Source organism: Streptomyces antarcticus (assembly GCF_026627255.1).
GTDB classification, from domain to species: domain Bacteria; phylum Actinomycetota; class Actinomycetes; order Streptomycetales; family Streptomycetaceae; genus Streptomyces; species Streptomyces antarcticus.
Window position 1 is genome coordinate 95749 of sequence record NZ_JAPNLM010000016.1, and the last position, 57671, is coordinate 153419.

Sequence of the window (57671 nt, forward strand, 5' to 3'; positions counted from 1 at the left end):
GGCGGGGCCGGACCGCGCTCCGCGCGCGATCCGGCCCCGCCGACGTTCTCGTTCCCGCCGCCCGTTCCCGCCGCCCGTTCCCGCCGCCCGGCCCCGCGGGGCCGGGCGGCACGGAGCCGGCCTACGCCTCCGGCGTTCCCGGCTCGGGCGGAGTGTCCTCGTCCGGCTGGGCCGCCGCCTGGGGCGGCGCGGACTCCTCCCCGGCGACCTCCGGCTTGCGCTTCGGCGCCCGGGGGAGCCCGCTGGACGGATCCCGCAGGTACGTCGCGTCACCCGGCTCCGCGGCGGCGGACGGGTCTCGCCGCCTCAGGTACCGCTCGAACTCCCGGGCGATGGCGTCGCCGGACGCCTCGGGCAGGTCGGCGGTGTCCCGCGCCTCCTCCAGCGTCTGGACGTACTCCGCCACCTCGCTGTCCTCGGCCGCCAGTTGGTCCACGCCCAGCTGCCACGCCCGGGCGTCCTCCGGCAGTTCGCCCAGCGGGATCCGGATGTCGATCAGGTCCTCCAGCCGGTTCAGCAGGGCCAGCGTCGCCTTCGGGTTGGGCGGCTGGGACACGTAGTGCGGCACCGCCGCCCACAGCGACACCGCCGGTACCCCCGCGTGCGTGCACGCCTCCTGGAGGATGCCGACGATGCCCGTCGGGCCCTCGTACTTCGTCTCCTCCAGGTCCATCGTCCGGGCCAGGTCCGCGTCCGAGGTGACCCCGCTCACCGGAACCGGCCGCGTGTGCGGCGTGTCCCCGAGCAGTGCCCCCAGGATGACCACCATCTCCACACCCAGCTCGTGGGCGAAGCCGAGGATCTCGTTGCAGAACGACCGCCACCGCATGGACGGTTCGATCCCCCGTACGAGCACCAGGTCGCGCGGCTTCGCGCCGCCGATCCGGACCACCGACAGCCGTGTCGTCGGCCAGGTGATCTTCCGTACCCCGTTGTCCAGCCACACCGTCGGCCGGTTGACCTGGAAATCGTAGTAGTCCTCGGCGTCGAGCGCCGCGAACACCTCGCCCTTCCACTCCCGGTCCAGGTGGGCGACCGCGCCGGAGGCGGCGTCACCCGCGTCGTTCCAGCCCTCGAACGCGGCCACCATGACCGGGTCGATCAGCTCGGGCACGCCCTCAAGCTCGATCACCCAGGTCTCCTTCCGAAGTTCCCTTGCGTACGTGGGTCAGCCTAAGCCTTGAAGGGACATCGGCCACAGCCCACGACGGAGGGGCGGTTCCCCTCGGAACCGCCCCTCTTCCCCACCTGCGCGAGAGCTAAGCCTTGTGGCCCAGCATCTCCTCGACCCGGGCGCGCACGGAGGCGTCGTCCAGACCGCGGACCGTCACCGTCGTGCGCCGGCGCAGCACGTCGTCCACCGTCTGCGCCCACTCGTTGTCGCGGGCGTAGGCGACCTGCGCCCAGATCTCGGGGCCGTCCGGGTGGATGCGCTCGGCCAGCGCCGGGTTCTCGTTGGCGATGCGCGCGATGTCGAACGCGAGCGAGCCGTAGTGCGAGGCCAGGTGGCGCGCGGTCAGCGGGTCCATCCGGGAGCCGGGCTCGCGGTCCACCAGCAGCCGGTGCGCGACCGCGTTCGGGTTGGCGACACCGGGCAGCGGGATCCGGCGCACGAGCGACTTCGCCGGCTCCATGTCCTCGGTCAGCGGGCTGCCCGGGAGCTTCGCCAGCTTGTCCATGACCACGCGGCCGATGTGGCGGTACGTGGTCCACTTGCCGCCGGCCACCGACAGCATGCCGCCGGCGCCCTCGGAGACGACCGTCTCGCGCTTGGCCTTCTCGACGCCGCCGGGGCCGCCGGGCAGCACCCGCAGGCCCGCGAAGGCGTACGTCATCAGCGAGCGGTCCAGGTCCGCGTCCTTCACGGAGAAGGCCGCCTCGTCCAGGATCTGCTGGATGTCGGACTCGGTGGCGCGCACGTCGCCCGGGTCGCCCTCGTACACCTCGTCGGTGGTGCCGAGCAGCAGCTGGTCCTCCCAGGGGAGGGCGAAGGTGATGCGGTACTTGTCGATCGGGGTGGCCATGGCGGCCTTCCACGGCGACTTGCGCTTCATGACGATGTGCGCGCCCTTGGAGAGGCGGATCGACGGCATGGAGTGCTTGTCCTCCATGCGCCGCAGGTGGTCCACCCACGGGCCGGTGGCGTTGAGCACGACGCGCGCGTCGACCCCGAACTCGGTGCCGTCCAGGCGGTCCTTGAGCTCGGCGCCGGAGACCCGGCCGCGCGTGGTGCGCAGTCCGGTGACCTCGGCGTGGTTCAGGACGACCGCACCCGACTCGACGGCCGCGCGGACCGTCATGACGGCGACGCGGGAGTCGTTCATCTGGTGGTCGTAGTAGACCGCGACGGCCTTGAGGTTGTCCGTCTTCAGACCCGGGTTGTCGGCGACGGCGCGGGCCGGCGAGATGACCTTGCCGATGCCGTCGCCGAAGGCCGAGAGGGCGGAGTAGGCGAAGACGCCCGCACCCAGCTTGGCCGCGCCCACCGGACCGCCCTTGTACACGGGGAGGTAGAAGGTGAGCGGGTTGACCAGGTGCGGGGCCACGTCCTTGGCCAGGACCCGGCGCTCGTGGTGGTTCTCGGCCACCAGCTTGACCGCGCCGGTCTGGAGGTAGCGCAAACCGCCGTGGACGAGCTTGGAGGAGGCGGAGGAAGTGGCGCCGGCGAAGTCGCCGGCGTCCACCATGGCGACCCGCAGACCCGACTGCGCGGCGTGCCAGGCCACCGAGGTGCCCAGGATCCCACCGCCGATGACCAGCAGGTCGTACGTGGCCTTGGCCAACTGCTCACGGGTCTCGGCGCGGCTCGGGTTCGAGCCGGCGGTCGGGTGCGTACCCAGGGTGGGAACGCTCTGCAGGGTGCTCATATCCGTTGACTCCTACTTACTCGTCGATTGCGCCGGCCGTACGGTCAGCTGGCGTCTTCGTCGTCGACCCAGCCCATGGACCGCTCGACGGCCTTGAGCCAGCTCTTGTACTCGCGGTCCCGCTGCTCGGCGGGCATGCGCGGGGTCCACTCGGCCGCGCGGCGCCAGTTGGCGCGCAGGGCGTCGGTGTCGGGCCAGAAGCCGACGGCCAGGCCGGCGGCGTAGGCGGCGCCGAGGCAGGTGGTCTCGGCGACCATCGGGCGCACCACGGGGGCGTCCAGGAAGTCCGAGAGCGTCTGCATCAGCAGGTTGTTGGAGGTCATGCCGCCGTCGACCTTGAGGGCGGCGAGCTCGACGCCCGAGTCCTTGGTCATGGCGTCGGTGATCTCGCGGGTCTGCCAGGCGGTGGCCTCCAGGACGGCACGGGCGATGTGCGCCTTGGTGACGTACCGGGTGAGGCCGGTGATCACGCCGCGGGCGTCGGAGCGCCAGTACGGGGCGAACAGGCCGGAGAAGGCCGGCACGAAGTACGCGCCGCCGTTGTCTTCGACGGAGGAGGCCAGGGTCTCGATCTCGGCCGCGGACTTGATCAGGCCCATCTGGTCGCGCATCCACTGGACGAGCGAGCCGGTGACGGCGATGGAGCCCTCCAGCGCGTAGACCGGCTTCTCGTCGCCGATCTTGTAGCCGACCGTGGTCAGCAGGCCGCTGTAGGAGTTGATGATCTTGTCACCGGTGTTCATCAGCATGAACGTGCCGGTGCCGTACGTGGACTTGGCCTCGCCCTCGGCGAAACAGGTCTGGCCGAACAGGGCGGCCTGCTGGTCACCGAGCGCAGAGGCGACGGGGACGCCCGCCAGGACGCCCTCCTTGACCTCGCCGTAGACCTCGGCGGAGGACCGGATCTCCGGGAGGACGTTGAGCGGCACGCCCATGGACTCGGCGATGCGCTCGTCCCACGTGAGGTTGTGCAGGTTCATCAGCATGGTGCGCGAGGCGTTGGTGACGTCGGTGACGTGCACGCCGCCCTGGGCGCCGCCGGTGAGGTTCCAGATGACCCACGAGTCCATGGTGCCGAAGAGGATGTCGCCCGCCTCGGCGCGCTCGCGCAGGCCCTCGACGTTGTCGAGCAGCCAGCGGGCCTTCGGGCCGGCGAAGTAGCTCGCCAGCGGGAGGCCGGTCTCGCGGCGGAAGCGGTCCTGGCCGACGTTGCGGCCGAGCTCCTTGCACAGGGCGTCGGTGCGGGTGTCCTGCCAGACGAGCGCGTTGTGCACGGGCTCGCCGGTGTGGCGGTCCCACATGAGGGTGGTCTCGCGCTGGTTGGTGATGCCCACGGCCTTGACGTCGGCGGAGGTGAAGCCGGGGACGTCCTGGGCGGCCTTGGCGATGGCCCCGGCGACGACCTCCTGGACGTTGGTCCAGATCTCGGTGGCGTCGTGCTCGACCCAGCCCGGCTTCGGGAAGATCTGCTCGTGCTCCTTCTGGTCGACGGCGACGATGCGGCCGTCGCGGTCGAACACGATGCAGCGGGAGGAGGTGGTGCCCTGGTCGATCGCGGCGATGAAGGGGCCGGTGCTGCTGGTCATGTGGCTGCTCCTGGCAGGTCGTGAGTAGGCGGAATCAGGGTGCGGTGCGGATCTTGCGATCGCTGCCGATGCTGATCAGGCGAACGCGATGTTGTACAGACCACCGGCTATGACGGCACCGACGAGCGGGCCGACCACCGGGATCCAGGAGTATCCCCAGTCGGAGCCGCCCTTGTGGGGAAGCGGCAGCAGGGAGTGGACGATGCGCGGGCCGAGGTCGCGGACCGGGTTGATCGCGTAGCCGGTCGGGCCGCCCAGCGAGAGGCCGATGCCGACGACCACGAAGGAGGTGATCAGGACGCCGATGACACCGAGGCCCTTGCCGTCGTCCTGGAGGCCCTGGGTCAGGATGGCCAGGATCAGGACGGCGGTGCCGATGATCTCGGTGGCGAGGTTCTGGACGGTGTTGCGGATCTCGGGGCCCGTGGAGAAGACGCCGAGCACCGGACCGGCCTGGTCGTGCGGGTGCGGGTCCTCGGGGCCGAGCTTCGCGTCGCGGATGTGCTCCGGGTCCGCCAGGTGGGCGCGGAACTGGCCGTAGTACGTGATCCACATCAGGACCGCGCCGATCATCGCGCCGAGGAGCTGTCCGGCGAGGTAGACCGGAACGTCGCCCCAGACGCCGTCCTTGACGGCGATGCCGACGGTGACCGCCGGGTTGAGGTGCGCGCCGGAGAGCGGTGCGGAGACGTATGCGGCGATCAGGACGGCGAAACCCCAGCCGAACGTGATGGCCAGCCAGCCCGCGTTGCGGGCCTTGGAGCTCTTGAGGGTGACGGCGGCGCAGACGCCGCCACCGAGCAGAGTGAGCAGGGCGGTACCGATGGTCTCGCCGATGAAGATGTCGGAGCTGGACACCCGCGACTCCTTTGTCATACGTCCAGGGGTGGGCGGACACCGGGTCCCACCGGTGGTTCCGCGCACTCGGTGAGTGCTGCACCGGCCCTTGGCCTTGCCTCACCCTAACGCGTATTGCCGTTAGGTGTTCGACAATGCCGACCGGTGAACGGCAGTTTTCCGCCCAGGTGAAGATTGCGTCAAGGGGCGGCCAGGCCAAAGTGTCGGATCGTTACCGCTCGGTGGGATCAGCCAAATCCGGCCATCAGATGGTCGGGATAAGGCGAAAAGAAGGCATGAAAAAGCCAGGCCCTGGCTGAGAAGGGCCTGGGAAGGGCTACGCGGGCCCTAGAACCGGCCTGCGCCGAGATCGCGTGAAACAGCGCGCGCACAGTCCCGTACGGACGCGATGAGGGCCGCACGGGGCTCCCCGGCGTCCCCGCAGACCCGCTCCACGGCCCCCGCGACCGCCACCGCGCCCACCGGCATGCGGCGCCGGTTGTGGATGGGGGCCGCCACGGAGGCGATGCCGTCCCAGGTCTCCTCGACGTCGGCGGCCCAGCCGCGGGCCCGGGTCAGGTCCAGGATCTCCTCGAAGCCGGCGCCGTCCGTGACGGTCCGCGGGGTGAACGCCTCGCGCTCCACCTCCACGGCCTGCGTGTGCGCGACCGGGTCGTACGCCGACAGCACCTTGCCCAGCGCGGTCGAGTGCAGCGGCTGCATCGCCCCGACCTCCAGCACCTGACGGCTGTCGTCGGGCCGGAACACGTGGTGCATGATCAGCACCCCGCTCTTGTGCAGCACGCCCACGTACACGCTCTCGCCGCTCGCCCGGGCCAGGTCGTCCGTCCAGACCAGGGCGCGGGCGCGCAGCTCGTGCACGTCGAGGTAGCTGTTGCCCAGGCGCAGCAGCTCCGCGCCCAGCTGGTAGCGGCCGGAGGCCGCGTCCTGCTCCACGAAGCCCTCGGCCTGCAGGGTGCGCAGGATGCCGTGGGCCGTCCCCTTGGCGAGGCCGAGGGACGAGGCCACGTCCGACAGGCCCAGTCGGCGTTCACCGCCGGCCAGGAGCCGCAGCATCGCAGCGGCTCGTTCGAGCGACTGGATGTTCCGTGCCATCGCGCAGCCTCCTGCTGACGTTGCTGTCCATACTGACTGTGTTGATGTGGTTCGACAATGCTGAACAGTATCGGTCGATGCCGACCTCGCGCATGGCCGACCGGGACGCGCGTGTCCCGCGGACCCCCGCACTCCGCCCGGCCCCCGCCACAGAATGCAGTCCGCCACGTGGGACAACCCCACCGGGGCCCGGGGCACACGGTTACCCTGACCGCGTGCACCCTTGACACAGAGGGGGTGCAAAGCCGACAGCCGTCGCATCCCAGGGAGCTCAAGCATGGCCTCGTTGCCGAACCTGCCCGCTGACACCCAGACCCGGGCCGATGCCCTCCGAGAGGCGCTGGCCACCCGCGTGGTGGTCGCGGACGGTGCGATGGGGACGATGCTCCAGGAGCAGGATCCGTCGCTGGAGGACTTCCAGCAGCTGGAGGGCTGTAACGAGGTTCTGAACGCGACGCGTCCGGACATCGTGCGGACGGTCCACGAGGCGTATTTCTCGGTGGGTGTGGACTGCGTCGAGACGAACACGTTCGGTGCGAACTACGCGGCGCTGGCGGAGTACGACATTGCGGAGCGGAACTTCGAGCTGTCTGAGGCGGGTGCGCGGATCGCCCGTGAGGTCGCGGACGAGTTCACCGTGGCGACGGGGCGGCAGCGGTGGGTGCTGGGCTCGATGGGTCCGGGCACCAAGCTGCCGACGCTGGGCCACATCACCTACGCGCAGATCCGTGACGCCTATCAGATCAACGCGGAGGGCCTGATCTCGGGCGGTGCGGACGCGCTGCTGGTGGAGACGACCCAGGACCTGCTGCAGACGAAGTCCTCGGTGATCGGCGCGCACCGGGCGATGGCCGCTCTGGGCGTGTCGGTGCCGCTGATCTGCTCGGTCACGGTGGAGACGACCGGGACGATGCTGCTGGGCTCGGAGATCGGCGCGGCGCTGACGGCGCTGGAGCCGCTGGGCATCGACATGATCGGCCTGAACTGCGCCACCGGTCCCGCGGAGATGAGCGAGCATCTGCGCTACCTGGCGCGCAACGCGCGTATCCCGATCTCCTGCATGCCCAACGCGGGCCTGCCGGTCCTGACGAAGGACGGCGCGCACTACCCGCTGTCGGCCTCGGAGCTGGCGGACGCGCAGGAGACGTTCGTGCGGGAGTACGGGCTGTCGCTGGTCGGCGGCTGCTGCGGCACCACCCCGGAACACCTGCGCCAGGTCGTCGAACGGGTCCGGGGTACGGAGGTCACCGCGCGCAGCCCCCAGCCGGAGCCGGGCGCGGCCTCGCTGTACCAGACGGTGCCGTTCCGGCAGGACACCGCGTACATGGCGATCGGTGAGCGGACGAACGCCAACGGGTCGAAGAAGTTCCGCGACGCGATGCTGGAGGCGCGCTGGGACGACTGTGTGGAGATGGCCCGTGACCAGATCCGCGAGGGCGCCCACATGCTCGACCTGTGCATCGACTACGTCGGCCGCGACGGCGTCGCGGACATGCGGGAGCTGGCCGGGCGGTTCGCCACGGCCTCGACCCTGCCGATCGTCCTGGACTCCACCGAGGTCCCCGTCCTCCAGGCAGGCCTGGAGAAGCTCGGCGGCCGGGCGGTGATCAACTCGGTCAACTACGAGGACGGCGACGGTCCGGAGTCCCGCTTCGCGAAGGTGACCGAGCTGGCGCGGGAGCACGGTGCCGCGCTGATCGCGCTGACCATCGACGAGGAGGGCCAGGCCCGCACCGTCGAGCACAAGGTCGCCATCGCCCAGCGCCTCATCGCCGACCTGACGGGGAACTGGGGCATCCGCGAGTCCGACATCCTCATCGACACCCTGACCTTCACGATCTGCACGGGTCAGGAGGAGTCCCGTAAGGACGGCATCGCCACGATCGAGGCGATCCGCGAGCTGAAGCGCCGCCACCCCGACGTGCAGACGACGCTGGGCCTGTCGAACATCTCCTTCGGCCTGAACCCGGCCGCCCGTGTCCTGCTGAACTCGGTGTTCCTGGACGAGTGCGTCAAGGCGGGCCTGGACTCGGCGATCGTGCACGCCTCGAAGATCCTGCCGATCGCCCGGTTCGACGAGGAGCAGGTCACCACCGCCCTGGACCTGATCTACGACCGGCGTGCCGAGGGTTACGACCCGCTGCAGAAGCTGATGGCGCTCTTCGAGGGCGTCAACACCAAGTCGCTGAAGGCCGGCCGCGCCGAGGAACTCCTCGCCCTGCCCCTCGACGAGCGCCTCCAGCGCCGGATCATCGACGGCGAGAAGAACGGACTGGGCGCCGACCTCGACGAGGCCCTGGAGACCCGGCCCGCCCTGGCCATCGTCAACGACACCCTCCTGGAGGGCATGAAGGTCGTCGGCGAACTCTTCGGCTCCGGCCAGATGCAGCTCCCGTTCGTGCTGCAGTCCGCCGAGGTGATGAAGACGGCGGTGGCCTACCTGGAACCGCACATGGAGAAGACCGACGCGGACGGCAAGGGCACCATCGTCCTGGCCACCGTCCGCGGTGACGTCCACGACATCGGCAAGAACCTCGTCGACATCATCCTGACGAACAACGGCTACAACGTCGTGAACATCGGCATCAAGCAGCCGGTATCGGCGATCCTCGAGGCCGCGGCGGAGCACCGCGCCGACGTGATCGGCATGTCCGGCCTCCTGGTGAAGTCGACCGTGATCATGAAGGAGAACCTCCAGGAGCTGAACCAGCGCAAGCTGGCCGCTGACTACCCGGTCATCCTCGGCGGCGCCGCCCTCACCCGCGCCTACGTCGAGCAGGACCTCCACGAGATCTACGAGGGCGAAGTCCGCTACGCCCGCGACGCCTTCGAGGGCCTGCGCCTCATGGACGCCCTGATCGCCGTGAAGCGCGGCGTCCCCGGCGCGTCCCTGCCCGAGCTCAAGCAGCGCCGCGTCGCCAAGCGGGCCACGCCCGTCCTGGAGGCGGAGGAGCCGGAGGAGCCCGGCGGCCGCTCCGACGTGTCCGTCGACAACCCCGTTCCCACCCCGCCGTTCTGGGGCACCCGCGTCGTCAAGGGCATCCCGCTCAAGGACTACGCCTCCTGGCTCGACGAAGGCGCCCTCTTCAAGGGGCAGTGGGGCCTCAAACAGGCCCGCAACGGCCCCACCTACGAAGAACTCGTCGAAAGCGACGGCCGCCCCCGCCTGCGCGGCCTCCTCGACCGCCTCCACACCGACAACCTCCTCGAAGCCGCCGTCGTCTACGGCTACTTCCCCTGCGTCTCCAAGGGCGAGGACCTCATCCTCCTCGACGAACGCGGCAACGAGCGGACCCGCTTCACCTTCCCGCGCCAGCGCCGCGGCCGCCGCCTGTGCCTCGCCGACTTCTTCCGCCCCGAGGAGTCCGGCGAGATCGACGTGGTCGGCCTCCAGGTCGTCACCGTCGGATCCCGGATCGGCGAGGCCACCGCGAAGCTGTTCGAGGCCGACGCCTACCGCGAGTACCTCGAACTGCACGGCCTGTCCGTCCAGCTCGCCGAGGCCATGGCCGAGTACTGGCACGCCCGCGTCCGCTCCGAGCTCGGATTCGGCGGCGAGGACCCCTCCAAGGTCGAGGACATGTTCGACCTGAAGTACCGCGGCGCCCGCTTCTCGCTGGGCTACGGCGCCTGCCCCGACCTGGAGGACCGGGCGAAGATCGCCGAACTCCTCCAGCCGGAGCGCATCGGCGTCCACCTCTCCGAGGAGTTCCAGCTCCATCCGGAGCAGTCCACCGACGCCATCGTGATTCACCACCCCGAAGCGAAGTATTTCAACGCACGCTGACGCGGGCCGACGTACACTTGTCGGTCCCATACAGGCCGGTCGCCTGTTCCCCCGGGGATGCCCCGCGGGAAGAGGTGACCGGCCTTCTCGTCCCTACTGAGAGGTGTGCGCATGACGAGCACGGTTCCCGCCCCCGTCACCCGTACAGCCGACGGCTCGGCCCTCCAGGCGGTGCTGCTCGACATGGACGGCACCCTCGTCGACACGGAGGGCTTCTGGTGGGAGATCGAAGCCGAGATCTTCCGCGAACTCGGACACCGGCTCGAGGACGCCTGGCGGGACATCGTCGTCGGCGGCCCCATGAGCCGCAGCGCCGCGTTCCTGATCGAGTCCACCGGCGCGGCCATCGAGCTCGCCGAGCTGAGCGTCCTGCTCAACGAGCGTTTCGAGGCCCGCATCGCCGACCGGGTGCCGATCATGCCCGGCGCCGAACGGCTGCTGGCCGAGCTGGCCCAGCACAACGTGCCCACCGCCCTGGTCTCCGCCTCCCACCGCCGGGTCATCGACCAGGTGCTGCTGACCCTCGGCCGTGACCGCTTCACGATGACGGTCGCCGGCGACGAGGTGGCCCGCACCAAGCCGCACCCCGACCCCTACCTGCACGCCGCCGCGGCCCTCGGCGCGCACCCCTCGCGCTGCGCCGTCATCGAGGACACCGTCACCGGCGTGGCCGCCGCGGAGGCCGCCGGCTGCCGGGTCGTCGCGATCCCCTCGGTCGGGCTGATCCCGCCGGCTCCGGGACGTACGGTCGTCCACTCCCTCGAGGACGTGAACCTGGCGTTCCTGCGTTCCCTGATCACCCCGATGAACTGAGCGCACACGGCACCGCACGCTCCGTACCGAACGGAACGCCCGCCAGATGTAGGTCCAACAGAAGGATCTTCCGTCGAAGGCCCCGGAGGCTGAAATTCCACGCCTTCTGGGGTGGTTGCCCGGGTGACGTTGGTCACCCGCCCCGACCCCGGTGAGCATGCCCGAGGGCTCCTGCGGCTTCCCTTGTGTCCGGATTGATCAGCTCCTGACCGAATCTGCGCGGACTTCCACATGAACAGCCAGTCCGCTCCCATCACCGTCCGATTACGCCCCAAGTCCGGCCAGTTCAAGCCATCCCGCCCCGGCCCACTAGTGTCAACGAAGGCACTGCGCCGCACCTCAGCCGTACCGGACACACACCCCTGTGGCGGTACCGCGTGGACCGATCGTCACATCACCGGCCCGATCGTTCCGCCCTGAACGGGCGACCGCCGCGAAGTGCCCTTTACGCCGCTTTGAGCAAGTGCCGGTTACAGGGAGTTCTTCCAGCATGAACCGCAAGACCATGGTGCTGACGGCCGCGGCCGGACTGCTCACGCCCACGCTCGCCGCCTGCGGCAGCGCCAGCGGCGGAGGAGCGGGATCCGGAGCGATCGTCGTCGGGACCACCGACCGGTTCGAGGCCGCCGAGTTCGCCCCCGCCCCGTTCGACCCGGCGTACGCCTACGACGCCGGAGCCTGGAACGTCCTGCGCCAGACCGTCCAGACCCTGATGCACACCCCGCGCGGCGGCGGCCGGCCCGTCCCCGAAGCGGCCTCCGACTGCCGCTTCACCGACACCGGCAACGAGAGCTACCGCTGCACCCTGCGCCCCGGGCTCAAGTTCGCCGGCGGCGACCCGCTCACCGCGAAGGACGTCAAGTTCTCCATCGAGCGGGTCCTCGCCATCAAGGACGAGAACGGCCCGTCCTCGCTGCTCTCCACCATCGACACCGTCGAGGCCAAGGGCGCCGACACCGTCGTCTTCCACCTGAAGACCCCGGACGCGACCTTCCCGTACAAGCTCTCCACACCCGCCGCGGGCATCGTCAGCGCCAAGAGCTACGACGCGAAGAAGCTCCGCGAGGGCTTCACCGTCGACGGCTCCGGCCCGTACACGATGAAGCCCGAGGTCAAGGACAACCACCTCGTCCGCGCGGTCTTCACCAAGAACCCGAACTACAAGGGCGACCTGAAGGTACAGAACGACAAGGTCGAGCTCCGTACCTATCCCGACTCCGCCGGCATGGGCAAGGCCCTCACCGACGGATCCGTCCACATGGTCTCCCGGACCCTGGCACCCGCCCAGATCTCCGAGCTCTCCGCCAAGCCGCCCAAGGGCGTCAAGCTCGTCCCCCTCCCGGGCCTGGAGATCCGCTACCTCGGCTTCAACACCGAGGCACCGGTCGTCAGGGAGAAGGCCGTACGCCAGGCACTCGCCGCCGCCGTCGACCGCAACGCGGTCATCACCAAGGTCTACGGCAAGGCGGCCCAGCCGCTCTACTCGCTGGTCCCCACCACCGTGCCCGGCCACGTCAACTCCTTCTTCACCAAGTACGGCGAGGTCAACACCGCCAAGGCCGCCGGCCTGCTGAAGGAGGCCGGGATCAAGACCCCGGTGAAGCTGACGCTCAACTACACCACCGACCACTACGGTGACGGCACCGCGGCCGAGTTCCAGGCCCTCAAGGCCCAGCTGAACTCCACCGGACTGTTCGACATCACCGTCCAGGGCAGCGACTGGGCCGACTTCCGCCCCGCCCAGAAGAAGGGCGACCACGCCGCCTACGGGCTCGGCTGGTTCCCCGACTACCCGGACGCCGACAACTTCCTCGCCCCGTTCCTGGAGCAGGACAACTTCCTGGGCACGCCGTACGCCAACGCCGCGGTGCGCACCAAACTCATCCCCGAATCCCGCCGGGCGGTCGACCGCAGCGTCGCCCTCCCCGCGATCACGGAGATGCAGGACATCGTCGCCGAGGACGTACCCGTCCTGCCCCTGTGGCAGGGCAAGCAGTACGTCGCCGCACGCGACGGGATCACCGGAGTGGAGTGGTCGGTCAACGCCATCTCCGACCTCCAGCTGTGGGAACTCGGCCGAGGTGTCAGCGGCTGAGACCCGCAGGGAACCGGCAGCGGGAGTCGCAGGCCGGCGCAATGATTCGTCAAGACTGTGAAGGATTCGCGTGATGAGACGTAACCAGTGGTTGGCGGCCCCGCTCGGCGCAGCCACCGCCGCCGCGCTGCTCAGCGGTTGCGGTTCGACCGACGGCTCCAATGCCGGAAGCGGCAAGGGCGTGGTCATGGGGATATCCGACAAGGTGAAGTCGACGGACCCCGCGTCCGGCTACGACCCCGGCTCCTGGCTGCTCTTCAACAACGTCTTCCAGTCGCTGCTGAGCTTCCCCAAGGGCGGCACCACGCCGGAACCCGACGCCGCGCAGGCCTGCGCGTTCGAGGGCGGCGAGAGCAAGGTGTACAAGTGCACCCTGCGCGGCGGCCTGAAGTTCAGCAACGGCAACAGCCTCACCTCCAAGGACGTCAAGTACTCCTTCGAGCGCACCCTGAAGATCAACGACGACAACGGCCCCGCCGTGATGCTCTCGTCGATCGACGGCATCGACGCCCCCGACGACAAGACCGTCGTCTTCCGGCTGAAGACGTCCGACGCGACCTTCCCGAGCAAGATCGCCTCGGGCGCGGGCGCCATCGTCGACCACACCGAGTACCCCGCCGACAAGATCCGCACCGACGGCAAGGCCTTCGGCTCCGGCGTCTACAAGCTGGACTCGATCAACGACAAGAGCGCCGGCTTCTCCGTCAACGAGTCCTACAGCGGCAAGGCCAAGCCGAAGAACTCCGGCGTGACCATGAAGTTCTTCAACGAGGACCAGGCCGCGCTCCGCAAAGTCCTCGAGAGCGGCGACGTCGACTTCGCCTTCCGCGGCCTCGCAGCCAAGGACATCGCCGGCCTCGCCAACAAGACCGGCGACCAGAAGGTCGAGGTCGTCCAGGGCGCCGGCGCCGAGGTGGAGCACCTCGTCTTCAACATGAACGACCCGGTCGCCGGCAAGCTCCCCGTCCGCAAGGCCATCGCCCACCTCATCGACCGCGAAGCGCTCGTCAAGGACGTCTACGACGGCACCGCGATCGCGCTCTACTCGATCGTCCCGGCCGGCATCGCCTCGCACAACACGGCCTTCTTCGACCGCTACGGCGGCAGCCCCCAGCCCGACAAGGCCAAGGCCGTCCTGCGCGCCGCGAACATCAAGGACAAGGTGAAGATCACCCTGTACTCGACGCCCTCGCGCTACGGCCCCTCCACGGACGAGGAGTTCGCGCTCATCGCCAAGCAGCTCAACGACAGCGGACTCTTCGAGGCCGACGTCAAGTCCGTCGAGTACGAGCAGTACGAGAAGGACATCCAGGCCGGCAAGTACGGCGTCTACGTCAAGGGCTGGGTACCGGACTACCCCGACGCCGACAACTTCACGCAGCCGTTCTTCGGGCCCGGCAACGTCCTGCAGAACAACTACGACAACAAGGAGATCACCGGGACCATCATCCCGTCGACCTCCGCGAAGTCCGACCGCGCCGCCGCGAGCACCGACTTCAACCGTCTCCAGGACATCGTCGCCGAGGAGATCCCCCTCCTGCCGCTGTGGCAGGGCAAGCAGTACGCCGTGACCCGCCCCAACGTCACCGGCCTCCAGTGGTCGCTCGACGCCTCCACCGTCTTCCGCTTCTGGGAGATCAGCAAGGGCTGAGCGGCCCCGCCGCCACCCCGCCGGCCGGCCCCCACCGGGCCCGGCCGGGAGCGTACGCACGGCAACGGGCCGGGCCCGGGACCTCCACAGGTCCCGGGCCCGGCCCGTCCGCACATCCGCCGGCCCGCCTACTGGGCGCCCGGGCGCACCAGACCGCTCTCGTACGCGTAGACGGCCGCCTGCACCCGGTCGCGCAGACCCAGCTTCGTCAGCACGTGGCCCACGTGCGTCTTGACCGTCGTCTCGCTCACGAACAGGTCCGCCGCGATCTCCGCGTTCGACAGCCCGCGGGCCACCAGCTTCAACACCTCTACCTCGCGCTCGGTCAGCGTCCCCAGCGTGTCCGGAACACTGTCGTCACCCGACGGCAGGTGACCCGCGTACTTGTCCAGCAGCCGCCGTGTGATGCTCGGCGCGAGCATCGCCTCGCCCGCCGCGACCACCCGGATCGCCTGCACCAGCTCGTTCGCCGGCGCGTCCTTCAGCAGGAACCCGCTCGCCCCCGCGCGCAGCGCCTCCACCACGTACTCGTCCAGGTCGAACGTCGTCAGCACGAGCACCTTCGCCGGACCGTCCCGCCCCGGACCCGTGATCTGCCGCGTCGCCTCCACCCCGTCCATCCGCGGCATCCGGATGTCCATCAGCACCACATCGGGCTGCAGCGCCCGCACCTGGTCCAGCGCCTGGAGACCGTCCCCGGCCTCACCCACCACCGCCAGCCCCTGCTCGGCCTCCAGGATCATCCGGAAGCCGGTGCGCAGCAGTGGCTGGTCGTCGACCAGCAGGACGCGGATCGCCACGGGGGTCTCCCTACGTATTCGTCGGACGGCTTCGGCGGACGCCGCCCATTGTGCCCTGACCGCGCGATCAGCCCTCCGCCGGGCGTACCGCCGCCTCGCCTGGCACCTCCGGCCGCGCACCCGCCGCCTCGCCCGGCACCTCCGGCCGCGCACCCGCCGCCTGCCCCGGCACCTCCGGCCGGGCACCCGGCATCTGCCCCGACGCCTCCGGCCCGGCACCCGGCACCTCCCCGCGACGGGCCGGCGACACCGTCAGCGGATACACCGGGGGAGTCCCCCCGAACTCCGGACACACCGCCCGATGATCACACCAGCCGCACAGCTTCGTCGGCCGCGGACGCCACTCACCCGTCTCCGTCGCCTCCCGGATCGCCTCCCACAGCGCCAGCAGCTTGCGCTCCACCCGCTCCAGATCCGCGACCACCGGGTCGTACGTCAGCACGTCCCCGCTGCCCAGGTACACCAGCTGCAACCGCCGCGGCACCACCCGCTTCAGCCGCCACACCACCAGCGCGTAGAACTTCATCTGGAACAGCGCACCCTCGGAATACTCCGCCCGCGGCGCCTTCCCCGTCTTGTAGTCGACGATCCGCACCTCACCCGACGGCGCGACGTCCACCCGGTCGATGATCCCGCGCAGCCGCAGACCCGAATCCAGCTCCGTCTCCACGAAGAACTCCCGCTCCACCGGCTCCAGCCGCGTCGGGTCCTCCAACGTGAACCACCGCTCCACCAGCGCCTCGGCCTCCGACAGCCACCGCGCCAGCCCCGCCCCCGCGTCATCCGGCGGGAACAGCTCCGTCAGCTCCGGCCTCGCCTCCAGCAACCGCTCCCACTGCCCCGGGATCAACGCCTTCGCCCGCGGCACCGTCCGCTCCGTCGCCGGATCGTCGAAGAGCCGCTCCAGCACCGCGTGGACCAGCGTCCCCCGGGTGGCCGCCGCACTGGGCTTCTCCGGAAGCCTGTCGATCACACGGAACCGGTACAGCAGCGGGCACTGCATGAAATCGCCGGCCCGCGAAGGGGACAGCGACGTGGGTGCCACAGCGCGCGGCGCCGCATCGGCATCGGCTGCGCCTGGCACGGCACCGGAGCTCATCATCATGGACAAAACCCTACGGCCCGCGACCGACAGCGCGCGCATACCATCGACGCCGGGGCCCCGCGCACTGCATGATCGGAGCACCACACCCCACCGAAGCACGACACAAGCCCCACCCGAACCACCGGAAACACGATCCCCCGCCCAACGACCGGGGGAACCCCCAGAACGAAGGACAGCCGTGGCAGACACCGACGAAACCGGCGAGCGCGGAGGACGGCGCTCCGCACCGGGCGGCGGAATCCTCATGGGCCGCCCCTTCGGCGTACCCGTCTACGTCTCGCCCAGCTGGTTCCTCGTCGCCGCCCTCATCACCTGGGTCTTCGGCGACCAGCTCGACCGCATCCTCCCCGACCTCGGACCCGTCCGCTACCTCGTCTCCCTCTTCTTCGCCGTCGCCTTCTACGCCTCGGTCCTCGTCCACGAACTCGCCCACACCGTCGCCGCCCTGCGCTTCAAACTCCCCGTACGCCGCATCCGGCTCCAGTTCTTCGGCGGCGTCTCCGAGATCGAGAAGGAATCCGAGACCCCCGGCCGCGAATTCGTCCTCGCCTTCGTCGGCCCCCTCCTCTCCCTCCTCCTCTCCGGAGCCTTCTACCTCGGCATGAAGGCCGTCGACCCCGCCACCGTCCCCGGCGTCCTCCTCGCCGGCCTCATGATCTCCAACCTGCTCGTCGCCGCCTTCAACCTGCTCCCCGGCCTCCCCCTCGACGGCGGCCGCATGCTCCGCGCCGTGATCTGGGGCATCACCGGCAAACCCATGGCCGGCACCGTTGCCGCCGCCTGGATCGGCCGCGGCCTCGCCGTCGCCGTCCTCCTCGGCCTCCCCCTCCTCACCCACACCGGGATCCTCGGCACCCGCACCGACTCCATCGGCGGCATGGACACCGTCATGGACGCCCTGCTCGCCGCGATCCTCGCCGCCATCATCTGGACCGGAGCCGGCAACAGCCTCCGCATGGCCCGCCTGCGCGAACACCTCCCCGGCCTGCGCGCCCGCACCCTCACCCGCCGCGCCATCCCCGTCGAGAACGCCACCCCCCTCTCCGAAGCCCTCCGCCGGGCCAACGAAGCCGGCGCCCGCGCCCTCGTCGTCGTCGACGGACAGGGCGACCCCACAGCCATCGTCCGCGAGAGCGCCATCGCCTCCGTCCCCGAACACCGCCGCCCCTGGATCGCCGTCAGCACCCTCGCCCAGGACCTCACCGACGGCATGAAGGTCTCCGCCGAGCTGGGCGGCGAAGAACTCCTCGACCACCTCCGCTCCACCCCCGCCACCGAATACCTCGTCCTCGAAACCGGCGGCGAGATCTACGGCGTCCTGTCCACCCTCGACGTCGAGAAGGCCTTCGTGAAGGCCATGGCACGGCCCCAGTCCTGAAGCCAATACACTGGTCACATGTCCGAACCGACCGGTGCCGCCCGCCGACGCGGGCCCTTCGAGGTCGGGGACCAGGTTCAGCTCACCGACCCCAAGGGCCGCCACTACACGTTCACGCTCGAAGCCGGGAAGAATTTCCACACCCACAAGGGTTCCTTCCCGCACGACGAGCTGATCGGTGCTCCCGAGGGCAGTGTTGTCCGTACCACGGGCAACGTCGCGTACCTCGCGCTGCGTCCCCTGCTCCCCGACTATGTCCTGTCCATGCCCCGCGGTGCCGCCGTGGTCTACCCCAAGGACGCGGGCCAGATCCTGGCCTTCGCCGACATCTTCCCCGGCGCCCGCGTCGTCGAGGCGGGCGTCGGATCCGGCTCCCTGAGCAGCTTCCTGCTGCGCGCCATCGGCGACCAGGGCATGCTCCACAGCTACGAGCGCCGCCCGGACTTCGCCGAGATCGCCACCGCCAACGTCGAGCGGTACTTCGGCGGCCCCCACCCCGCGTGGCAGCTGACCGTGGGCGACCTCCAGGACAACCTGTCCGACACGGACGTCGACCGCGTCATCCTCGACATGCTCGCCCCCTGGGAGTGCCTGGAGGCCGTCTCCAAGGCCCTGGTCCCCGGCGGCATCCTGTGCTGCTACGTCGCCACCACCACCCAGCTCTCCCGCACCGTCGAGTCCATCCGCGAGTTCGGCTGCTACGCCGAGCCGCAGCCGTGGGAATCGATGATCCGCAACTGGCACGTGGAGGGCCTCGCGGTCCGCCCTGACCACCGGATGATCGGCCACACCGGCTTCCTCGTCACCGCCCGCCGCCTCGCGGACGGAGTCGAGCCGCCCATGCGCCGCCGCCGCCCCGCCAAGGGCGCGTACGGCGACGACTACGACGGCCCCGGCAGCGACCGGTCCGCCTGACCCCTGCCGCCGCGGCCGACCGACCGGCCGCACCGCACGCCCAACACAAAGGCGCTGCGGCGCAGTTCCCCCGACGATCCGGGAACTGCGCCACAGCGCCTTTTCGTTGTCATGTACGTCGGCCCAGCCGGCCCGGACCCAGCCGTTCCGCCGCCGTGTGAGGTATGGCACGATGCTGGCTCCCCGTCACCCTTCGCACAGGAGACACCCCGCGTGCTGCTGCACAGCCCCACCGAGCCGGCGCCGACCGCGGACACCCTCGCGCACAGCGGCACCAAACCTGCCCACTGGCTCGCCACGGCCACCGCCGTCGCCGCCGTCATAGCCGCCGCGGGACTCGTCCAGCCCGCCGCCGGCGCCCCCGCGGCCGCCCCGCCCGCCCCAGCCGCCAACGGGCCGCAAGCCGCCGCCCCCGCCGTCACCGCGGTAGCCCCCGACGCCTCGGCCGTCACCTACCCGCTCGACTGCAAGGGCGCCCCCCAGGCCGTCACCGCCACCGCCCAGGGCGACCTCGACGGCGACGGCCGCCCCGAAACCGTGGCGGCCGTCCGCTGCGACGCGGGCTCCGGCACCCCGCCCCACGCCCTCTACGTCCTCATCCGGGACCCCGCCGGCGACGCACACCCCCGCATCGTCGCCACCCTCCTCGACACCGACCGGCGCCAGACCGCCACCGACCTCACCGTGAGCGACGGCGCCGTCACCGCCACCCTCCTCGGCTACTCCTCGCCGGAGGTCCCGCGCTACAGCCCGGACGTCAAGAAGCTCGCCAAGTGGCGCTGGAGCGGCGGAAAATTCCGCCAGGAGCTGACGGACCCGACCGCCAAGAGTGTTTGAAGCGTCACTCGGCGTCGGGGCCGAAGACTTCCACCCTGTCCGAAACGCGCCTTACGTGAATGCAGTCACCCGGACATTCCTTCGCCGAGTCCACCACGTCCTGGAGCAGCGTCAACGGAACCGGAGTCGTCGCCCCCGCGTCCTGCAGCAGCTCGTCCTCCCCGCTCTTCACGTACGCCAGACCATCGATGTCCAGCTCGAACACCTCCGGCGCGTACTGCACGCAGATGCCGTCCCCGGTGCAGAGGTCCTGGTCGATCCAGACCTCAAGGGGCTCTCCGGCCTCGCCGACGCCACCCGTCGGAGCCTCCTGCTGCACGGTCATATCTCCTGCCGTTCCCTGCGCTGAGTGATCCATCCCGGTCACAACGCGCGACAAGTCGCGCGGGCTCTGACGGGTGTTGAACACTTCGACCTTACAACCGGGCGCATCCCGAGTTTGATGGGTGGGTATTTCCTTGGCGTGAGGGAGTACGCAAGGGTGAAGATCGGACACACCCCTACCGTCTTTGTGATCTAGGGGTTTCAATCACCACCAGCCCAGGTAGGGTCAGGAAGCGTCCAGCTCCCCTTGGAGGAGGTGAGGACCGTGGCAGCCCACGACGACGACATCAACCGCGGCATCCGGCCCGGGCGAGGGTCTGAGGACCCCGCCGGCCAGGTTGCCTTTCTCGAGCAGGAAATCGCCGTCCTGCGACGTAAGCTCGCCGACTCTCCGCGACACACGAGGATTCTCGAAGAGCGGATCATCGAGCTACAGACAAATCTGGCCGGCGTCTCCGCTCAGAATGAACGACTCGCAAACACGCTCCGCGAGGCCCGCGACCAGATCGTGGCCCTCAAAGAAGAAGTCGACCGGCTCGCACAGCCGCCGGCCGGCTTCGGTGTCTTCCTGCAGGCCAACGAGGACGGCACCGTCGACATCTTCACCGGCGGCCGAAAGCTCCGCGTGAACGTCAGCCCCAGCGTCGAACCGGAAGAGCTCCGGCGCGGCCAGGAGGTCATGCTCAACGAGGCCCTCAACGTGGTCGAGGCCATGGCATACGAGCGGGCCGGGGACATCGTCACCCTCAAGGAGATCCTCGAGGACGGCGAGCGCGCCCTGGTGGTCGGGCACACCGACGAGGAAAGGGTGGTGAGGCTCGCCGAGCCGCTCCTGGACATCACCATCCGCCCCGGCGACGCCCTCCTGCTCGAACCCCGCTCCGGCTACGTCTACGAGGTCGTCCCCAAGAGCGAGGTCGAGGAACTCGTCCTCGAAGAGGTCCCCGACATCGACTACGACAAGATCGGCGGCCTGGGCGACCAGATCGAACTGATCCGCGACGCGGTCGAGCTCCCGTACCTCCACCCCGACCTCTTCAAGGAACACGAACTGCGGCCCCCCAAGGGCATCCTGCTCTACGGACCGCCCGGCTGCGGCAAGACGCTCATCGCCAAGGCCGTCGCCAACTCCCTTGCCAAGAAGGTCGCCGAGGTCACCGGCCAGCCCGCCGGAAAGTCCTACTTCCTCAACATCAAGGGCCCCGAACTCCTCAACAAGTACGTCGGCGAGACCGAGCGGCACATCCGCCTCGTCTTCCAGCGTGCCCGCGAGAAAGCCAGCGAGGGCACCCCCGTCATCGTCTTCTTCGACGAGATGGAATCCCTCTTCCGCACCCGCGGATCCGGAGTCAGCTCGGACGTGGAGAACACCATCGTCCCCCAGCTGCTCGCCGAGATCGACGGCGTGGAAGGCCTGGAGAACGTCATCGTCATCGGCGCCTCCAACCGCGAGGACATGATCGACCCGGCCATCCTGCGCCCCGGCCGCCTCGACGTGAAGATCAAGATCGAGCGTCCGGACGCCCAGGCGGCCAAGGACATCTTCGCGAAGTACCTCAAGGCCTCGCTGCCCCTGCACCCGGACGACCTGTCCGAGCACCAGGGCTCGACCGCCGGCACCGTCCACAGCATGATCCAGACCGTCGTCGAGCAGATGTACGCCGAAACCGAGGAGAACCGCTTCCTCGAGGTCACGTACGCCAACGGCGACAAGGAAGTCCTCTACTTCAAGGACTTCAACTCGGGCGCGATGATCCAGAACATCGTGGACCGTGCGAAGAAGATGGCCATCAAGGACTTCCTCGAGCACAACCAGAAGGGCCTCCGCGTCGCCCACCTCCTCCAGGCTTGCGTGGACGAGTTCAAGGAGAACGAGGACCTGCCCAACACCACCAACCCCGACGACTGGGCCCGAATCTCCGGAAAGAAGGGCGAGCGGATCGTATTCATCCGCACGCTCGTCACCGGAAAGCAAGGCGCGGACACCGGACGCTCCATCGACACGGTGGCAAACACCGGTCAGTACCTCTGACGAAGCGGAGCGGCTGCGGATGCCCTCCCCGGGCATCCGCAGCCGACTGCTTTACCGACTGCTTTTCAGCCGGTGACCACGCACATTCAATGACGGAAACGATCTCCCCACGAGCGCTCAGTGGTCATAGGCTCTTCCGTACCGCCGGACGCGCAGTGCGGGGACGGGCACCGCACAGACACACGCACCGGAGCACCAGCGGTACTTGAGCGCCGCCCCCGAAGGGGGGCGCCGCCGGGCAAGGAGGGCCGCATGACCGTACGGCGAGTAATGGGGATCGAGACGGAGTACGGGATCTCCGTCCCGGGGCACCCGAACGCCAATGCCATGCTCACCTCGTCCCAGATCGTCAACGCCTACGCGGCGGCGATGCACCGGGCGCGACGCGCCCGCTGGGACTTCGAGGAGGAGAATCCGCTGCGGGACGCCCGCGGCTTCGACCTCGCCCGCGAGGCCGCCGACAACAGCCAGCTCACCGACGAGGACATCGGCCTCGCCAACGTCATCCTCACCAACGGCGCACGGCTCTACGTCGACCACGCGCACCCCGAATACAGCTCGCCCGAGATCACCAACCCGCTCGACGCCGTGCTCTGGGACAAGGCCGGCGAGCGGATCATGGCCGAGGCCGCCGTACGGGCGGCCCAGCTGCCCGGAGCGCAGCCGATCCACCTCTACAAGAACAACACCGACAACAAGGGCGCCTCCTACGGCACGCACGAGAACTACCTGATGAAGCGGGAAACCCCCTTCTCGGACATCGTGCGCCACCTCACCCCCTTCTTCGTCTCCCGCCAGGTCGTCACCGGCGCGGGACGCGTCGGCATCGGCCAGGACGGCCGCGAACACGGCTTCCAGATCAGCCAGCGCGCGGACTACTTCGAAGTCGAGGTGGGCCTCGAGACCACCCTCAAACGCCCCATCATCAACACCCGCGACGAACCCCACTCGGACGCCGAGAAATACCGCCGCCTCCACGTGATCATCGGCGACGCCAACCTGTCCGAGATCTCCACCTACCTCAAGCTCGGCACGACGGCGCTGGTCCTGTCCATGATCGAGGACGGGTTCATCAACGTCGACCTCGCCGTGGACCAGCCCGTGCGCACCCTGCACCAGGTCTCCCACGACCCGGACCTCAAACACCTGATCACGCTGCGCAGCGGGCGGACGCTGACCGCCGTACAGCTCCAGATGGAGTACTTCGAGCTGGCCAGGAAGTACGTGGACGAGCGTTTCGGGTCCGACGTGGACGAGCAGACCCGTGACGTGCTGGCCCGCTGGGAGGACGTACTGGGCCGGCTGGAGACCGACCCGATGAGCCTGTCGGGCGAGCTGGACTGGATCGCCAAGCGGGAGATCCTGGAGGGCTACCGCCGCCGGGACGGGCTGGAGTGGGACGCGGCCCGGCTGCACCTGGTGGACCTCCAGTACGCGGACGTACGGCCGGAGAAGGGCCTGTACAACCGCCTGGTCGCGCGCGGCAAGATCAAGCGGCTCCTGGAGGAGCCGGCGGTCGACCGGGCGCAGAGCAAGCCCCCGGAGGACACCCGGGCGTACTTCCGCGGCCGCTGCCTGGAGCAGTACGCGGACGACGTGGCGGCGGCCTCCTGGGACTCGGTGATCTTCGACCTGCCTGGCCACGACTCGCTCCAGCGGGTCCCGACGATGGAGCCGCTGCGGGGCACGAGGGCCCACGTGAAGGAGCTCCTGGACCGCTGCCGCACGGCGGAGGACCTGGTGCGGGTGCTTTCGGGCCGCTGATCGCGGCTGAAAGGCCCCGGGTCCGGGAATCATGAGAACAGCCGGACGTTATGCCGGGACCTTTTGAACGACTGCGGGGACGAATGTCGGACCCTCCTTGTAGGGTCCGACGTAAGGTCTGATCTTGAGGGAGCCCCGAATCCCGGGGTCCCTCGACGTGAGCGTGCGAACCGAGCGGGGTGAGGTAGACATGGCGACCAAGGACACCGGCGGCGGACAGCAGAAGGCGCAGCGCTCGACCGAGGAGGTCGAGGAGACGGCGGTCGAGGAGACCACCGATCTCAAGGAGCGCCAGGAGAAGCTCTCCGACGACGTCGACTCGGTACTTGACGAGATTGACGACGTACTTGAAGAGAATGCCGAGGATTTCGTTCGGAGTTTCGTACAAAAAGGCGGCGAATAGCCTTCGAATCTAAGGCAGACTAGCCAGGATTGGCCTCATGTCCAATGGGTCCAAGTGGTGTCGTGGTTGTGGCCGTGACGTGCCGCTGAGCGGTTTCGCTGCAGATCGCAATCGTGGGGACGGCCTTCAGCCGAGGTGCCGGGGGTGCGTGGCCGCCTACGGGGCCGAGCACTACCGGCGCCGCCAGGCGGCGAGAGGCAAGGCCGTCGAAGAGAAGGTGGACGTGCCGGTCGGGCACAAGTCGTGCCGACAGTGCGGTGAGGTCAAGTCACATGGTGACTGGCACAAGAACGCGACAGCCTCTGACGGGTTGTCGACCCGGTGCAAGGCGTGCCGGGCGGTTCAGGGTCGTGCTAGCCACCTGAAGCGCTCCTACGGCATCACCGAAGCGCAGCGCGACGAGATGATCGCCTCTCAGGACGGGCTCTGCGTGATCTGCCGATTAGGACCGGCCGAGCACGTTGATCACGATCATCAGACGGGTAGGGTCCGAGGCGTGCTGTGCTTCAGCTGCAACGCAGCCTTGGGGCAGTTCAAGGATCGGCCGGACGTCATACGGCGTGCAGCCGCTTACGTGGAAGGAAACCTGTGGAAGCCAACAATCGTGGCACAGGGCGTCTACCGGCAGCCTTCCTGACGCCGGGGTCCTCGTCCTTCATGGATTTCCTGGGCGCGCACTCGCCCGAGATGCTGCCCGGCAACCGCAGGCTGCCGGACGGTGTGATCGAGGCGCCGCACGGGACGACCATCGTGGCCGCCACCTTCCCCGGCGGGGTCGTGCTCGCCGGTGACCGGCGGGCGACCATGGGGCACATGATCGCCCAGCGGGACATCGAGAAGGTGTTCCCGGCGGACGAGTACTCCGCGGTCGGCATCGCCGGTACCGCCGGCCTGGCCGTGGAGATGGTCAAGCTGTTCCAGCTGGAGCTGGAGCACTTCGAGAAGGTGGAGGGGGCGACCCTTTCGCTGGAGGGCAAGGCGAACCGCCTGTCCACCATGATCCGGAGCAATCTGGGCATGGCGATGCAGGGGCTGGCCGTCGTGCCGCTCTTCGCCGGGTACGACGAGGCCAAGGAGAAGGGTCGGATCTTCTCCTACGACGTGACCGGCGGCCGCTCGGAGGAGCACGGCTTCGCCGCCACCGGGTCCGGTTCGATCTTCGCGCGCGGCTCCATGAAGAAGCTGTACCGCGACGACCTGACGGAGCAGCAGGCCACCACCCTGGTCGTGCAGGCCCTGTACGACGCCGCCGACGACGACTCGGCGACGGGTGGTCCGGACCTGTACCGCCGGATCTTCCCGATCGTCACCGTCATCACCGACGAGGGCTTCCGCAGGCTCAGCGAGGCCGAGTCCTCGGAGCTCGCCCGCGCCATCACCGAACGGCGCATGGAGCAGCCCGACGGGCCGCGCGCCGCTCTGCTCTGATCATCCGCCGCCCCGTAGGAGCCCAGAAGAAAGGGACGGACAGCCGGTGTCGACTCCGTTCTATGTGTCACCCCAGCAGGCCATGGCGGACCGGGCGGAATACGCCCGCAAGGGCATTGCCCGCGGTCGCAGCCTCGTCGTGCTCCAGTACGCCGACGGCATCGTGTTCGTCGGCGAGAACCCGTCTCGCGCGCTGCACAAGTTCAGCGAGATCTACGACCGGATCGGCTTCGCGGCCGCCGGCAAGTACAACGAGTACGAGAACCTGCGGATCGGTGGTGTGCGCTACGCGGACCTGCGTGGATACACCTACGACCGCGACGATGTGACGGCCCGTGGGCTGGCGAACGTCTACGCCCAGACGCTCGGCACCATCTTCTCCTCGGCCGGCGAGAAGCCGTACGAGGTGGAGCTGGTGGTGGCCGAGGTCGGGGCTACCGCGGCGGGGGACCAGATCTACCGGCTGCCGCACGACGGGTCGATCGTGGACGAGCACGGCTCGGTCGCGGTCGGCGGGAACGCCGAGCAGATCAGTACGTTCCTGGACCAGCGCCACCAGGACGGTATGACGCTGGCCGAGGCGTTGAAGCTGGCGGTGCAGGCGCTGTCCAGCCAGGCGAACGGTGCGGACAAGGCGATTCCGGCCGAGCGGCTGGAGGTCGCGGTGCTGGACCGGACGCGGGCGCAGCAGCGGAAGTTCAAGCGGATCCGGGGTCGGCAGCTGGCGCGGTTGCTGGAGGCGGATGTTCCGGCCGCGGCGCAGGCGGACGCGGTGTCGAACGACGAGGCGCCGGAGGACGAAGCCGAGTAGGGCGAGCGGTAGTGGTCCGGGGAGCCCCGGTCCGTCCCTGTGGGGGTGGGCCGGGGTTTTCGCGTGTCCGGGGCGGGGTGTCCGGGGTGGGGCGTACGGGGTCAGCGGGTCGGGGCGGGGCCGGTGGAACCGCGGACGACGAGGGTGACGGGGAGGTCGGGGGCGGTCCAGGGGGTGCCGTCGAGGACGGCGAGGAGGGCGGCCATGCCGTGTTCGCCGACGCGTTCGGCGGGGAGTCGGACGGTGGTGAGTTCGGGTTCGACGGCGGTGGCGAGGGCGAGGTCGTCGAAGCCTGTAACGGAGAGGTCGTCGGGGACGCGCAGGCCGAGGCGGCGGGCGGCTTTGCAGGCGCCGGCGGCGAGGATGTCGTCGTCGCAGACGATGGCGGTGGGGCGGTCTCCGGGGGCGGCGAGGGCGGCTTCCGTGGCTGTACGGGCGCCGTGGACGGTGAGGGGGGCCCGTACGGTGCGCAGCTCGGCGGAGGGGCTCAGCAGGGCGCTGAGGGCTTCGGCGCGGATGTCGAAGGTCCAGGAGTCGACGGCGGAGGCGAGGTGGAGGAAGCGTCGGTGGCCGAGCGCGAGGAGGTGTTCGGTGACCTGGCGCGTGCCGTCGGCCATGGCGAGGTTGACGTGGGCGGCGGCTCCGGGGGCGGTGGGGTCGCTGTCGAGCATGACGAGGGGGAGGCCGTCGCCGCCGAGGGCGGTGAGGGCGTCGGTTGCCATGGAGGAGGCGATGACGCCGTCGAGGGCGGCGCGGGCGGAGGCGAAGGGGTCGCGGGCGGGGCCGGTGCCGTCGGGGGAGGGGTAGAGGACGACGCCGAAGTCGTGTGCGGCGGCGACGCGGGCGGCGCCGGTGTAGACGCGGGCGAAGAATTCGTTGGTGAGGGCGGGGACGACGAGGAGGGCGGTGCGGGTGGTGCCGAGGCGGAGGTTGCGGGCGGCGAGGTTGGGGCGGTAGCCGAGGTGTGCGGCGGCTTCGCGGACGAGGCCGGCGGTGCGTTCGGAGACGCGGCCGCGCCATTTGTCGCCGAGGACGAGGGAGACGGTGGCCTGGGAGACGCCGGCGGCGGCGGCCACGTCGCGGCTGGTGGGTCTCGTCACACGGGTCTCCTGGAGGGCTGGTGGGGCGGGGGCGGGGTGGGGTGGTGCGGTGCGCGAGGTGGGGTGGTGCGGTGCGCGGGGTGGACCGGCGGACTGCGGCCATGGTACGTATGACCCCGTCGAGTTATACGTATTACCCCGGCTGTGGCCGGGCGGAGAGGGGCGGACATGGCCGCGGGATACGCGGAGCTGCTCAGGACCAGGCATGCCGCGAGGCTGCTGGTGGGCACGCTCATTGGCCGGCTGCCGAACGCCGTCGCGCCGATCGCGATCGTGCTGTTCACGCGTGCCGAGGGGGGCAGCTACAGCCTCGCGGGCGCGCTGGCCGCGGCGTACGGCGTGGCGAACGCGGTGGGCCAGCCGTTGCTGGGGCGGGCCGTGGACCTGCTCGGGCAGCCGCGGGTGCAGCTGCCCGCGGCGGTGGTGTCGGCGCTCGGCATGGTGTGGCTCGCTCTGGCGGGCACCGGGTCGCTGGTGGCCGCGTACGCCGCTGTGGTGGTGGCCGGGCTGTTCACGCCGCCGCTGGAGGGCGGGCTGCGGGCCCTGTGGCCGGGTGTGCTGGGAGGCAAGGAGGAGCGGGTGCACGCCGCGTACGCGATGGACGCGGTGGCCCAGGAGGTCATGTTCACCGTCGGACCGCTGCTGGTGACGCTGTGCGTCGCGCTGTGGAGTCCGGCGGCGGCGCTGCTGGTGATCAACGCGGTGGGCGTGCTGGGCGCGCTCTCGGTCGTGGTCAGCGAGCCGTCGCGCACGTGGCGTTCCGAGCCGCGTGAGGCGCACTGGCTGGGGGCGCTGCGTTCGCGGGGGCTGCTGGCGCTGCTGGGGGCGTTCTTCTTCGTGGGGGCCGCGCTGGGTTCGATCACGGTGGCGGGCGTGGCGTACGCGGACGGCCACGGCGGTCAGGCCGTGTACGGGTGGATGATGGCGGCGCTGGGCCTCGGTGCGCTGGTCGGCGGCGTGGTGTACGGGTCGCGGCAGTGGCCGGGTGTGCCGGAGGTGCGGCTGCGGCTGCTGATCGCGCTGCTGGCGGTCTGCTACCTGCCGCTGATGCTGGTGCCGGGTCCGGTGGCGATGACGGCGCTGGCGGCGCTGGCGGGGGTGTTCCTGGCGCCGGCGCTCGCGTGCGCGTTCATCGTGGTGGACCGGCACGCTCCGGTGGGCACGGTGACGGAGGCGTTCTCCTGGCTGGTGACCTTCTTCGGGGTGGGCGCGGCGATCGGTACGGGTGTCGCGGGGCCGGCCGTGGAGCTGGGCGGTACGGCGACCGGCTTCGGTGTGGCGAGCGTGGCGGGGGCGGCGGCGCTGCTGGTGCTGACGTTCACTCAGCGGGCGCTGGCGGCTCCGGGCCGCGGCGGGGCGGTGGCGGGTGCGCCGGACGGGGCGTCAGGGGCGCCGTCCGGGGCGGCTTCCGGGGTGTCCTCGGGGGGCTGACCGGCGGGTCGGCGGGGGGTCTTGCGGGGGGCTCATCGGAAAATGATCGAAACGGCGCTCTCGAACTCGGTTTCAGAACAGGGCCAGAGGCGTAATGTTCAGTCATGGACCGCCGCATTTTCGGGCTGGAGAACGAGTACGGCGTCACGTGCACGTTCAGGGGACAGCGCCGACTGTCTCCTGACGAAGTGGCGCGCTACCTCTTCCGCCGTGTTGTGTCATGGGGCCGCAGCAGCAATGTCTTCCTGCGGAACGGCGCCCGCCTGTACCTCGACGTGGGGTCGCATCCGGAATATGCAACCCCGGAATGCGACAACCTGACCGAACTGGTCACCCACGACAAGGCCGGCGAGCGCATTCTCGAAGGACTGCTCGTCGATGCCGAGCGCCGCCTGCACGAGGAGGGAATCGCGGGCGACGTCTATCTCTTCAAGAACAACACCGACTCGGCGGGCAATTCGTACGGTTGCCACGAGAACTACCTGGTGGCCCGGCACGGAGAATTCTCCCGCCTGGCGGACATCCTGATTCCGTTCCTCGTCACGCGGCAGTTGATCTGCGGTGCGGGCAAGGTGCTCCAGACCCCGCGGGGCGCGGTCTACTGCGTGAGTCAGCGGGCCGAGCACATCTGGGAGGGCGTGAGCTCCGCGACGACCCGCTCCCGGCCGATCATCAACACCCGTGACGAGCCGCACGCGGACGCCGAGCGCTACCGCCGGCTGCACGTGATCGTCGGCGACTCGAACATGTCCGAGACGACCATGCTGCTCAAGGTCGGCGCCACCGACCTGGTGCTGCGCATGATCGAGGCGGGCACGGTGATGCGGGACCTGACCCTGGAGAACCCGATCCGGGCGATCCGCGAGGTCAGCCACGACATCACGGGTCAGCGCAAGGTGCGGCTGGCGAGCGGCCGGGAGGCCTCGGCGCTGGAGATCCAGCGCGAGTACTACGACAAGGCCGTGGACTTCGCCGAGCGCCGGGGCATCCGCACCGGTGTGGTGGACCAGGTGCTGGAGCTGTGGGGCCGTACCCTCGACGCGATCGACGCCGAGGACCTGGACCGGATCGGGACCGAGATCGACTGGGTGATGAAGTACCAGCTGATCGAGCGGTACCGGGCCAAGCACAACATGACCATGTCGAACCCGCGGGTGGCTCAGATAGACCTCGCCTACCACGACATCCACCGCCGGCGTGGGCTGTACTACCTGCTGGAGCGCAAGGGGCAGGCGGCGCGGATCTGCAACGACCTCAAGATCTTCGAGGGCAAGTCGGTGCCCCCGCAGACGACGAGGGCGCGGCTGCGCGGCGACTTCATCCGCCGGGCGCAGGAGCAGCGGCGGGACTTCACGGTCGACTGGGTGCACCTGAAGCTCAATGACCAGGCGCAGCGGACGGTGCTGTGCAAGGACCCGTTCCGGTCGGTGGACGACCGGGTGGAGAAGCTGATCGCCGGAATGTAGGACCGCGGTGTGACATCGCGCTGATCTTTCCCAGGGCCCCGTACGCGTCTCGTACGGGGCCCTGCGCACGGCTTAGAGTGGCGGCGACCGCCTTGTCGTCTGAGATCTGAGGAACACGTGCGCCGACTTGCCGGCCTGCTGGTCGTCCCCCTTCTGCTGCTGTCGACAGCGGCGTGTGGCGATGACAGCGGCTCTGACTCCAGCCAGATGAAGAACGGGGTGCCCGCGATCACGAAGGGCGCCAAGTTCGGGGAGGAGCCCACCCTGTCGCAGGGCGCGGGCGAGCCGCCGAAGGAACTGAAGGTGGAGGTCATCAGCGAGGGCACGGGCCCGGCGCTGAAGAAGGGCGACATCGCCCAGGTGAACTACCTCGGCCAGGTGTGGGACGGCAAGGAGCCGTTCGACGCCAGCTTCGGCAAGGGCAAGCCGTTCGACGTCACCATCGGCGCGGGCATGGTCATCAAGGGCTGGGACCAGGGCCTGGAGGGCCAGAAGGTCGGCAGCCGGGTCAAGCTCGTGATCCCGCCGGCCCTGGGCTACGGCGAGCAGGGCTCGGGCGAGAAGATCAAGCCGAACGCCACGCTGGTCTTCGTCGTGGACATCGTCAAGGGCACGACCGTCCCGGTCTCGGCGACGGGCAAGGAAGTCGCCCAGGAGAACAAGGACCTGCCCAAGGTCGGTACGAACACGGACGGCAAGGAAGTCGCCGTGACCGTTCCGAAGGACGTGACCCCGCCGGCCAAGCTGGTGTCGAACTACGTGCTGGAGGGTGACGGCGAGGCGGTGAAGGACGCCGGCAGCGTCGTCGTCAAGTTCCACGGCAAGACGTGGAAGGACGACAAGACCTTCGAAAGCACGTACGCCAACGACACCACGGTGACCTGGCCGATGGAGCAGCTGTCGGTCGCGGGTCTGAAGGAAGGCCTGATCGGCAAGAAGGTCGGCAGCCGCATCCTGCTCGTCATCCCGCCGGCCCAGGGCTTCGCCGACAAGGAGCAGGGGACGATCCCGGCCAATTCGACGCTGGTCTTCAGCCTCGACATCCTCGCGGTGATGTAAGACTGTTCCGGTTGTCCCCCCGGCCACCGCCGGGCAGGGGCCCCTGTCGGTAGCTATGAGGAGCAGTTCCGTGAGCATCGAGAAGCCCGAGATCGACTTCCCCGAGGGCGACGTCCCCACCGACCTCGTCATCGAGGACATCTGGGAGGGCGACGGCGCCGAGGCCAAGGCCGGATCCACGGTCTCCGTCCACTACGTGGGCGTGGCCTTCTCCACCGGTGAGGAGTTCGACGCCTCCTGGGGCCGCGGCGCGCCGCTGCAGTTCCAGCTCGGTATCGGCCAGGTCATCTCCGGATGGGACCAGGGCGTCCAGGGCATGAAGGTCGGCGGCCGCCGCAAGCTGACGATCCCGGCGCACCTCGCGTACGGTGACCGCGGCGCCGGCGCTGCCATCAAGCCGGGCGAGACGCTGATCTTCGTCTGTGACCTGATGGGCGCCTGAACCGCCCGCAGTGAAGTCGTGGGGCCCCTGCCGTCGGCGGGGGCCCTCGCTTTTGTCCGGGCGCGCCGGGGCGGTACGGTCAACGGTCACGAGTGTGTGTCGAGAGCGGGGGAACGGCGTCGATGGCGATTGCCAAGGCCGAGAGGCTGATGAATCTGGCGCTGTGCCTGCTGGGGACCCGACGGCCGCTCAGCAAGCGCGAGCTGCGCGGCTCCATCGAGGCCTACATGGAGGCCGGCAACGACGAGTCCTTCAACCGCATGTTCGAGCGGGACAAGGACGACCTGCGGGAACTCGGCCTGGTCATCGAGACCGTGGAGAACCTGGACGGCGACACCGGCTACCTGGCCCGCCGGGACAGCAACCGGCTGCCGCCCGTGAGCCTGGACGCCGAGGAGGCCGCCGCCCTGGGCCTGGCCGCCAAGGTCTGGCAGCAGGCGCGCCTCGCGGGGGCCGCCAGCGGCGCCCTGCAGAAGCTGCGCGCCGGCGGGATGCCGGAGGCGGGGGACCCGTACGCGGGCCAGCACAGTGCCATCGAGCCGCGCATCCCGGTCCACGAGGCTGCCTTCGAGCCGCTGATGCTGGCCTGCCGGGACCGGCGGCCGGTGGCCTTCGACTACCGCAAGTCCAACGCGGCGCGCCCCGAGGCCCGGCAGGTCGAGCCCTGGGCGCTGGAGTGCTGGCGGGGCCACTGGTACCTGGCCGGCTACGACCGCGACCGCGGGGCGGAGCGGGTGTTCCGGCTCTCCCGGATCACCGGGAAGGTCCGCTCCCGGGCGGCGAAGTACACCGCCGAGGTACCCGACGTGGTGACCGTGCGGGAGACCGTGGCGAGTTGGGCCGGGGAGGGGGCGGAGCGTTCCGCGCTGATCCGGCTGCGCGCCGGGGCGGGGTACCCGCTGCGGGCCAAGGCCACCGCCGTGCGCGAGGGCGCCGAGGGCTGGGACGAGCTGGAGATCCCGTACGGGCACGGCCTCGACGCCTGGCTGGTGGAGTTCGGCCCCGACGTGGTGGTCGTGGAGCCCGCCGATCTCCGGGCCGACGTGGTGGACCGGCTCCGCGCCGTCGCCAAGGGCTGACCGGCCCGCCTGCCGGACCGCCGGGCCGGACCCGCGGGTCCGGCGCCGTATCCCGCGCAACCGCGCCAACCGCAACGCACGCCCTGAGGGGGAGACGTACCAGCATGGCTGCCAACGCCATCGACCAGACCCGCCGGATGCTGTCCCTGGTGACCTACCTGCGCGAGCGCCCCGGGGCGTACGTCGCCGACGTCGCGCGCGCCTTCGGGATCACGGAGGACGAGCTGATCTCGGACCTCGACGTGCTGCCCATGTGCGGGACCAGCTTCCGCGGCGGCGACCTGCTCGACATCGACACCGACGGGGAGCGCATCTGGTGGCGCAACCCCGACGCCTCGGGGGAGTCCACCGCCGAGCCGCTGCGCCTGGCCGCCGACGAGGCGACCGCGCTGCTGGTCGCCGCGCGCGCCGTGGCCACGCTGCCCGGACTGCGCGAGAGCGACCGGGACGCCCTGCTGCGGGCCACCGCCAAGCTGGAGGCCGCCGCGGGCGAGGTCGCGGGGGCCAGCTCGCGGCTTTCGGTGACCTTCGAGTCCGAGGGCGGGGTCTTCGCCGACGTCGACCGGGCCATCGCGGAGCGCCGGCGGCTGTGGCTGCGGTACTACTCGCCCGCGCGGGACGAGCTGACCGAGCGCAAGGTCGACCCGATCCGGCTGTTCGCGGTGGGGCACACGTACATGGAGGGGTGGTGCCACCTCTCCGAGGCCCGGCGCACCTTCCGTCTCGACCGGGTCGCGGAGATCCGGATCCTGGACGAGAGGGCCGAGCCGCCGGCGATCGAGCCCCGCGACCTGTCCGAGGGGCTCGTGCAGCCGGCCGCCGAGGACCCGGAGGTCGTGGTCGAGGTCGGGCCCGGCGGGCGCTGGGTCGCCGAGTACTACCCGCACGACAGCGCCGAGGAGCTGCCCGAGGGGGGGCTGCGGATCACGCTGCGCAGCCCGGACCCGGCGTCGCTGCGCCGGCTCGCGCTGCGGCTGGGCCGCGAGGGCAGGATCGTCGTTCCCGCGGAGCTGGCGGAGAGCGCGCGGAGCGCCGCTCGAGAAGCGCTCGCGGGGTACGGGGAACAGGTCTGAGGGGGGCGTCGGCCGATGTCGCCCATGTCAGGGCCCGTCGCCTTCAAGGCGGCCTGTCCCGATTGCCGGTCCCGGTTCGAGCTGGACGCGGGCGCCCTGCGCCTGGCCATCGGCGTCAGCCGGCGGACCACGTTCTACTCGTTCACCTGTCCCGAGTGCGGCGCCGCCGTACGCAAACCCGCCGGTGAGCGCATCGTGGAGCTGCTCACCGGGGGTGGTGTGAGCACCCTGCGCAGCGTCTGACGCGGCCGGTGCCCTACGCTCGTCCCATGCTGTGGCCGATGATCGCAATTGCCCTGGGCTTCCTCGGGGTCGCCGTCCTCGCAATCCTGGCCCTGCGGGTCTTCGTGGAGGTGCGCAGGCTGTCCGGGCAGGTCGCGACGGCGAGCCGGCGGATCTCCGACGCCTCGGGCGACCTGGAGCGGGCGGCGGCCGACCTGGCCCGGGCGGGGCGCACCGTACGGCCGTGAAAACGGGACGAAACGGTGTGACCGGGGCATTGAAAAGGACGTCCTGGGCAAGCACGACGTCGCCCGGGGATTGCCGGGCGTTAACCCCCTGGGGTTACGATCGTCGGTAGAGACAGTCCTGGGCGCCCGTCGGGTGTGCCGTGAACCTCGGAGAAAAGGAAGATACCTATGTTCGGCAACCTCAGGGGTTGGGAAATCTTCGTCATTCTCGGGGTCATCATCCTTCTGTTCGGCGCGAAGAAGCTTCCGGACATGGCCCGCTCCCTCGGCAAGTCGGCCCGCATCCTCAAGAGCGAGGCCAAGGCCATGAAGAAGGAGGGGGAGGCCGACGACCCGGCCGCCGCCCCCACCGTCGCGGACGCCACCGCCCCTCAGCAGCCGGTCGTACCCCGCACCATCCAGGCCGCGCCCGGTGACGTCACCAGCTCCCGGCCCGTCAACGAGGCGAACCGCACCGCCCAGGGCTGACACAAGCCGCACACGCCAGCCAACTGCAACGAGCCAAGGGACGTGGGTTGCTCAAGTCTGCCCGCAAGCAGGAGAAAGCGGACAAGGACGCCGAAGGGCGGATGCCTCTTGTCGAGCACCTGCGTGAGCTGAGAAACCGTCTGCTGAAGTCGGTCCTGGCGATCCTTCTGATCACCGTCGTCTCGGCCTTCTTCTACAAGGACCTCATCGACTTCATGCTGAAGCCGATGCTGGACTCCGTCGGCTGCACCGGCGGGGTGGTCTCGCAGCGCAACGGCCGCCCCTGCGCCGACATGACGGTGAACGGCCTCATCGCGCCGTTCTCGATCGCCCTGAAGGTCTCCCTCACCGCCGGTGTGGTGCTGTCCGCCCCGGTGTGGCTCTACCAGCTGTGGGCGTTCACCGCTCCCGGCCTCCACAGCCACGAGAAGAAGTACGCGATGAGCTTCGTCGCCGTCGGAGCGCCGCTGTTCGGCGCCGGCGCGGTGCTCGCGTACAAGGTCCTCCCGCAGACCGCGACGGTCCTGCTCGAATTCACCCCCGACAACGCGCGCAACCTACTGCCGGTCGACGATTACCTCGACCTGGTCACGCGCATGGTCGTCGTCTTCGGCCTGGCCTTCGAGCTGCCGCTGCTGTTGATCCTGTTGAACATCACCGGAGTGCTCACCGCCAAGCGGCTCGCGAGCTGGTGGCGCGCCATGGTCCTCGGGATCACGGTCTTCGCCGCGTTCGCCACGCCCACCGGCGACCCGCTGACGATGCTGTCCCTCGCCGTCCCGATCGTCGCCCTCTACTTCCTCGCGCTCGGCATCTGCACGGTCAACGACCGCCGGCGCCGGCGCAACAACCCCGACGCGGCACTGGACGACGACGAGGCCTCCCCGCTCGACCTGGCCCCCGAGCCGATCGGGCGGATGGAACCGGCCCCGGCCCCCGCGGCCCTGCCCGGCCAGGCCGACGGCGGACGCCGGCGGATCAACGGGTACGACGACGCGACCTGACGGGCCGGTCCGGCCGGCCTGTGCGCAGGCCGTCCGGCGGCCGTCCTGCGGCCCGTCCCACGGCCGTCCGGACGGCCGTGGGGGAACCCCGTCGTGCTCCGCTTAAATGATCGCGACTGTTGTCAGGGGTGACGGGTAGGCTCGATCCCAAGATGACCGAAGAACTCTCACCCGCCGACCGGTACGCCGCGTTCCGGCGCCGCGCCGCCGAAGAGGCCACCGCGCTGCACCCCTTCCGCGAGATGTACGCCTTTGAGCTGGACCCGTTCCAGATCGAGGCCTGCAAGGCCCTGGAGGCCGGCAAGGGCGTCCTGGTGGCCGCCCCGACCGGCTCGGGAAAGACGATCGTCGGCGAGTTCGCCGTGCACCTGGCCCTCCAGCAGGGCCGCAAGTGCTTCTACACGACGCCGATCAAAGCCCTGTCGAACCAGAAGTTCGCCGACCTCGTCAAGCGCTACGGCGCCGACAAGGTCGGCCTGCTGACGGGTGACAACAGCGTCAACGCCGACGCCCCGGTGGTCGTGATGACCACCGAGGTGCTCCGCAACATGCTGTACGCGGGCTCGCAGGCACTGCGCGGTCTGGGCTACGTCGTGATGGACGAGGTGCACTACCTCTCCGACCGGTTCCGCGGAGCCGTCTGGGAAGAGGTGATCATCCACCTCCCCGAGTCGGTGACCCTGGTCTCCCTGTCGGCCACGGTGTCCAACGCCGAGGAGTTCGGCGACTGGCTGGACACCGTGCGCGGCGACACCGAGGTCATCGTCTCCGAGGAGCGGCCCGTACCGCTGTGGCAGCACGTCATGGCCGGACGCCGGATCTTCGACCTGTTCGAGGAGGAGTCCGACCACGGCGGCCGCGGCTCCGCGCGCCGCGAGGTCAACCCCGACCTGCTGCGGATGGCGCGCGAGGAGAACAGCCGCTCGTACAGCCCCAAGGACCGGCGGCGCGGGAAGATGGTCCGCGAGGCCGACCGGGAGCGCGAGCGGCGCTCGCGCGGCCGGATCTGGACCCCGTCGCGGCCGGAGGTCATCGCCCGCCTCGACAACGACGGGCTGCTGCCCGCCATCAACTTCATCTTCAGCCGGGCCGGCTGCCAGGCCGCCGTCCAGCAGTGCCTGCACGCGGGCCTGCGGCTCAACGACGACTCCGCGCGCCGATCAGTGCGAGAGATCGTCGAGGCGCGGACCTCCTCCATCCCCACCGAGGACCTGCACGTCCTGGGGTACTACGAGTGGCTCGAAGGCCTGGAGCGGGGCATCGCCTCGCACCACGCGGGCATGCTGCCCACCTTCAAGGAGGTCGTGGAGGAGCTGTTCGTCCGCGGCCTCGTCAAGGCCGTCTTCGCCACCGAGACCCTCGCGCTGGGCATCAACATGCCCGCGCGCACGGTGATCCTGGAGAAGCTCGTCAAGTGGAACGGCGAGCAGCACGCCGACATCACCCCCGGCGAGTACACGCAGCTGACCGGCCGGGCCGGGCGGCGCGGGATCGACGTCGAGGGGCACGCCGTCGTGCTCTGGCAGCGCGGCATGGACCCGGTGGGACTCGCCGGGCTCGCCGGCACCCGTACGTATCCGCTGCGCTCCAGCTTCAAGCCCTCGTACAACATGGCCGTGAACCTGGTCAGCCAGTTCGGGCGGCACCGTTCGCGCGAGCTGCTGGAGACCTCCTTCGCGCAGTTCCAGGCCGACCGCTCGGTCGTCGGGATCTCCCGGCAGGTGCAGCGCAACGAGGAGGGCCTGGAGGGCTATCAGGAGGGCATGACCTGCCACCTGGGGGACTTCGAGGAGTACGCGCGGCTGCGCCGCGACCTCAAGGACCGCGAGACCGACCTGGCCAAGCAGGGCGCCGCCCAGCGCCGGGCGCAGGCGGCCGGTTCACTGGAGAAGCTCAAGCCGGGCGACATCATCCACGTGCCGAGCGGCAAGTTCGCCGGGCTGGCGCTCGTCCTGGACCCGGGCGTTCCGGCCGGGAGGGTCAACGGGCACCGCGGACACGAGTACACCGAGGGGCCGCGGCCGCTGGTGCTCACCTCCGAGCGGCAGGTCAAGCGGCTCGCCGCGATCGACTTCCCGGTGCCGGTGGAGCCCCTCGACCGGATGCGGATCCCGAAGACCTTCAACCCCCGCTCCCCGCAGTCCCGTCGGGACCTGGCCTCGCAACTGCGGACCAAGGCGGGCGACTTCAGGCCCGGGCGGGCGCCGCGCGGGCGGGCCGCGGCGGCCGACGACCGCGAGATCGCGCGGCTGCGCGCCGCGCTGCGCGCGCACCCGTGCCACGGGTGCGACGAGCGCGAGGACCACGCCCGCTGGGCGGAGCGCTACCACCGGCTCCAGCGCGACACCCAGCAGCTGGAGCGGCGCATCGAGGGCCGGACGAACACCATCGCCCGCACCTTCGACCGGATCCACGCGCTGCTCACCGATCTGGACTACCTGCGCGAGGACGAGGTCACCGCGCACGGCAAGCGGCTCGCCCGGCTGTACGGGGAGCTCGACCTGCTGGCGTCGGAGTGCCTGCGCGAGGGTGTCTGGGAGGGGCTGAGCCCGGCCGAACTGGCCGCCTGCGTCTCGGCGCTGGTCTTCGAGGCACGGCAGTCCGACGACGCGGTCGCGCCGAAGGTCCCCGGGGGCGCGGCGAAGGCGGCGCTGGGGGAGATGGTCCGCATCTGGGGCCGGCTCGACGCCTTGGAGGAGGAGCACGGCATCAACCAGGCGGAGGGCGTGGGCCAGCGCGAGCCGGACCTCGGCTTCGCGTGGGCGGCCTACCAGTGGGCCTCCGACAAGAGCCTGGACGAGGTGCTGCGCGAGGCCGAGATGCCGGCCGGCGACTTCGTGCGCTGGTGCAAGCAGGTCATCGACGTGCTCGGGCAGGTCGCCGCGGCGGCCCCCTCGGCGTCCGGTGACAGCGGGAGCACGGTGGCGCGAAACGCGCGCAAGGCGGTGGAGGGACTGCTTCGGGGTGTAGTGGCCTACAGCTCGGTCGGCTAGGGCGTCTCTTTCGGATCGTGTCGGCCGAGTCCGCGTTGTCCGGTGCCGTGCATCGCAAGGCGGAGGGTCGACCGAGTACTGGACGTACTCGGCCGACCCGACAACGCGGCGAGGTGCGGTGCGGTGCCGGGCAGCGCGGGCCCGGCAAGATCCGAAAGAGACGCCCTGGTGCGGTGAACCCTCCCGGTCACGGCACCAGGCGCTTTTGGGGCTTCCTCTGAAAGTGGGGCTGGCCTGATCTGATCTCTTGCCATGATCGATTCGGCGTGCGCTGTGCGACGATCGGCCCATGAGTGGGGCAGCAGACGAAGGTCCGAGACGGGTCGGCCGGCCACGCGCCGACCGGCTGAGGCCGCAGAGCGGCCGCCCGCCGCGCGAGGAACTCCTGCGCGCGGCGGCCGAACTGTTCACCGTCCAGGGGTACGCGGCCACCACGACGCGGGCGGTCGCCGAGCGGGCCGGGATGCGCCAGGCCACGATGTACCACTACTTCGGCGGCAAGGAGGAACTGCTCGCCGAACTCCTCGAATCCACGGTCGCGCCCTCGCTGGTGCTGGCCCGGCAGCTGCTCGCCGACACCGGCCGGCCCGCCGCGCGGCGGCTGTGGGAGCTGTGCCGCTCCGAGGTCCTGCTGCTGTGCGGGGGACCGTACGACCTGGGCGCGCTCTACCTGCTGCCCGAGGTGGGGGGTGCCCGCCTTGCCCGGTTCCACCGGATGCGCGGGGAACTGCGGGACGCCTACCGGGAGTTGCTCGGCGGAACCTGCGCGGGGGCCGAACTGGCCGGGGACCGTGCCGGGCTGGCGCTCCGCAACGACCTGGTCTTCGGCCTGATCGAGGGCGTCATGCTGATCCACCGGGCCGCCCCCGTGCGGCCGGTGCCGGTGGCGGTCTTCGCCGAGGCCACCGCCGACGCGGCGCTGCGGATCGCGGGCGTCGGGGCGGGGCGCGGGGAGGCCGGGGCGGCGTCTTCCTGATGCCTGACCGGAAGCGGGCACGGCCCTAGCCGTCGGCTCCGGTTTCCCAGGACGGGCGGTCGTGCCAGGCCCGGAGGGTGCGGGCGCTCTCGAAGCGGTGGGCTTCGCCTGTGACCGGGTCGGTGAACTCCAGTACGCGGGCCAGGAGTTGCAGGGGTCTCCGGTAGTCGTCCGGAGCAGGGTCGGTGACCTCCGGGTACACGGGGTCCCCGAGGATCGGCAGGCCCAGGCTGTTCATGTGCACGCGCAGCTGGTGCGTCCGGCCCGTGTACGGGGTCAGCCGGTAGCGGCCCAGCCCGCCCGCGGCCCCGGTCAGCTCGATGCGGCTCTCGGCGTTGGGGACGCCGCCCGGGACCTCGGCGGCCGCGATGACCCCGCGGGTCTTCTCGATCCGGCTGCGGACCGTGCGCGGGAGCTCGAGCGCGGGGTCGTGGGGTGCGAGGGCCTCGTACTCCTTGTGCACCCGGCGGTTCTGGAAGAGGAGCTGGTACGCGCCGCGGTCGGCGGGCCGGACGCTGAACATCACCAGTCCCGCGGTCAGCCGGTCCAGCCGGTGGGCCGGGCTGAGTTCGGGCAGGTCCAGCTCCTCGCGGAGCCGGGCCAGGGCGCTCTGGGTGACGTGGCTGCCGCGCGGGGTGGTGGCCAGGAAGTGCGGCTTGTCCACGACGAGCAGGTGCGGGTCGCGGTACAGGACGCGGATGGGAAACGGCACCTCCGGCTCGTGCGGCAGGTCGCGGTGGAACCACAGGTAGGCGCCCGGCTCGTACGGGTCCCCGGCGCGGCGCACCCGGCCGTCCCTGTCGACGATGCCGCCGGTGGTCAGCAGGCGCAGCACCGCCTCCGCGCCGGCGCCGGCCGCGTACCGGGCGGTGAGGTACCCCCCGAGGTCGGGCCACGTCCCGTCCGGGTCGGGCGGCAGGCGCAGCCGGACCGGGTCGATACCGGAGCGCTGCGGTAGGGGTGAGGGGGGTGTCTGGGCTCTGCGGGTCATCGGGGACAGGCTATGCGGCGCCGCTACCGCTCGGTGAACGTGCCCAGGCCGGTGGCGTCGAGGTACTCGACGCGGACGGTTCCGTCGGCGAAGGTCACCCCGGTGCGGCCCACCGCGTTCTCGCCGGCGGTCTCGAAGCTGAAGACGTCCCCGTCGTAGTGGGTCAGGGGGAACCGCAGCGGCTTCGGGCCGAGGGCCAGGGTGAGGGCGCCCTTGTCGTCGGCGGTGACGGTGAGCGGGCCGTAGTACGGATTGTCGTACGTCCCGGTGTACGCGCCGGAGTCTCCGGCCGGTGCGGCGCCCGCGGGCGGTCGGGCGTAGTCGGTGGGGGAGCGGCTCGCGTCGTTGATCTGCGCGTAGAGCGCGCCGGCCAGCTCGAGCCAGTCGGTGGAGACCTTGCCGTGCTCGGCGAAGTCGAAGAAGTCGAGGGCGACGGCGTCGGCGAGGCCGACGGGGGCGCCGTTCGTCAGGACGATGATGCCCAGCCGCTCCAGGGGGAGCATCGTCACGTTGGTGTTCGCGCCGAGTTCGAAGGCCCCGGAGTGGCTCAGGCGCAGCCGGCCGGCGTCGTCGTACGAGACGTTCCAGCCGAGGCCGTAGAAGCCGGTGCGGGCGCTGGGGCCGGAGGGCGGCTGCGACACGATCGCGGGTACGTGGGTGCGGGCGAGGGTGTCGGCCGGGACGATCCGCTGCCCGTCGAGGGTGCCGCCGGCCAGCTGGAGGCGGAGCCAGCGGGACATGTCGCGGGCGGTGGAGCTGACGCCGCCGGCGGGAGCCTGGGCGTCGGGGTCGCGGACGTAGCGGGGGCTCCACGTGCCGTCGGGGTTCTCGACGTGGGTGGCGGCGCGGTCGGGGGCGTTCGCGAAGGCGGAGAACTCGGTACTGGTGCGGGTCATGCCGGCGGGCTTGAACAGGGTGTCCTGGCTGAGCTTCTGCCAGGTGGTGCCCTTGGCGCGGGCGACGGCCTCGGCGGCGGCGGTGAAGCCGAAGTTGGTGTAGGCGTAGCTCGCGCGGAACGGCGTGAGGGGTTCCAGCCGGAGGTGGTCGAGGATGTACGACCGGTCGTAGCCGAGGTCTTCGAGGAGGTCGCCGGCGTGGTCGGGGAGGCCGCTGCGGTGGGAGAACAGGTCGGCGGTGGTGACGTGGCCGGTGACCCAGGGGTCCTTGAGGGAGAACCCGGGGAGGTCGGTGCGGCGGTCCCACTCGTCGGGGGCTGTGAGGGCGCCGGCCACGACGGTGGAGGAGACCGGCTTGGAGAGCGAGGCGATCTGGAAGACGGTGTCCGGGTCGACGGCGGCGGGATCGCCGACGCGGCGGACGCCGTAGCCCTTGAGGTGGATCACTTTGTCGTCGTGGACGACGGCCACGGAGGCTCCGGGGACGCCCGTGCGGCGCATCATGTCCTCGACGGTGCGGTCGAGGCGGGCGACGGCCTTGGCGACCTGCGCGTCGGTGATCTGGGGCTTCGGGGCCGGGGGTGGGCTGGGGGCGGTCGGTACCGTTGCCGTCGCCGTTGCCGGCGGGGTTGTGGTGGCTGCCGGGGCCGCCGACGCTCCCGTCGCGGTCAGGAGGATCGCGGCGCCGGCCGAGCCGAGTGCGCGGAGCGTACGCATGCGGCCCATTGTCCCGCCGTACGGGTGAACGCGCGCGGGGAGCCGGGTGCCTGGCGGCGGCTGGGCGGCCGGGGCTCGGCCCCGGTCCCCGGTGGGCGGTGCCGGTGCCGGGGCCGCGGTGCGGCTACGTTGCGGGGCTCCGCCCCGGGCCCCGCGCCTCAAACGCCGGCGGGGCTGGAATGGGGTTCCGGCCCGGGGCCCGCGCCTTGGGTGGTGGTGGGGCTGGAGTGGGGTTCCGGCCCCGGGGCGCGCGCCTTGGGTGGTGGTGGGGCTGGAGTGGGGCTCCGGCCCGGGGCCCGCGCCTCAAGCGCCGGCGGGGCTGGAGTGGGGTTCCGGCCCCGGGGCGCGCGCCTTGGGTGGTGGTGGGGCTGGAGTGGGTTCCGGGCGGTGATGGTCAGGCGGCTGTGGCGTGGTCTTGTTCGGCTTCCACCGCGGCGTTCCAGTCGCGCTTGATCGCGCGCCAGCCCTCGTCCGTCTCGCCCAGGCGCCAGTAGCCCGAGATCGACAGCCGTTCGCGCGGCACGCCCCGCTCCAGGCGGAGGTGGCGGCGCAGCTCCTTGACGAAGCCCGCCTCGCCGTGGACGAAGGCGTGCACGTCCTCGGACGGGAACTCCATGGAGGTGACCGCCTCCACCAGCGCCTCGCCGATCGGGCGGTCGCCGCGGTGCAGCCAGACCGGGACGACCCCGTCCGGGGTGGCGGCCTTCTGCTCGTCGTGCGGGCCCTCGATCTCCACGAACGCGTGCACCCGCGCACCCGCCGGCATCCGCTCCATCGCCGCGGCGATGGCCGGCAGGGCGCTCTCGTCGCCCACCAGCAGGTGCCAGCCGGCCGCCGGGTCCGGGGCGTACGCGCCGCCCGGGCCGAGGAAGCGTACGAGCTCGCCCGGCTGGACGCGCGCAGCCCAGGGGCCGGCCAGGCCCTCGTCGCCGTGGACGACGAAGTCGAGGGTCAGCTCCCCGCGGGCCGGGTCCCAGGCCCGTACGGTGTACGCGCGCTGGCGCGGCCACTGCGCACGCGGGAAGTCGGCGCGGATCCGCTCCAGGTCCCACGGCGCGGGGTAGGTGACCCCCTGCGGCGGGAACAGGAGTTTGACGTAGTGGTCGGTGTACGTGCCCGCGCCGAATCCGGCCAGACCGTCACCGCCCAGCACGATCCGCACCATGTGCGGTGTGAGCCGCTCGGTGCGTACGACGACGGCGGTGCCGACTGCGCGGGCGCGTCCTTCTGCCACGGTGTCTCCCCTGACTCCCCTGAAACTTAGGATTACCTAAGTTAGCACCTCAGGTACGCAGCGCGCCGCTCAGACGCGACACGGCTCCGCCGAGACCCCACCGGTGCGCGAGCGCGTCGACCACGTCCGGGTGTGACGGATGTGACGGGAGGGCCGGGTTGAACTGCGGAATCGGCACGTCCCCGGCGACCTGGACCACCTTCGGGGCCACGGCCAGGTACGGCCGCGATTCGTCCAGGCGCTTGCGCTGGGTGGGGGTCAGCTTCGCCTTCGGGTCGTCGATCGCGGCGATGATCCCGGCCAGCGAGCCGTACGCGTCGAGCAGCTTCGCCGCCGTCTTCTCGCCGATGCCGGGGACGCCGGGCAGGCCGTCACTGGGGTCCCCGCGCAGCAGCGCCAGGTCCGCGTAGCCCGGGCCGTCCACCCCGTACTTCCCGCGCAGCCACGCCTCGTCGGTGATCTGGAGGGTGCCCACGCCCTTGAGGGGGTACAGCACGCGCCGCTGCCTGGCGTCGTCCACCAGCTGGTAGAGGTCCCGGTCGCCGGTGACGATGTCCACCGGGCCGGTCGCGCGGGCGGTGAGCGTGCCGATCACGTCGTCCGCCTCGTACCCGGCGACGCCCACGCGGGCGATGCCGAATGCGTCCAGCGCCGCCTCGATGATCGGCACCTGCGGGGCGAGGGTGTCGGGGGTCTCCTCGACGTCCGGCCCGGTCTCGCTCTCGCGGGCGACGCGGTGGGCCTTGTACGACGGGATCAGCTCCACCCGCCAGTGCGGCCGCCAGTCGGCGTCCATGCAGGCCACCAGGTCGTCCGGGCGGTGGTCCTGGACGAGGCGGCCGATGAAGTCGAGCAGGCCGCGCACGGCGTTGACCGGGGTGCCGTCGGGGGCCTTCACGGAGTCCGGCACACCGAAGTACGCGCGGTAGTAGAGGGAGGCGGTGTCCAGGAGCATCAGGCGTCGTGTCGTCACGCAGACGATGATGCCGCAACGCGGGGGCCCGGCCGCCGGGGTGCCGGCACGGGCCGCCCGCCACCCGGAGCCCGGCTTCCGGCCCGCTCCGGCGGGAGCCCGGTCATCCTCGAGGGCGGCCGCGTACCGTGGCGGGCCGCGGACGGCCACGGAAGGTGACCGGGCGGGGACGGATGATCACCGGTGGCGGGGGGCCAGTGCGCTCGTGCGCGCGAAACCGGAGGCGGTTGCTGCGTAAGGTGCTTACAGCACACCGATGTGCGACGGACAAGGGGAGGGCAGCCCCGCCATGAACGACAGGGACGGCACGGACGGCACGCCGGATGGCAAAGACGACAAGGGCAGGGACAAGGACGGCAAGGAGCCGCTCCGGGTGGGCGTGGCCGTGCGCAAGCGGCGCCGCGCGCTCCAGCTGACGCTGGCCGCCGTATCGGCGCGCAGCGGTCTGTCCATCCCCTTCCTCAGCCAGATAGAGAACGAGCGGGCCCGCCCCAGCATGCGCTCCCTCGAGCGGGTCGCGGACGCCCTGGAGACCACGGCCGTCGAACTGCTGGCCGCCTCCGACACGGCCCGCACGGTGGACCTCGTACGGGCCGGTGACGACTCCGCCCTCACCCCCGTGCCCGGCGTGCGGCCCCTCGTGCGCGGCCACCACCAGCTGCACGCCCTGGAGTTCACCGGGGACCAGGACGCCGGCCGGGAGTACCAGCACCGCAACGACGAGCTGATGTACGTGGTCGCGGGCGCCTGCCAGGTGGAGGCCGAGGGGCGGGCGTACCGGCTGGAGAGCGGGGACGCGCTGTTCCTGTCCGGCGGGGTGCGCCACCGCTGGCGGGCCGTCACCGAGGACACCCGGATCCTGGTCGTCGCGGTGGGCGAGCACATCCACGCCACGTCCGAGCCGCCGTCCCCCGGGCGCTGAGCGGAGTGCGGCGGGTCGTGTCGCTGGTGCCGTCGCTGACCGAGGCGGTCGCGGTGAGCGCGCCGGGCCTGCTGGCCGGAGCCACGGACTGGTGCACGCACCCCCGGGACCTCGGGGACGCGGTGCGGATCGGCGGGACGAAGAACCCCGACGTACGGCGGATCGTGGAGCTGCGCCCCGACCTGGTGATCGCCAACGAGGAGGAGAACCGGGCCCCCGACCTGGCGGCGCTGCGCGCGGCGGGCCTGGAGGTGCTGGTCACCGAGGTACGGGACCTGCCGCAGGCGCTGCGGGAGCTGGACCGGTTGCTGGTGGGGGTGCTGGGGCTGAAGCGGCCGGGGTGGCTGGCGGACGCCGAGTCGGCCTGGGCCCGGGTGGAGCCGGGGGAGCCCTTGACGGCCTTCGTACCGGTGTGGCGGCGGCCGTGGATGGTGCTCGGCCGCGACACCTTCGCGGGGGACGTCCTGGCCCGCCTGGGGGTGCGCAACGCGTACGCCGGGCATGCGGAGCGCTACCCGCGGATCCCGGTGGAGGAACTGGCGGGCGCCCGCTGCGACCTGGTGGTGCTCCCGGACGAGCCGTACCGCTTCACGGCCGGGGACGGGCCGGAGGCCTTCCCGGGACTTGCCGCCGCGCTGGTCTCCGGACGGCACCTGACCTGGTACGGGCCGTCGCTGGCGGAGGCGCCGGCGGTCCTGGCGGAAGCCCTGCGCGCGGCTCGCTGACCGGGCCCGGCGCCCTCGGGGACGGGACGCGCGGCGTACGCGCGGGCGGGCCCGTCAGACGAGCGGCGGCGTGCGCCGAGGCCGCAGGGGTGCCGGGAGACCGCAGGACCCCCGGTGGGGCGGAGGACGGGCTCGCCGACGCCGGTCACGCGGCAGGCGAGCAGGGTGCCGTCAGGTGCGGGGGACGGGGCACGTCGCGGATCCTGCCAGTCATAACCAAGGTGTACAACCTGGTTATGACAGGCGGTGCCGTGGGGGTCCGCGGGTGTATAACCGAGCTATGACAGGCGAAGAGGACGCGCCCCGGGACCCCGGGGAGCTGACCGAGGAACAGGCCGGGCGGATGCTCGCCGAGATGAACGAAGTCATCCGCGCGGGCGAGGAGATGCGCAAGCTGCGCGGCGAGATGATCCAGCTGTTCGTCGGCTTCGGCTGGACCCAGGACAGGATCGCCCGGCTGACCGGCATGAGTCAGCCCGCCGTGTCCAAGCAGGTCGCGAAGGACAGGGCGGGCGAGCCGCCGCACCCGCCGGGGCTCTCGCTCGGCCAGTGCGACGGCCCCTGGCTCGAAGGCCGCCTCTGGGGCCTTGCCGAGGAGATCTCCGAGGCGCTCGACGGCGAAGCCCGCTGCACCCGCTTCGTCCACGCGCTCCTGCGGGGCCGCGAGCGCTTCACGCCCCGGAGCGTCGACGAGCTGCGGCGCCTCGTCGAGGAGGACCTGAGGGGCCGTCCCGGGAAGGTGCCCGGCGGCTGCCGGGACGCCTACGACGAGATCAGCCGCGGCCTCGACGTCCCCTCCGCGGCGGCCCCGGGCGTACCGCCCCCCTCCGGATCGGCGTCCGTACGGCGCGCCCTGGCCCGCCGGATCCAGCGCGACCGGCTCACGCGCGGGGTGCGGGACCGGCAGGGCCCGCCGGCAGCCGGCCGGTGAACAGGCCGTGCAGGGTGTGGGCGGCCGCGAGCAGCCAGGCCGTCAGCAGGCCGGCGAAGAGGACCGCGGCCAGCCAGGAGAAGGCGGTCAGCCCGGTGTGGCGGGCCAGCCCGGCGGCGCCGGTGACGCAGGTGCCCACGGGGAACGTCAGTGCCCACCAGGTCATGGAGAAGCCCATCCCGCGCCGGGCCGCACGCACCAGCATGGCCGCGGCGAGGGCCAGCCACAGCAGCGCGAAGCCCATCACGGGTACCCCGTACACGACCGCGAAGGCGGTGAGGCCGTCCGCGTACGGGGCGCCGATCGCGCCGGGTGCCACGTCGGCGAGCTGGTTCACGGCGGTGGTGGACTGGCCGAGGGGGCCCAGGACCAGGAACAGGGTCGGCGTGAGCAGCAGGGGCAGCGGGCCGCTGACGATCAGCCGGCCGAAGATCAGGGGCAGCATCAGCAGGGTGGCCAGCAGGCTGACGCCGAACAGGGCGTAGCAGGCCAGCAGCATCGCCTCGCGGGCCGGCCCGGCGGGCAGGTGGGGGACGAGCAGGGGCCCGAGCGCCGCGGAGACCATCGGGGCGACCACGGGGAGCAGCCAGACGGGCGTGGCCTGCGCGGCCTCGACCTTGTGGCGCACCACCATCAGGTACGGGACCACCACGGCCATCAGCAGGCCGATCGCGGTGCCGGCGGTGAACAGCACGGCGTCCACGGCGACGGCCGCGTCCAGGCCGATGAGGTCCTTGCCGACGATCAGGGTGCCGCCGCCGACGGCCAGCAGGGCCATGGACAGACAGCCGTAGAACGGGGCGACCGCGGGGTCGAGGAGGTGGGCGCGGGCCTGGTCGCGGTGGTGGATCCAGTGCCCGGCGCGGGCCGCGAGCAGGACGCCGAGGGCGGCGGCGGACAGCGCCCAGACGAGCTGGCAGGCCACGCGCTGGCCGGGGAGCTGGTGCGGGAGCGTCGCGCCGGCGTTGGCGATGATCGCCGTGCCCATGACGGAGGCGTACCAGTTCGGTCCGAGGTGCCGCAGGGCCTTGTGGGCCCGGGGGGCGGTCGCCGCGGAGGGGGTGGAGCGGGTGAGCGCGAGGGTGGTGGCCATGACCCCAGGGTCCGGCGGGCGGAGACCGGTCGGCAGAGGGCATGTTCCTATGAGGCCATAAACTGATGTTATGGGTAATGAGGAGTGGGTTCCGCTGGCGCACCGGGTGCCGGATCTGGGCGCGATGGAACTGCTGCTCGAGGTCGCGCGGGTCGGCAGCCTGAGCGGCGCGGCCCGGCGGCTGGGCATCACGCAGCCCGCGGCCAGCAGCCGCATCCGGGCGATGGAGACGCGGCTGGGCGTCGCCCTCGTGGACCGCTCCCCGCGCGGCTCGACGCTGACGGCGGAAGGCGCGCTGGTCACGGACTGGGCCCGGCGGGTCGTGGAGGCGGCGGAGGCCTTCGACGCGGGGGCGCAGGCCCTGCGCGGCCGACGGGACTCGCGGCTGCGGGTGGCGGCCAGCATGACCATCGCGGAGTACCTGCTTCCGGGGTGGCTGATCGCGCTGCGTGGGCAGCGGCCGGACACGGCGGTGTCCCTGCACGCCGGGAACTCGGCGGTGGTCGCCGAGCGGGTCCTCGCGCACGAGGCGGACCTCGGCTTCGTGGAGGGGCTCACCGTGCCCGAGGGGCTGGACTCGGCGGTGATCGCGCAGGACCGCCTCGTGGTCGTGGTGGCGCCGGGCCACGCGTGGGCCCGGCGCACGAAGGGCGTGACGGCGGCCGAACTCGCGGCGGCCCCGCTGATCCTGCGCGAGCGGGGGTCGGGGACGCGGCAGGTACTGGACGCGGCCCTGGCCGGGTGCGGGGGATTCGCGGAGCCGCTGCTGGAGCTGGCCTCGACCACGGCGCTGAAGGCGGCGGCGCTGAGCGGGGCCGGACCGTGCGTACTGTCGGAGCTGGCGGTGGGGGACGAGCTCGCGGCGCGCCGGCTGGTGGAGGTGCCGGTGGCCGGGGCGCCGCTGGACCGCGCGCTGCGGGCGGTGTGGCCCACGGGCTCCCGCCCGGCGGGACCGGCGCGGGACCTCCTGTCGCTTACCCGGCGCCCGGCGCCGTAGGCGCGCCGGGCTGGGGCGGCCGTGCGCCGCGGCCGTGTGCCGCCGCCGTGCGCCGCCGCCGCGTGCGGGGTCGTGTGCCGGGGACCCGTCAGGCCACCGGGACGCGGTCCGGGGTACGGAGGGCGGCGCGGGCCGCCGCGGCCTCGACCAGGGCGGCCGTCACACGGGTGTCCCGGTCCCGTTCGGGGTGCCATTGGACGCCCATCACCCAGTGCTCCGGGCCGGAGAGTTCGATCGCCTCCACCGTGCCGTCCACCGCGTCGGCCGAGACGACCAGGCCCCGGCCCAGCCGGTCGACGGCCTGGTGGTGGTACGTCGGCACCTGCGCCTCCTCCGGGACCGCGGCCGCGTACCGGGTGCCCGGCACCGGGCGCACCGGGTGCCGGGACATCACCCCCGGAGCGCCTACGTGCCCGTCGATGTGCTGGACGAGCGTGCCGCCCAGGGCCACGTTCAGCGCCTGCATGCCCCGGCAGATGCCGAGCAGCGGCAGGCCCGCCGCCAGCGCGGCGTCCAGCAGGGCCAGCTCCCACCAGTCGCGGACCGTCGCCGGGGCGCCCGTACGGGGGTCGCGGGCGGCGCCGTAGTGGACCGGGTCCAGGTCGGGGCCGCCCGCGACGACCAGCCCGTCCACCCGGCCCAGCACCTCCGCGGCCCTCCCGGGCTCGTCCGGCGGGAGCAGCACGGCCGCGCCGCCCGCCGCCTGGACGAGTTCGTAGTACCCGGAGGGGACCAGGGACGTCGGGAGGTCCCACACGCCGTAGCGGGTGGACTCCTCCACGTAGGTGCTGATGCCGATGAGCGGCCTGGGCACGTTCTCTACCTCCGGGACGGGAGTGGTGGCGTCGGTCAGGGGCCAGGATTTCAGTCGCGCGCGAGTTCCGCCTCCGCTTCGGCGAGGGCGGCGAACTCCTCCTCGGGTGCCGAGGCCACCAGGCGGTGCCGGCTGTAGAAGGCGAAGTAGGCGAGGGCGACGGCGTACACGCCCAGCGCGATGAACGCCGCGTCCTTGTCCACGAGGAAGGTGGCGACCAGGGCCGAGAGGGCCAGGGCGAAGGCCACCGAGGAGGTCGCGATCCCGCCGGGCGTGCGGTACGGGCGCTCCAGTCCGGGCTCCCGGCGCCGCAGCACGATGTGGGAGAGGGCCATCAGGGCGTACGAGATGGTCGCGCCGAACACCGCGATGTTGAGCATGCGGGCGCCGTCGCCGGTGGCCGCGGCCAGGGTGAAGCCGATCACCCCGGGGATGACGAGGCCCAGGTACGGGGCCTTGCGCCGCGAGGTGAGCGAGAGGAAGCGCGGCAGGTACCCGGCCCGGGACAGGGCGAAGAGCTGGCGCGAGCCCGCGTAGATCAGCGAGAAGAACGAGGCCACCAGACCGGCGAGGCCCGCGTAGTTGACGAAGCGGCTGAGCGCGGTGGGGCCTCCGTCCCCCTCCAGGGCCACGACGAGCGGGTTGCCGGCCGACCGGACCGCTTCGGAGCCCTGCGCGCCGGTCGCGGCGAAGAAGGTGATCAGCGCCAGGGCGGCGAGGATGCCCATGGAGATGGACAGCGCCTTCGGCATGGAGCGGACCGGGTCCTTGGCCTCCTCGGCCGCCAGCGGCACGCCTTCCACCCCGAGGAAGAACCACATGCCGAAGGGGAACGCGGCCCAGATGCCCAGCAGGCCCATCGGGAGCCAGGAGTTCGAGCCGAACGCCTCCGCGTCGACGGGGATGTCGTTGAGGCCGGCCGAGTCGAACTCGGTGAAGGCGCCCACCGCGAAGATCAGCAGCGCGGCGACGGCGATGGCGGTGACGACGAGGCTGAAGCGGAGCGCTTCGCCGACCCCCCAGAGGTGGACGCCGATGAAGACCGCGAAACAGACGAGGTAGACGGGCCAGCCGGACGTGAGGCCGAAGAGGCCGAGGGATTCGACGTAGTCACCGATGAAGATGACGATCGCGGCCGGCGCGAGGATGTACTCGATGAGGATGGCGGTACCGGTGAGGAAGCCGCCCCAGGGGCCCAGCGCGCGCCGGGCGAAGCCGTAGCCGCCGCCCGCCGTGGGGAGGATGGAGGACAGCTCCGCGAGCGAGAAGACCAGGCACGCGTACATCGCGCCCATCAGGACGGTGGCGATGGCGAGACCACCGAAGCCGCCCTTGTCCAGGCCGAGGTTCCAGCCGGAGAAGTCGCCGGAGACGACGTACGCGACGCCGAGGCCGGTGAGCAGCAGCCAGCCGGCGCTGCCGCGGCGCAGGGTGCGGCGCTTCAGGTAGTCGTCGCCCTCGGGGGAATCGGTGGGTCCGGGCACGGCTGTCAGCCGTGTCCCCGTCTCGTCGGCCATCGTGCGCTCCTACCTCGGGGCAATGGTTGTGGGGCGTACCTTTGCCGCAGTGGGGTGGAGTGCGCAAGACCTCTGCGTTAAACAGAAGTAACGAATACCTCCCCGCCCCGGGCGCGGAGAACACGCCACCCGGGCGCGGGATCAGGCCAGGAACCCCCTCAGCAGGGCCGCGGTGCCGCAGCAGTGCTCGCGCATCGTCTCGCGGGCCCGGTCGGCGTCCCGCTCGAGCACCGACTCCACCAGCGCGGTGTGCTGCTGCTGCGAGTGCTCCAGGTTGCGCACCAGGAGCGGGATGCAGTCCAGCAGGTCGTTCACGGTGGCCCGGACCGCCGCGTACTGGGCCGTCAGGGTGGCGGATCCGGCCAGTTCGCACAGGGTCAGGTGGAAGAGGGTGTCCTGGCGCCGGTAGTCGGCGAGCGGGGCGTCGTGCGTCGCGGCCAGTGCGGCGAGCAGCCGCTCGGTCCCCTCCTCGGTCAGGCCGTGCGAGGCGCACAGTCCGGCCGCGCCCACCTCCAGGACCTCGCGGAACCGCAGGGCGTCCTCGATGTCCACCCCCGCGACGCGCCGGCGCAGCTCCTCCTCGGTGCCGCCCGCCGGGGTGTCGGGGCGGGGCAGGACGAACGTTCCGCCGTACCGTCCCCGGCGGGCCTCCACGAGCCCCTGGTCCTGGAGCACCTTCAGCACCTCGCGCAGCGTGACCCGGCTGATCCCCATCCGCTCGGCCAGTTCGCGCTCGGGCGGCAGCCGCTCGCCGCCCGGCACCAGACCGAGCCGGACCACCTGGAGGATCTGCTCCAGCGCCTCCTCGAAACCGTTGCCCGCCCGCACCTGCCGCAGCACGGGATTCAGCCGCGCGACGGCTCCGCCCTCACTCGCCGTGTCGGTCATCTCGGTCCCTCCCCTTCCCAAGCAATGGTTCTATTCAATACCTTAGGCCTTCTCGGCTCACCGAAGGAGAGATTCCCGTGGTAGACCGCACGCCGTCGCTGACGCCCGACGAGCTCCGCTCGCTCGTCGCCAGCGGCGAGATCGACACCGTCGTCATGGCCTTCCCCGACATGCAGGGGCGCCTCCAGGGGAAGCGCTTCGCCGCACCGTTCTTCCTCGACGAAGTCCTCGAGCACGGCACCGAGGGCTGCAACTACCTGCTCGCCGTCGACACCGAAATGAACACCGTCGACGGCTACGAGATGTCCTCCTGGGACCGGGGCTACGGCGACTTCGCCATGCACCCCGACCTCGCCACCCTGCGCCGCCTCCCCTGGAACCCCGGCAGCGCCTTCCTCGTCGCCGACCTCGCCTGGAGCGACGGCACGCCCGTCGTCGCCGCCCCCCGGCAGATCCTGCGCCGCCAGCTGGAGCGGCTCGCCGAGCACGGCTACACCGCGATGGTCGGCACCGAGCTGGAGTTCATGGTCTTCCAGGACACCTACGAACAGGCCTGGAACGCCAACTACCGGGACCTGACCCCCGTCAACCAGTACAACATCGACTATTCCGTCCTGGGAACCGGCCGCGTCGAGCCGCTGCTGCGGCGCATCCGCAACGAGATGCAGGCCGCGGGCCTGGTCGTCGAGTCGGCCAAGGGGGAGTGCAACCTCGGGCAGCACGAGATCGCCTTCCGCTACGACGAGGCGCTCACCACCTGCGACCAGCACGCCGTCTACAAGACCGGTGCGAAGGAGATCGCCGCCCAGGAAGGCGTCTCGCTCACCTTCATGGCCAAGTACGACGAGCGCGAGGGCAACTCCTGTCACATCCACCTCTCGCTGGGCGACTCCGATGGACGCAACGCCATGGCAGGGGACGGACCGGACGATCACGGCGGAATGTCACCGGTGATGCGCCACTTCCTGGCCGGCCAGCTGGCCGCACTGCGCGACTTCTCCCTTCTCTACGCCCCCAACATCAATTCGTACAAGCGTTTCCGGCCGGGATCCTTCGCACCGACCGCCGTCGCCTGGGGCGTGGACAACCGGACCTGCGCCTTGCGGGTGGTCGGCCACGGCCGCTCCATGCGCTTCGAGAACCGCCTGCCCGGCGGGGACGTCAACCCGTATCTCGCCGTCGCGGGCCTGGTCGCGGCCGGCCTGTACGGCATCGAGCACCGGCTGGAACTTCCTGAGGCGTGCGCCGGCAACGCCTACACCGGCGACTACGCGCACGTCCCCACCACGCTGCGCGACGCCGCCGAGCTCTGGGAGAACAGCGAGATCGCCAAGGCCGCGTTCGGCCCCGAAGTCGTCGCCCACTACCGGAACATGGCCCGGGTCGAACTCGACGCCTTCGACTCCGCCGTGACCGACTGGGAACTGCGCCGCTCCTTCGAACGCCTGTAGTCCGTCGGCCCCCGCCACCTGGCCCCCGGCACCTGGCCCCCGGCCCCGGCCGCAGCGCCACCGATCCGCCGACGCCACCGATCCGAAAGTCTGTGAGGCACCACGTGTCCGATGTGCTGGAAGTCCTGAATCCGGCCACCGAGGAAACCGTCGCCACCATCCCGGCCGCCCCCGCCGACCGGGCGCGGCTGCTGCGCCGCTTCGCCGCGGTCGTCGACGGCCACATCGAGGAACTGGCCCTGCTCGAGGTCCGCGAGGCCGGCCACACCATCGGCAACGCCCGCTGGGAAGCCGGCAACGTGCGCGACCTCCTCGACTTCGCCGCCGGGGGAGTGGAACGGCTCTCCGGCCGCCAGATCCCCGTCGCCGGCGGCATCGACGTCACCTTCCTCGAACCCCTCGGCGTCATCGGCGTGATCGCCCCCTGGAACTTCCCCATGCCGATCGCCGCCTGGGGCCTCGCCCCGGCCCTCGCCGCCGGCAACGCCGTCATCCTCAAGCCCGCCGAGACCACCCCGCTGACGGCGCTGCGCCTCGCCGAACTCGCCCTCGAGGCCGGGATCCCCGAGTACCTCTTCCAGGTGCTCCCCGGCCGCGGGACGGTCGCGGGCGACGCGCTCGTCGAACACCCAGGCGTCGCGAAGATCGTCTTCACCGGCTCCACCCGTGTCGGCAAGCAGATCATGGCCAAGTGCGCCGACCGGGTGAAGCGCGTCACCCTCGAACTCGGCGGCAAGAGCCCGAACATCGTCTTCGCGGACGCCGACCTCGAAGCGGCCGCGGCCGCGGCCCCCATGGCCTTCCTCGACAACACCGGCCAGGACTGCTGCGCCCGCACCCGCATCCTCGTCCAGCGCTCCGCCTACGACCGGTTCCTGGAGCTGCTCGCCCCGGGCATCGAGAGCGTGGTCGTCGGCGACCCGGCCGACGAGAAGACCCAGATGGGACCGCTCATCTCGCGGGCGCAGCTGGAGCGGGTCCGGTCCTACGTCACCGACGACCTCACCGCGGTCCGCGGCCGCGCCCCCGAAGGCCCGGGCTTCTGGTACCCGCCGACCCTGGTCACGGACGCCGGCCCCACGGCGCCCGTGGCCACCGAGGAGGTCTTCGGCCCGGTCGCCGTCGTCCTGCCCTTCGAGGACGAGGAGGACGCCGTACGCCTGGCCAACGCGACCGAGTACGGCCTCTCCGGCTCCCTGTGGACCCGCGACATCGGCCGCGCGCTGCGCGTCTCGCGTGCCGTCGCCGCGGGCAACCTGTCCGTCAACTCCCACTCCAGCGTCCGCTACTCGACCCCCTTCGGCGGCTACAAGCAGTCCGGACTCGGCCGCGAGCTCGGACCCGACGCCCTCACCGCTTTCACCGAGACCAAGAACGTCTTCATCAGCACGGAGGCCTGAACCCCATGACCGACCGCACCGAAGAGATCATCTGCCGCCGCCTCGTCGGCCGCACCGCCGTCATCACCGGGGCCGGCAGCGGCATCGGACTGGCCGCGGCCCGCAGGCTCGCGTCCGAGGGCGCCAACGTCGTCTGCGCCGACGTCGACCCGGTCGCGGGCAAGGCCGCCGCCGAGGAGGTCGCAGGCCTCTTCGTCCAGGTGGACGTCACCGACAAGGAACAGGTGGACGCCCTCTTCAAGACGGCCTTCGACACCTACGGCTCCGTCGACATCGCCTTCAACAACGCGGGCATCTCCCCCGCCGACGACGACTCGATCCTCATCACCGAGCTCGACGCCTGGAGGCGGGTCCAGGACGTCAACCTCACGTCCGTCTACCTGTGCTGCAAGGCCGCCCTCCCCTACATGCAGGCCCAGCGCCGCGGATCCATCATCAACACCGCGTCCTTCGTGGCCCTCATGGGCGCCGCCACCTCGCAGATCTCCTATACCGCCTCCAAGGGCGGCGTCCTGGCCATGTCCCGCGAGCTCGGCGTGCAGTTCGCCCGCGACGGCATCCGCGTCAACGCCCTGTGCCCCGGGCCCGTCAACACCCCGCTCCTGCGCGAGCTGTTCGCCAGCGACCCGGAGCGCGCCGCCCGCCGGCTCGTCCACATCCCCGTCGGCCGCTTCGCCGAGGCCGAGGAGATCGCCGCCGCCGTGGCCTTCCTCGCCAGCGACGACTCCTCCTTCGTCAACGCCGCCGACTTCGTCGTCGACGGGGGCATCTCCGGCGCGTACGTCACCCCGCTGTAGCGGGCCCGGCCGGCGGGCCCTCCCACCGGTCACCTGGACCGCACCCTCCCGGCTGCCGGGCGTCGCACGACGCCCGGCTGCCGTGCTCCACCAACCGCGCCCCGAACGCGGCCGCCCACCGCGACGGTCTTCGCAGGAAAGAGGAAACAGGAGTGTCCACCCAGTGACCCGACCCAGCAGCACCCGGCGGCTCCGGGCCGTCGTCGCCGCCGCGGTGGCCGCCGGCACCCTCGTCGCCGCGGCCCCCGCCGCCCCGGCGGACCGCCCCGGCACCCCCTGCGCCACCCCGCAGCTCAAGGCCGGCTGGTACGGCGACAACCAGGCCCGGCTCCAGCGGCTCATCGACGCGTACGGCCGCTGCGACCCCCACCGGCCCGGCCGGGCCAAGCCCGTCGCCGTCTTCGACTGGGACAACACCGTCGTCAAGAACGACGTCGGCGACGCCACCCTGTTCTGGCTGCTGCGCAACGGCAAGATACGCCAGCCCGCCCGCGGGGACTGGTCCACCACCAGCCGCTTCCTCACCCCCGCCGCGGCCGCCGCCCTCGCCGACGCCTGCGGACCCCTCGCCCTCCCCGGCGCCCCGCTGCCCACCGGCGCCGGCACCCCCGACGCCGACCGCTGCGCCGACGAGGTCGCCGCGGTCTACGGCGCCGCCGCGACCCGGGCCGGATCCGCCGCCTTCGCGGGCTGGGACCGCCGCACCACCGAGCCGGGCTACGCCTGGCTCGCGCAGCTGACGCAGGGCTGGACCGCCCGCGAGGTCCGGGGGTTCGCCGCGGCGGCCCGTACGGAGAACCTCGCCGCGCCGGTCGGCGCCGTCCAACGGGTCGGCAGCGGCACCGCCACCGGCTGGGTCCGCTACTACGACCAGCAGAAGGACCTGGTCGCGGCCCTGCGGAAGGCCGGCTTCGACGTGTGGATCAGCTCGGCCTCACCGCAGCCGGTCGTCGAGGTCTGGGCGCGGGGCGTCGGAATCGACGCCCGCCACGTCATCGGCATCCGCAACACGACCACGCGCGACGGGAAGCACACCGCCCACCTGAAGGGCTGCGGCTCCGTCCGGGACGGCGCCGACACGATGATCACGTACATCGACGGCAAGCGCTGCTGGATCAACCAGGAGGTCTTCGGCGTCCGCGGCGCGGCCGCCGAGAAGGTCCAGCCGCCCGCCCGCCGCCAGGTGTTCGCCGCGGGGGACTCCGACACGGACAT

Annotated in this window: 50 protein-coding genes (1 of these 50 running past the window's edge); 33 read left to right on the forward strand and 17 right to left on the reverse strand. The window is 71.2% G+C overall.

All coding sequences use genetic code 11. The features are described 5' to 3' along the window. Positions 1 to 121: 121 nt before the first annotated feature. The 5 genes from OTB16_RS23545 to OTB16_RS23565 all read right to left on the reverse strand — a co-directional run bounded on the left by OTB16_RS23545 (position 122) and on the right by OTB16_RS23565 (position 6406). The gene (locus OTB16_RS23545; protein WP_267722622.1) at positions 122 to 1132 is read right to left on the reverse strand and encodes a PAC2 family protein; all 1011 of its coding nucleotides are present in this window, start codon (positions 1130 to 1132) and stop codon (positions 122 to 124) included. A gap of 127 nt (positions 1133 to 1259) precedes the next feature. After that, on the reverse strand, positions 1260 to 2867 hold the full coding sequence (locus OTB16_RS23550; protein WP_267722624.1) for a glycerol-3-phosphate dehydrogenase/oxidase: 1608 nt from the start codon (positions 2865 to 2867) through the stop codon (positions 1260 to 1262). Between the two features lie 44 nt (positions 2868 to 2911). After that, a complete protein-coding gene (gene glpK / locus OTB16_RS23555) occupies positions 2912 to 4453 on the reverse strand; it encodes a glycerol kinase GlpK (protein WP_267722626.1) in 1542 nt (513 codons plus the stop codon). Positions 4454 to 4528: 75 nt separating this feature from the next. Beyond that, entirely contained in the window at positions 4529 to 5311 is a 783-nt protein-coding gene (locus OTB16_RS23560) for an MIP/aquaporin family protein (RefSeq protein WP_267722628.1), read from the reverse strand. A 327-nt stretch (positions 5312 to 5638) separates the two neighbouring features. After that, positions 5639 to 6406, reverse strand: a complete 768-nt coding sequence (locus OTB16_RS23565) for an IclR family transcriptional regulator (RefSeq protein WP_267722629.1) — start codon at positions 6404 to 6406, stop codon at positions 5639 to 5641. A gap of 277 nt (positions 6407 to 6683) precedes the next feature. On the opposite strand from OTB16_RS23565, the gene metH reads away from it, so the two are divergent. From metH to OTB16_RS23585, 4 genes are all read left to right on the forward strand, one after another. Further along, positions 6684 to 10193 carry a methionine synthase gene (gene metH, locus OTB16_RS23570; protein WP_267722630.1) on the forward strand — a complete coding sequence of 1170 codons (3510 nt, stop codon included), beginning with the start codon at positions 6684 to 6686 and terminating at the stop codon, positions 10191 to 10193. Between the two features lie 111 nt (positions 10194 to 10304). Beyond that, a complete protein-coding gene (locus OTB16_RS23575) occupies positions 10305 to 11006 on the forward strand; it encodes an HAD family hydrolase (protein ID WP_267722632.1) in 702 nt (233 codons plus the stop codon). A gap of 490 nt (positions 11007 to 11496) precedes the next feature. Further along, positions 11497 to 13101: an ABC transporter substrate-binding protein gene (locus tag OTB16_RS23580; RefSeq protein ID WP_267722633.1), complete on the forward strand. Its 1605-nt coding sequence runs from the start codon at positions 11497 to 11499 to the stop codon at positions 13099 to 13101. Between the two features lie 73 nt (positions 13102 to 13174). Then, positions 13175 to 14752, forward strand: a complete 1578-nt coding sequence (locus tag OTB16_RS23585; protein WP_267722635.1) for an ABC transporter substrate-binding protein — start codon at positions 13175 to 13177, stop codon at positions 14750 to 14752. Between the two features lie 128 nt (positions 14753 to 14880). On the opposite strand, the gene OTB16_RS23590 is transcribed toward OTB16_RS23585, so the two are convergent. Together OTB16_RS23590 and OTB16_RS23595 are read right to left on the reverse strand one after the other, a co-directional pair. Further along, the gene (locus tag OTB16_RS23590; RefSeq protein ID WP_267722636.1) at positions 14881 to 15552 is read right to left on the reverse strand and encodes a response regulator; all 672 of its coding nucleotides are present in this window, start codon (positions 15550 to 15552) and stop codon (positions 14881 to 14883) included. A gap of 67 nt (positions 15553 to 15619) precedes the next feature. Then, positions 15620 to 16651, reverse strand: a complete 1032-nt coding sequence (locus tag OTB16_RS23595) for a RecB family exonuclease (RefSeq protein ID WP_420717784.1) — start codon at positions 16649 to 16651, stop codon at positions 15620 to 15622. Here OTB16_RS23595 and OTB16_RS23600 point away from each other — a divergent pair. The 3 genes from OTB16_RS23600 (at position 16554) to OTB16_RS23610 (ending at position 19787) form a co-directional block, all read left to right on the forward strand. Further along, positions 16554 to 18035: a site-2 protease family protein gene (locus OTB16_RS23600; RefSeq protein WP_267722637.1), complete on the forward strand. Its 1482-nt coding sequence runs from the start codon at positions 16554 to 16556 to the stop codon at positions 18033 to 18035. The two genes, OTB16_RS23595 and OTB16_RS23600, sit on opposite strands and share 98 nt — an antisense overlap. A gap of 18 nt (positions 18036 to 18053) precedes the next feature. Beyond that, positions 18054 to 18950 (forward strand): tRNA (adenine-N1)-methyltransferase, encoded by an 897-nt coding sequence (locus OTB16_RS23605; protein WP_267722638.1) that lies wholly within the window; start codon positions 18054 to 18056, stop codon positions 18948 to 18950. Positions 18951 to 19166: 216 nt separating this feature from the next. Continuing rightward, positions 19167 to 19787, forward strand: coding sequence for a hypothetical protein (locus OTB16_RS23610; RefSeq protein ID WP_267722759.1), 621 nt, complete (start codon positions 19167 to 19169; stop codon positions 19785 to 19787). Between the two features lie 4 nt (positions 19788 to 19791). On the opposite strand, the gene OTB16_RS23615 is transcribed toward OTB16_RS23610, so the two are convergent. Next, positions 19792 to 20112, reverse strand: coding sequence for a ferredoxin (locus OTB16_RS23615; RefSeq protein WP_267722639.1), 321 nt, complete (start codon positions 20110 to 20112; stop codon positions 19792 to 19794). Positions 20113 to 20376: 264 nt separating this feature from the next. Here OTB16_RS23615 and arc point away from each other — a divergent pair, with 264 nt between their 5' ends. The 6 genes from arc (at position 20377) to prcA (ending at position 26549) form a co-directional block, all read left to right on the forward strand. Further along, a complete protein-coding gene (arc, locus tag OTB16_RS23620; RefSeq protein WP_267722641.1) occupies positions 20377 to 22143 on the forward strand; it encodes a proteasome ATPase in 1767 nt (588 codons plus the stop codon). A 252-nt stretch (positions 22144 to 22395) separates the two neighbouring features. Next, positions 22396 to 23907, forward strand: coding sequence for a depupylase/deamidase Dop (gene dop, locus OTB16_RS23625; protein ID WP_267722642.1), 1512 nt, complete (start codon positions 22396 to 22398; stop codon positions 23905 to 23907). A 190-nt stretch (positions 23908 to 24097) separates the two neighbouring features. Continuing rightward, the gene (locus tag OTB16_RS23630) at positions 24098 to 24310 is read left to right on the forward strand and encodes a ubiquitin-like protein Pup (protein WP_267722644.1); all 213 of its coding nucleotides are present in this window, start codon (positions 24098 to 24100) and stop codon (positions 24308 to 24310) included. A 37-nt stretch (positions 24311 to 24347) separates the two neighbouring features. Then, positions 24348 to 24947 carry an endonuclease VII domain-containing protein gene (locus OTB16_RS23635; RefSeq protein WP_267722645.1) on the forward strand — a complete coding sequence of 200 codons (600 nt, stop codon included), beginning with the start codon at positions 24348 to 24350 and terminating at the stop codon, positions 24945 to 24947. Next, positions 24899 to 25738 carry a proteasome subunit beta gene (gene prcB, locus OTB16_RS23640; protein WP_267722646.1) on the forward strand — a complete coding sequence of 280 codons (840 nt, stop codon included), beginning with the start codon at positions 24899 to 24901 and terminating at the stop codon, positions 25736 to 25738. Before OTB16_RS23635 ends, prcB begins: the two co-directional genes overlap by 49 nt. Positions 25739 to 25784: 46 nt before the next feature. After that, positions 25785 to 26549 carry a proteasome subunit alpha gene (prcA, locus tag OTB16_RS23645; protein WP_267722647.1) on the forward strand — a complete coding sequence of 255 codons (765 nt, stop codon included), beginning with the start codon at positions 25785 to 25787 and terminating at the stop codon, positions 26547 to 26549. 101 nt (positions 26550 to 26650) lie between these two features. Here prcA and OTB16_RS23650 read toward each other — a convergent pair whose 3' ends face one another. Further along, positions 26651 to 27649 carry a LacI family DNA-binding transcriptional regulator gene (locus tag OTB16_RS23650; RefSeq protein WP_267722648.1) on the reverse strand — a complete coding sequence of 333 codons (999 nt, stop codon included), beginning with the start codon at positions 27647 to 27649 and terminating at the stop codon, positions 26651 to 26653. 168 nt (positions 27650 to 27817) lie between these two features. Here OTB16_RS23650 and OTB16_RS23655 point away from each other — a divergent pair, with 168 nt between their 5' ends. The 12 genes from OTB16_RS23655 to OTB16_RS23710 all read left to right on the forward strand — a co-directional run bounded on the left by OTB16_RS23655 (position 27818) and on the right by OTB16_RS23710 (position 40110). After that, positions 27818 to 29080 (forward strand): MFS transporter, encoded by a 1263-nt coding sequence (locus tag OTB16_RS23655; protein ID WP_267722649.1) that lies wholly within the window; start codon positions 27818 to 27820, stop codon positions 29078 to 29080. Between the two features lie 104 nt (positions 29081 to 29184). Continuing rightward, entirely contained in the window at positions 29185 to 30546 is a 1362-nt protein-coding gene (gene pafA, locus OTB16_RS23660) for a Pup--protein ligase (protein ID WP_030768414.1), read from the forward strand. A 117-nt stretch (positions 30547 to 30663) separates the two neighbouring features. After that, entirely contained in the window at positions 30664 to 31605 is a 942-nt protein-coding gene (locus OTB16_RS23665) for an FKBP-type peptidyl-prolyl cis-trans isomerase (protein WP_267722653.1), read from the forward strand. Positions 31606 to 31675: 70 nt separating this feature from the next. After that, positions 31676 to 32047, forward strand: coding sequence for an FKBP-type peptidyl-prolyl cis-trans isomerase (locus OTB16_RS23670; protein ID WP_267722655.1), 372 nt, complete (start codon positions 31676 to 31678; stop codon positions 32045 to 32047). Positions 32048 to 32169: 122 nt separating this feature from the next. Further along, positions 32170 to 33126 (forward strand): helix-turn-helix transcriptional regulator, encoded by a 957-nt coding sequence (locus tag OTB16_RS23675; RefSeq protein ID WP_267722656.1) that lies wholly within the window; start codon positions 32170 to 32172, stop codon positions 33124 to 33126. A gap of 104 nt (positions 33127 to 33230) precedes the next feature. After that, positions 33231 to 34199 carry a helix-turn-helix transcriptional regulator gene (locus OTB16_RS23680; RefSeq protein ID WP_267722658.1) on the forward strand — a complete coding sequence of 323 codons (969 nt, stop codon included), beginning with the start codon at positions 33231 to 33233 and terminating at the stop codon, positions 34197 to 34199. Between the two features lie 24 nt (positions 34200 to 34223). Beyond that, entirely contained in the window at positions 34224 to 34442 is a 219-nt protein-coding gene (locus tag OTB16_RS23685; protein ID WP_383907478.1) for a CpXC domain-containing protein, read from the forward strand. 26 nt (positions 34443 to 34468) lie between these two features. Then, the gene (locus OTB16_RS23690; RefSeq protein ID WP_267722661.1) at positions 34469 to 34669 is read left to right on the forward strand and encodes a hypothetical protein; all 201 of its coding nucleotides are present in this window, start codon (positions 34469 to 34471) and stop codon (positions 34667 to 34669) included. A gap of 168 nt (positions 34670 to 34837) precedes the next feature. Next, complete coding sequence (gene tatA / locus OTB16_RS23695) at positions 34838 to 35137, forward strand: Sec-independent protein translocase subunit TatA (RefSeq protein WP_267722663.1); 300 nt, start codon at positions 34838 to 34840, stop codon at positions 35135 to 35137. Between the two features lie 47 nt (positions 35138 to 35184). Next, positions 35185 to 36141, forward strand: a complete 957-nt coding sequence (gene tatC, locus OTB16_RS23700) for a twin-arginine translocase subunit TatC (protein WP_267722664.1) — start codon at positions 35185 to 35187, stop codon at positions 36139 to 36141. A 152-nt stretch (positions 36142 to 36293) separates the two neighbouring features. After that, positions 36294 to 39134 (forward strand): DEAD/DEAH box helicase, encoded by a 2841-nt coding sequence (locus tag OTB16_RS23705; protein WP_267722665.1) that lies wholly within the window; start codon positions 36294 to 36296, stop codon positions 39132 to 39134. A 289-nt stretch (positions 39135 to 39423) separates the two neighbouring features. Beyond that, the gene (locus OTB16_RS23710; protein WP_267722667.1) at positions 39424 to 40110 is read left to right on the forward strand and encodes a TetR/AcrR family transcriptional regulator; all 687 of its coding nucleotides are present in this window, start codon (positions 39424 to 39426) and stop codon (positions 40108 to 40110) included. Positions 40111 to 40135: 25 nt separating this feature from the next. Here OTB16_RS23710 and OTB16_RS23715 read toward each other — a convergent pair whose 3' ends face one another. The 4 genes from OTB16_RS23715 to OTB16_RS23730 form a co-directional block, all read right to left on the reverse strand. After that, positions 40136 to 41101, reverse strand: a complete 966-nt coding sequence (locus OTB16_RS23715; RefSeq protein WP_267722668.1) for an RluA family pseudouridine synthase — start codon at positions 41099 to 41101, stop codon at positions 40136 to 40138. Between the two features lie 23 nt (positions 41102 to 41124). After that, on the reverse strand, positions 41125 to 42714 hold the full coding sequence (locus tag OTB16_RS23720; RefSeq protein WP_267722669.1) for a serine hydrolase: 1590 nt from the start codon (positions 42712 to 42714) through the stop codon (positions 41125 to 41127). A gap of 394 nt (positions 42715 to 43108) precedes the next feature. Continuing rightward, on the reverse strand, positions 43109 to 43948 hold the full coding sequence (locus tag OTB16_RS23725) for a siderophore-interacting protein (protein WP_267722670.1): 840 nt from the start codon (positions 43946 to 43948) through the stop codon (positions 43109 to 43111). Positions 43949 to 43997: 49 nt separating this feature from the next. Next, on the reverse strand, positions 43998 to 44903 hold the full coding sequence (locus OTB16_RS23730; protein ID WP_267722760.1) for a 5'-3' exonuclease: 906 nt from the start codon (positions 44901 to 44903) through the stop codon (positions 43998 to 44000). 307 nt (positions 44904 to 45210) lie between these two features. Here OTB16_RS23730 and OTB16_RS23735 point away from each other — a divergent pair, with 307 nt between their 5' ends. The 3 genes from OTB16_RS23735 (at position 45211) to OTB16_RS23745 (ending at position 47499) form a co-directional block, all read left to right on the forward strand. Next, a complete protein-coding gene (locus tag OTB16_RS23735) occupies positions 45211 to 45843 on the forward strand; it encodes a helix-turn-helix domain-containing protein (protein ID WP_267722672.1) in 633 nt (210 codons plus the stop codon). Between the two features lie 17 nt (positions 45844 to 45860). Further along, positions 45861 to 46568 (forward strand): helical backbone metal receptor, encoded by a 708-nt coding sequence (locus OTB16_RS23740; protein ID WP_267722674.1) that lies wholly within the window; start codon positions 45861 to 45863, stop codon positions 46566 to 46568. Between the two features lie 280 nt (positions 46569 to 46848). After that, positions 46849 to 47499: a sigma-70 family RNA polymerase sigma factor gene (locus OTB16_RS23745; protein ID WP_267722675.1), complete on the forward strand. Its 651-nt coding sequence runs from the start codon at positions 46849 to 46851 to the stop codon at positions 47497 to 47499. Here the strand turns inward: OTB16_RS23745 and OTB16_RS23750 are convergent. After that, positions 47450 to 48592, reverse strand: coding sequence for a TDT family transporter (locus OTB16_RS23750; RefSeq protein ID WP_267722676.1), 1143 nt, complete (start codon positions 48590 to 48592; stop codon positions 47450 to 47452). The two genes, OTB16_RS23745 and OTB16_RS23750, sit on opposite strands and share 50 nt — an antisense overlap. A gap of 70 nt (positions 48593 to 48662) precedes the next feature. Here OTB16_RS23750 and OTB16_RS23755 point away from each other — a divergent pair, with 70 nt between their 5' ends. Further along, positions 48663 to 49589, forward strand: a complete 927-nt coding sequence (locus OTB16_RS23755; RefSeq protein ID WP_267722678.1) for a LysR family transcriptional regulator — start codon at positions 48663 to 48665, stop codon at positions 49587 to 49589. Positions 49590 to 49677: 88 nt separating this feature from the next. Here the strand turns inward: OTB16_RS23755 and OTB16_RS23760 are convergent, their stop codons facing one another. The 3 genes from OTB16_RS23760 to OTB16_RS23770 all read right to left on the reverse strand — a co-directional run bounded on the left by OTB16_RS23760 (position 49678) and on the right by OTB16_RS23770 (position 52808). Continuing rightward, complete coding sequence (locus OTB16_RS23760) at positions 49678 to 50403, reverse strand: gamma-glutamyl-gamma-aminobutyrate hydrolase family protein (RefSeq protein WP_267722680.1); 726 nt, start codon at positions 50401 to 50403, stop codon at positions 49678 to 49680. A gap of 50 nt (positions 50404 to 50453) precedes the next feature. Next, positions 50454 to 51920 carry an ethanolamine permease gene (gene eat, locus OTB16_RS23765; protein WP_267722682.1) on the reverse strand — a complete coding sequence of 489 codons (1467 nt, stop codon included), beginning with the start codon at positions 51918 to 51920 and terminating at the stop codon, positions 50454 to 50456. 141 nt (positions 51921 to 52061) lie between these two features. Further along, positions 52062 to 52808 (reverse strand): FadR/GntR family transcriptional regulator, encoded by a 747-nt coding sequence (locus tag OTB16_RS23770; protein ID WP_267722683.1) that lies wholly within the window; start codon positions 52806 to 52808, stop codon positions 52062 to 52064. Positions 52809 to 52885: 77 nt separating this feature from the next. Here OTB16_RS23770 and OTB16_RS23775 point away from each other — a divergent pair, with 77 nt between their 5' ends. The 4 genes from OTB16_RS23775 to OTB16_RS23790 all read left to right on the forward strand — a co-directional run. Further along, a complete protein-coding gene (locus tag OTB16_RS23775; protein ID WP_267722685.1) occupies positions 52886 to 54259 on the forward strand; it encodes a glutamine synthetase family protein in 1374 nt (457 codons plus the stop codon). A gap of 104 nt (positions 54260 to 54363) precedes the next feature. Beyond that, on the forward strand, positions 54364 to 55659 hold the full coding sequence (locus OTB16_RS23780) for an aldehyde dehydrogenase family protein (RefSeq protein ID WP_267722687.1): 1296 nt from the start codon (positions 54364 to 54366) through the stop codon (positions 55657 to 55659). 5 nt (positions 55660 to 55664) lie between these two features. Then, complete coding sequence (locus OTB16_RS23785; protein WP_267722689.1) at positions 55665 to 56456, forward strand: 3-oxoacyl-ACP reductase; 792 nt, start codon at positions 55665 to 55667, stop codon at positions 56454 to 56456. A gap of 163 nt (positions 56457 to 56619) precedes the next feature. Beyond that, a protein-coding gene (locus tag OTB16_RS23790; RefSeq protein ID WP_267722691.1) for a haloacid dehalogenase-like hydrolase crosses the window boundary here: on the forward strand, positions 56620 to 57671 show its 5' portion. 265 nt of this gene lie beyond the right edge of the window; only the first 1052 of its 1317 coding nucleotides appear in the window; the start codon lies at positions 56620 to 56622; its stop codon lies beyond the right edge, outside the window.

Excerpts from the sequence above, each read along its gene's own strand:
- OTB16_RS23550 (WP_267722624.1), bottom strand. The coding sequence starts at position 2,867 with ATGAGCACCCTGCAGAGCGTTCCCACCCTGGGTACGCACCCGACCGCC.
- glpK (WP_267722626.1), bottom strand. The coding sequence starts at position 4,453 with ATGACCAGCAGCACCGGCCCCTTCATCGCCGCGATCGACCAGGGCACC.
- OTB16_RS23565 (WP_267722629.1), bottom strand. The coding sequence starts at position 6,406 with ATGGCACGGAACATCCAGTCGCTCGAACGAGCCGCTGCGATGCTGCGG.
- metH (WP_267722630.1), top strand. The coding sequence starts at position 6,684 with ATGGCCTCGTTGCCGAACCTGCCCGCTGACACCCAGACCCGGGCCGAT.
- OTB16_RS23575 (WP_267722632.1), top strand. The coding sequence starts at position 10,305 with ATGACGAGCACGGTTCCCGCCCCCGTCACCCGTACAGCCGACGGCTCG.
- OTB16_RS23580 (WP_267722633.1), top strand. The coding sequence starts at position 11,497 with ATGAACCGCAAGACCATGGTGCTGACGGCCGCGGCCGGACTGCTCACG.
- OTB16_RS23585 (WP_267722635.1), top strand. The coding sequence starts at position 13,175 with ATGAGACGTAACCAGTGGTTGGCGGCCCCGCTCGGCGCAGCCACCGCC.
- OTB16_RS23600 (WP_267722637.1), top strand. The coding sequence starts at position 16,554 with ATGAAATCGCCGGCCCGCGAAGGGGACAGCGACGTGGGTGCCACAGCG.
- OTB16_RS23595 (WP_420717784.1), bottom strand. The coding sequence starts at position 16,651 with ATGAGCTCCGGTGCCGTGCCAGGCGCAGCCGATGCCGATGCGGCGCCG.
- OTB16_RS23605 (WP_267722638.1), top strand. The coding sequence starts at position 18,054 with ATGTCCGAACCGACCGGTGCCGCCCGCCGACGCGGGCCCTTCGAGGTC.
- OTB16_RS23615 (WP_267722639.1), bottom strand. The coding sequence starts at position 20,112 with ATGACCGTGCAGCAGGAGGCTCCGACGGGTGGCGTCGGCGAGGCCGGA.
- dop (WP_267722642.1), top strand. The coding sequence starts at position 22,396 with ATGACCGTACGGCGAGTAATGGGGATCGAGACGGAGTACGGGATCTCC.
- OTB16_RS23630 (WP_267722644.1), top strand. The coding sequence starts at position 24,098 with ATGGCGACCAAGGACACCGGCGGCGGACAGCAGAAGGCGCAGCGCTCG.
- OTB16_RS23635 (WP_267722645.1), top strand. The coding sequence starts at position 24,348 with ATGTCCAATGGGTCCAAGTGGTGTCGTGGTTGTGGCCGTGACGTGCCG.
- OTB16_RS23655 (WP_267722649.1), top strand. The coding sequence starts at position 27,818 with ATGGCCGCGGGATACGCGGAGCTGCTCAGGACCAGGCATGCCGCGAGG.
- pafA (WP_030768414.1), top strand. The coding sequence starts at position 29,185 with ATGGACCGCCGCATTTTCGGGCTGGAGAACGAGTACGGCGTCACGTGC.
- OTB16_RS23675 (WP_267722656.1), top strand. The coding sequence starts at position 32,170 with ATGGCGATTGCCAAGGCCGAGAGGCTGATGAATCTGGCGCTGTGCCTG.
- OTB16_RS23680 (WP_267722658.1), top strand. The coding sequence starts at position 33,231 with ATGGCTGCCAACGCCATCGACCAGACCCGCCGGATGCTGTCCCTGGTG.
- OTB16_RS23685 (WP_383907478.1), top strand. The coding sequence starts at position 34,224 with ATGTCAGGGCCCGTCGCCTTCAAGGCGGCCTGTCCCGATTGCCGGTCC.
- OTB16_RS23690 (WP_267722661.1), top strand. The coding sequence starts at position 34,469 with ATGCTGTGGCCGATGATCGCAATTGCCCTGGGCTTCCTCGGGGTCGCC.
- tatA (WP_267722663.1), top strand. The coding sequence starts at position 34,838 with ATGTTCGGCAACCTCAGGGGTTGGGAAATCTTCGTCATTCTCGGGGTC.
- OTB16_RS23705 (WP_267722665.1), top strand. The coding sequence starts at position 36,294 with ATGACCGAAGAACTCTCACCCGCCGACCGGTACGCCGCGTTCCGGCGC.
- OTB16_RS23710 (WP_267722667.1), top strand. The coding sequence starts at position 39,424 with ATGAGTGGGGCAGCAGACGAAGGTCCGAGACGGGTCGGCCGGCCACGC.
- OTB16_RS23715 (WP_267722668.1), bottom strand. The coding sequence starts at position 41,101 with ATGACCCGCAGAGCCCAGACACCCCCCTCACCCCTACCGCAGCGCTCC.
- OTB16_RS23720 (WP_267722669.1), bottom strand. The coding sequence starts at position 42,714 with ATGCGTACGCTCCGCGCACTCGGCTCGGCCGGCGCCGCGATCCTCCTG.
- OTB16_RS23730 (WP_267722760.1), bottom strand. The coding sequence starts at position 44,903 with ATGCTCCTGGACACCGCCTCCCTCTACTACCGCGCGTACTTCGGTGTG.
- OTB16_RS23735 (WP_267722672.1), top strand. The coding sequence starts at position 45,211 with ATGAACGACAGGGACGGCACGGACGGCACGCCGGATGGCAAAGACGAC.
- OTB16_RS23745 (WP_267722675.1), top strand. The coding sequence starts at position 46,849 with ATGACAGGCGAAGAGGACGCGCCCCGGGACCCCGGGGAGCTGACCGAG.
- OTB16_RS23750 (WP_267722676.1), bottom strand. The coding sequence starts at position 48,592 with ATGGCCACCACCCTCGCGCTCACCCGCTCCACCCCCTCCGCGGCGACC.
- OTB16_RS23755 (WP_267722678.1), top strand. The coding sequence starts at position 48,663 with ATGGGTAATGAGGAGTGGGTTCCGCTGGCGCACCGGGTGCCGGATCTG.
- eat (WP_267722682.1), bottom strand. The coding sequence starts at position 51,920 with ATGGCCGACGAGACGGGGACACGGCTGACAGCCGTGCCCGGACCCACC.
- OTB16_RS23770 (WP_267722683.1), bottom strand. The coding sequence starts at position 52,808 with ATGACCGACACGGCGAGTGAGGGCGGAGCCGTCGCGCGGCTGAATCCC.
- OTB16_RS23785 (WP_267722689.1), top strand. The coding sequence starts at position 55,665 with ATGACCGACCGCACCGAAGAGATCATCTGCCGCCGCCTCGTCGGCCGC.